The following is a 56,606-nucleotide window of genomic DNA, read 5'->3' as shown; positions in this document are numbered from 1 at the left end:
CCTGATCGGCGTCGGCGGCATCGGAGATATGCTCACCTCGTACACCCAGTATCGCGAGTGGTCCACCGTCGGCGTGCTTCTGATCGTCGTCGTCGTCGTGACCATGAGCATCGACGCCGCATCGGCGGCCATCCGGCGCCGCATCACAGAAGGGGCCCCCGTTCGTGACCTGGACCGGCAGTGAGCTCGCCCACCCGACGACCCGTATCGCGACCGTCATCCCCTCGCTGCAACCGAGTGAGCGCCGCGTCGCCGAGCTGATCCTCGCCGAGGCGGAAAGCGTCGTCGAGCTCACCGCCCAGGAGCTGGCCGACCGGGCAGGGGTGGCGCGCTCGACGGTGGTGCGCACTGGACAGAGCCTGGGCTACCGGGGCTACCCGCAGCTGCGCGTCGCCCTCACCCGCGAACTCGCCCAGGCGGCCGGCCGCGACCACGACTACGGCAGCAGCGCGCTGGGGCGGATCCGTGCCGACATCGACGCGCTGGCTGACTCGCTGCCGCAGATCTCGGCGATGCTGAGCGCAGACGCCGTCGACCGCGCGGTCACGCTGCTCGTCGGCTCCTCTCGTCTCCTCGCGGTCGCCAACGGCCTCTCCGCGCCGCTGGCGACCGACCTCTCGCTGCGCTTGACGGCCATCGGCCGCCCGACAGAGTACGTCGGCGACGCGATCGGCCAGCAGATCGCCGCGCGGCAGCTGGGGGAGCGGGATGCCTGCATCATCATCAGCGGAAGCGGCGCCAACGAGTCGAGCCTCAAGGCCGCGCGTGCCGTGCGAGCGTCAGGGGCCGCCCTCATCGTCATCACCTCCTTCGCCTCGTCGCCGCTCGTCTCGCTCGCCGACGTCTCCCTCGTGGTCGCGCCGGCGCGCGCGACCTTCCGTGGCGAACTCGAGCACACCTCCCGGATCCCGCACGTCGTGCTGCTCGAGTCGCTCGTCGAGGTCGCAGCGAGCCGCCTCGGTGACGCGGTGGTTGAGACGCGGGCCAGGGTGCTCGATATCCTCAGCGACAACCTCAGCGACTGAGATCGCCTACAGTTTGGTAACAGTTCGCCTGTCGGTACGCCCGCTGTGAGTGAGCTTGTCCTACGCTGAGAAAAGCGAGAAGGGGTGAGCATGACTCAACATATTCGGGTGGGGGCCCGAAAGCGTTACGACGAGAATCAGGAGCAGCTGGCTCAGCAGAGCCCGGCCGGGGGGCCGGAATTCTCGCCGCATTCTGGAGCCATATCCGGGCTCGCCGACATCGCGGAGCTGGGGAGCCCCGCACAGCAGGCACCAGCTGACACGTCGGCCGCTGGCACATCGGCCTATGGCACATCGGCCTCTGACGCTGTCATCTCCGCCGAGCGCCATCACGTCGCGGACACCGATCTCACGGTCTCACCGGTCGCTCTGGGCACCAGCGTCTTCGGTTGGACCCTCGGTGCCGAGACGGCGAACGAGGTGCTCGACCGCTACCGCGAGCTCGGCGGCAACTTCATCGACACGGCGGACAGCTACGCGTCCGGGCGGAGTGAGCACCTCATCGGATCGTGGATGCGGGCCGTCGGCTGCCGCGATCGGATGGTGCTCTCGACCAAGATCGGTCGTGATCCGGAGTTCCGCGGCCTCGGTGCCGCCGGCATCGAGGATGCCGTCAACGCCTCGCTGCGCCGCCTGCGCACCGACCACATCGATGTGCTCACCTTCCACGTCGACGACCGCGAGGTGGAGCTCGAAGAGAGCCTCAGCGCCGTCGACGCGCTCATGCGCGCCGGAAAGGTGCGCTACCTGGCTGCATCGAACTTCACGGCCGAACGGCTGCTCGAGGCCAGGGTGCTCGCCGCCAACGGGCTGCCGCGATTCCGACTGCTCCAGACGAACTACAGCCTGCTCAACCGCTCAGAGTACGAGTCGGGGCTCGCCCTCGTCGCCAGGGCCCAGGGGCTCGCCGTGATGCCGTACTTCGCGCTCGCCAACGGCTTCCTGGCCGGGGGATACCGCTCGCGAGCGTCGATCACGCCGTCGACGCGCGGTCTCAGGATCGGTGCCCACCTCAACCGCCGCGGCGCGCGCGTGCTCTCCGTGATGGATCGCATCGCCGGAGACTTCAACGTGCAGCTCGCCACGATCGCAATCGCCTGGTTGCAGGCGAAGAGCAGCGTCTGCGCGCCGGTCGTCGGCGTGAGCAGCGCCGCGCAGCTGGACGCCGTGATGGCGGCATCCGCGTTCCGGCTGAGTCGAACGGACATGATCGAGCTCGACCGGGCGACGGCCGCGAACTGATCGCTCAGTCGTTGCGTCCGCCGGCGCTCGCCTGCTCGATCAGCTGCCCCATCGCGCGGCGCAGCGCGGCCTGCGCCGCAACGGGGTCGCCGAGGTTCGCGCTGGCGTACGCGCCATCGCGGGCGAGGAAGTAGTCATCGCGGGCCGTGCCTGGGCTCGGGTGTCCCGCGTCGCGGAACAGCGCTTCGACCTCGGTGCCGTACCACTGCCGGTGCCGGGCGATCGCCTCTCGAACCGGGTGTGCCGGATCGCTGAACTGCGCGGTCGCGTTGATGAACGGGCAGCCGCGGAAGTCGGGCTTCTGCGCTTCCCCCGCGATCGCATCGACGAGCAACTCCAGGCGGACGAGCGGATCCGCGCTCGTGCGGAGGATCTCGGTGAGGATGTCCCGGATGTAGTCGTCCCGGACCCGGAGGTAGGCGACGATCAGCAGGTCCTTGGACGGGTAGTACTTGTAGAAGGTCGTCTTGGTGACGCGCGCCTCCGCGATGATGCGGTTGATCCCGACCGTGTGGACGCCCTCGTCGTAGAACAGGCGATTCGCCGTGTCGAGAATGCGCACCCGTGCGTGGGTAGTTGGCCGGATGGGCGAATCATTTCGCTCGACCATCCGGCCAACTCCTCCTCGCGAGGCGGCAGCCGCGGCTTCCGCCTGTGACACACGGGCCCTAGGGCGCCCGTTCAGTGCAATTCCGGAGAGTAGGGCTCTCGGAGCTCAGATGCCTCCGCCGACGTTCGGGACGGTGGAAGTGTGTGATCGACGCCCTCGCGAACGTGCGATCGCTCGTTGTCGTGCGGCGTTTTGGGGGTGCCACCGCGCGACAACGACACGACAGTAGCATGGGCGTACCGATCTGTCTGCCCCTATTTTTTCATGCGTGTTCGGCCTCTTGCACGGCCATCGGCGCGCCCGGAGTCACCGCGCAGAATCCGAGCGTTCCTGACCCGCTTCCACGCGGACCCGCGACGATCTGAGTGCGCCTGCCCCGCACTCCCCGGGCCCGCTGTCGGAGCGCTGGCGTAGGGTGGCACTGATGAACGGTGCAGTAGATCTTCCCCTGGGCATGGCCGAGCTGTCCTTTCAGGCCTCCGGCGATGCGCGCGTGCGGCGCAGCGTGTTGCCGAGCGGCGTGCGCATCCTGAGCGAGCAGATCGTCGGCGCACGCAGCGCGACGATCGGCTTCTGGGTCGCGGTCGGCTCGCGCGACGAGCAGCCGGCGAGGCCGGCCAACGGCGGGAAGCCGGCACACCCGGCGACGTTCGGCTCCACCCACTTCCTCGAGCACCTCCTCTTCAAAGGCACGACGACCCGTTCGGCGCTCGACATTGCCGTCTCCTTCGACGCCGTCGGCGGCGAACACAACGCCATGACCGCGAAGGAGTACACCTGCTACTACGCCAAGGTGCGCGATCGCGATCTGCCGATGGCCACCCGCGTGCTCACCGACATGCTCGCGTCCTCCGTGCTGGACCCGAGCGAGTTCGAGACCGAGCGGGGCGTCATCCTCGAAGAGCTCTCGATGTCGCAGGATGACCCGGCCGACGTCGCCAACGAGAGCTTCTTCCGCGCGGTGCTCGGTGACCACCCGCTCGGCCGCCCGATCGGGGGAACACCGGAGCACATCGAGGCCGTCACCCGCGACGCGGTGATGGAGCACTACCGCGCCAACTACCGCCCGAACGACCTCGTCGTCTCGGTGGCCGGTGCGGTCGACCATGACGAACTCGTCGCGATCGTCACGGCCAGCCTGGAGGAGGCGGGATGGGACCTCAGTGTTGAGGCCGCACCCGTGGCCAGACGCAGCCTCACGGCCGTGCCGATCAGCCAGGGCAGCCCGCTCACCGTCGTCCACCGTCCGCTCGAGCAGGTCAACATGCTGCTCGGCGTGCCCGGCATCGTCGCGGCCGACGACCGCCGTGTCACGATGAGCGTCCTCAACTCGATCCTCGGCGGCGGCATGTCCTCTCGTCTGTTCCAGGAGGTCCGCGAGAAGCGCGGCCTCGCATACTCCGTCTACTCCTACGCCGCCTCGTACTCGGATGCCGGCCTGTTCGGTCTCTACGCCGGATGCTCTCCGGCCAAGAGCGGCCAGGTCGCCGAGCTGCTGCTCGGTGAGCTGCACCGTCTTGCCGAGCACGGTGTCAGCGCCGACGAGATGCTGCGCGCCAACGGACAGCTCTCCGGGGCCTCCGCGCTGGCACTGGAGGACTCAGACACCCGCATGTCGCGGCTCGGACGCTCCGAGATCACCACGGGGGAGTTCGTCGACCTCGACGAGGCACTGCGCCGGCTCGCCCTCGTCGGCGCCGAGGATGTGCAGGCGCTGGCCGCGGACCTCGCCGACGGTCCGCTCTCGATCGTCGCCGTCGGCGCCATCGACGAGGACGTCTTCTCCTCAATTCTCCCCAGCGGATCGGGCGCGGCATCGACGTCGCCTGCGCACGGCGGCAGCGCCGCGGTGCTTCCCGGTGCACAGGCCGGCTCCGTCGGCGATGCGGTTGCCGCGGCATCCGCCCCAGAACCCCCGTCATCACCAACGCAGCGCTGAGCCCTCGCTCGCCTGCCCAGTCTCCAGAGAATCATCAGAAAGGGTCACCGGTGCCCCACTACCTTTATCTCGTGCGCCACGGCGAGCAGCAGGACGCCGAACACGGCCTCCCGGACGGCCCACTCTCGCCGCGCGGCATCCGCCAGGCCCAGCTCGTCGCCGAGCGTCTCGGCGGTGTCCCGTTCACCGGAGCGTGGCACTCCCCACTGCAGCGCGCCGCCGAGACGGCCGCGATCATCGCCGAGCGGATGCCCGCGATCACCCCGGAGCCGTCGGCGCTGCTCTTCGACTGCATTCCCTCTGGACCGTCGCCGGAGACGCCATCCAGCTACGACCCATTCTTCGGTTCGGTGACCGCAGCCGAGATCGAGGCCGGCCGCGCCCAGATGGAGGACGCGACGGCGGAGTTCCTGCAGTCGAGCAGCACGGAGCGCCACGACCTGCTCATCACCCACAACTTCGTCATCGGTTGGTTCGTGCGTGAGGTGCTCGGTGCGCCCGACTGGCGTTGGGTGAGCATCAACCAGGCCAACTGCGGACTCACCGTGCTGCAGCAGAAGCCGGGCCGGCCGTGGACCCTCGTGACGCACAACGACCTCGGGCACCTGCCGTTCGAACTGCGCACCGGCCTGCCGGACCAGCTGCAGATCTAGCGCGGGCACGCCAGGATTTCGACAGCCTCAACCCGCGGAAGCTCCGTCGGTTGAGCCTGTCGAAACCCCGACTCGGCTACGGCGTCAGCTGCTTGCCGTACCAGTTCGTGGCATTCGGGTTGGCGTTGTACGCGGCGATGTCGCTGTAGCCGGCCCGCCGGTACAGCGCCCCGGCCGATTCGAGACTTGCATTGGTGTCGAGCACGATCTCCTCGGCGCCGAGCAGCACGGCCCGGCGCTCGAGCTCGGCGAGCAGCAGACCGCCGTAGCCCCTGCCGCGCACACTCGGCCGCAGGAACAGGTGCTTCAGCTCGAACCGCACCAGGCCGGCATCCGCGCGCTGAATGCGTCGGATGCCACCGCAGCCGACGAGCTCGCCGTCGGTGCCATCCGCGCGCTCCAGCGCGAGCACGAACTGCCCGGCAGGCGGCACGAACTGATCCGGCTGCGGAAACGTCGTCGTGTACTGGCCCTGCTCGGCGGGGAAACCGGCGGCGCGCTCGGCGAAGTACTCGACGAGGAGCTGGTGGGCGTCCGCGTTTTCGACGCCTATCTCAACAAACTGCAACATGAGCCAAGCGTACGGCCGCGCTGGCGTGCGCGCAGCCGGGCGGCGGCCGGCGCGCAGCGGGCGCTTGCTAGTCTGATCAGGTGACTTCACGCGTTGCCATCATTGGCGCCACCGGCAAAATGGGACAGCTCGCCGCCCGCCTCGTGCACGAGACAGATGGCTTCGAGCTCGTCGCGGAGCTTGACTCTTCGAGCGCCCTTGAGCAGATGCTCGGCGTCGACGGCGCCAAGACCGACATCGCCATCGACTTCACCCACCCGGGCGTCAGCCCCGGCGTCGTGGACTTCGCGCTCGAGCACGGGCTCAGCGTGCTCGTCGGCACATCAGGCTGGTCGGCGGATGCCGTCGCGACCCTGAGTCGCCGCGTCGACGCGCTCGGCACGGACGCCGCGGTGCTCATCGTCCCGAACTTCTCCGTCGGCTCCGTGCTCGGCACGGCCCTCAGCACCCTCGCCGCGCGCTTCTTCGACTCGATCGAGATCATCGAGGCCCACCACGCGGGCAAGATCGACTCCCCGTCGGGCACCGCCGTCCGCACCGCAGAGCGCATCGCCGAGGCGCGTGGACTGCTCGGCCCGGTCGAGGCGCCGCACACCGACCAGCGCGCGCGCGGTCAGAAGGTCGACGGCATCCCGATCCACAGCCTGCGCCTCAGCGGGCTCCTCGCCAGACAAGAGGTGATCCTCGGCGGCGTCGGCGAGACCCTGACCGTGCGCCACGACACCCTCTCGAGCAGCTCCTACGAGCAGGGGATCGTGCTCGCGCTGCGCGCTCTGCCCGGGCTCAGTGGGGTCACCGTCGGCCTCGACGGGCTCCTCAACCTCGGGCTTCCGGATGCCGCGAGCCCCATCGCCCCGCTCGGCGATGCCGCCGACGCCGAGGCCGTGGCCGGCGGCGTCGCCTCGGCCGCCGGTTCCGCCCTGTGAAGGGGAGGACCGCGGCCATCCTGATGGCCGCGCTGCTCGCGCTGTACATCGTGCTGATCGGCTGGCGGGCCGTGCAGTTCGTGGCGACGGGGGAGCCCGTCGCCGTCGGGATCGGCATCGCGCTCATCGTGCTGCCACTGGTGGGCGCATGGGCGCTCGGCCGTGAGCTGCTGTTCGGCGTCAGATCACAGCGGCTCGTCGCCGTTCTGGATGCAGAGGGCGAGCTGCCGGAGGAGACGCTCCCGACGCGGGCGAGCGGTCGCCCGCTGCGGGATGCCGCAGACGAGGACTTCGCCCGTTTCCAGGCCGAGGTCGAGGCTGCGCCGGAGGACTGGCGCGCCTGGTTCCGGCTCGGCCTCGCCTACGACGCAGCCGGCGACCGTCGGCGCGCCCGCAAGGCCATCATCCGCGCGATCGCGCTGGAGCGCGCGGCCCACTGAACCGCCGGATGCCGCCGCGCGCCGCGTCGCGCAGCACCCGCCGGCATCCGCGAACTCGACGTATCGGCGCTGTGTACGCTGCCGACCGCGCCGAATCTACGAGTTCGCAGGGCCGCGTCCGCGGCCGCGGCGCTCAGCGGTCGAGCATCGCCGCGATCGCGGACTCCACGGTCTCGTGCCGGAAGCTGAAACCGTCGGCCAGCAGCTTCTCCGGCACCACCTTCTGGCTGGCAAGCAGCAGCTGCTCGCCGGCGTCCTGCAGCGCCAGCGACACCAGGCGCTCCGGCACGGCGAAGCGATACGGGCGGTGCAGCGCTGTCGCGAGACTCTTGGTCACGCGGTCTGCGGTCGCCGGGGTCGGTCCGACGATGTTCACGGGGCCGCTCAGCTGCGAGGTGAGCAGGTGCCGGATGGCGGCGGCCTCGTCGTAGAGGCTGACCCACGGCCAGTGCTGGCCACCACTGCCGAGCGGGCCGCCGAGTCCGAGCTTGGTGATCGTCTCGAGCCGGCCGAGCGCGCCGCCTGCACCGAGTACGAGGCCGCTGCGGAAGGTGACGACGCGCGTCTTCTCCGGCGCGAGGTGCGCGGCCTTCTCCCACGCCTCGACCACATCGGCCAGGAAGCCGTGGCCACGCATCGACTGCTCGGTCAGGCGTTCGCCTGGCCGGTCGCCGTAGATGCCGACGGCCGCGGCGCTGAGGAACACCGGCGGGGGCGATGACGCCATCCGCATGGCATCCGTCAGCGCGTGCGTCGTCTCGATCCGCGAGGACAGGATTTCCTTGCGGTAGGCACCCGTCCACGGCAGTCGAGCCAGAGAGGCGCCGGAGAGGTTGACGACGGCATCGACGTTGTTCATCAACGTGAAGTCGAGGATGCGCGCGGTCGGTGCCCAGTTCACCTCGTTCTCCGACTCCGGCCGCCGGCGCACGAGACGGAGAACGGTGTGACCGGTCGACTCCAGCTGACGGGTGAGCTCGGTGCCGATCAGTCCGGACGCGCCGGAGATCAGAACCCGCAGCTGGGACTCCTTCTGGCGACGCGTGCGGGGAACGTTCGGGAGTGCGCGGTCGGCCACCTAGGCCAGTTCGGCTTCGAGAGTGATCGGGATGCTGGCGAGCGCCGTCGAGATGGGGCAGTTCACCTTCGCGTCCTCAGCGATGCGGTGGAACTCCTCCTCGCTGATTCCCGGCACGACGGCGTTGACGAGCAGGTGGCTGCCGAGAACGCCCTTGCCTGGCTCGAAGGTGACGGCCGCCGTCGTCTGGATGCTGTCCGGCGTGTGACCGGCCTGCGTCAGCGCGAGCGAGAACGCCATCGAGAAGCAGGCGGCGTGTGCCGCGCCGAGCAGCTCTTCTGGGTTGGTGGTGTGCGGGGCGCCCTCAGAGCGCGCCTTCCAGTTCACCGGGAATTCCGCGGCCTTCGACGAGTCGAGCGAGACGACGCCCGCACCCTCGAAAAGTGATCCGTTCCATACCGTTGTTGCTTCGCTGGTCAATGCCATTGTGAAACCTCCTGGCCCCAGCCTAACCGCGCAGGCGCAGCAGCAGCACGTAAAGCTGGCATCCGATGCAGTAGCCGAACACCGCGTTCAGGAATGCCGCAACGAAAGCGGCGGCCGCCGCGATCCCGACGGCCGCCGGGATCGCGAGCAGGCCGAGCAGCACGCCGATCGCGGTCACGACGAAGCCGACGCCCTGCGCGAATGTCGGCGGGCGCGGGTCTTCCAACTCGGTGGGAGCAGCGAGGCGGGGCCGCACGAGTGTCCGGAACAGCACGCCGTATGGATGGCGTTGGATGCCGGCGAACGCGCCCCACGCGAAGAGGGCAGAGATCACCGCCAGGCCGATCAGGGCGGCCGTGTCGGCGGCGGCGAGCGAGAGCGCGACGACGCCGAGCAGCAGCAGCGCGGTGATGGCTGCGCTGAAGCGCGGACCGCGTGGGTCGATGCCGGCAGGGGCGTCCGTGCCCGCTGCCGCGGACGCCGTGCTGGCCTGAGTCTGCGGTTCAACCGATGGCTGTGACATGGGGGTCCCTTTCGAGGATCAGCGCGAGTTGTTCTGTGACGGTGCGACGGTCGGGGGCTCCGCCGATGCGTGCCCGCACGACCCCGGCCGCGTCGAGCATGAGCACGGTCGGCGTCTGCATGACGCGGAAGCGGCGGGCGAGTTCCGGCCGCGCGCCGAGGTCGATCTCGATCGCGCTGACGCCGTCTGCGGCATCCGCGATGCCGGCGAGCAGCGTGCGGGTCTGCGGACAGCGGGCGCAGAACTCGGTGGAGAACTGCAGCAGGGTCGCGCGCTCACCGAGTGTCGGAGCCGGGGCGGCGGAGGCGGGATCGGCCAGCTCGACCGCCAGCACGATGGCAGGCGGGGCCCCGGCTGTCGTGGCCTCCGCCCGCCCGGTGCGCGCCTTCCAGAGCAGCCCGAGAACCGTGCTCGCGGCGAGCAGGGCGAAGGCGCCGATCAGGGCGTACGGCCAATCCATGCGGTGAATCTACGCCGCGGCCACCCCGTCCGGGCCAGTATGACGGTGCATGACGGAGCCGGTGGATGACGCGGGCGGCGGCCACACGGCACCCTCAGCCGAAATGCGGTCGGGGCGGGATACCATCGGGGGGATGAGCGCGACGATCCCCACTCCATACGAAGACCTGCTGCGCGAGGTGCTCGCCACCGGAACGCAGAAGACCGACCGCACCGGAACCGGAACGCGCAGCGTCTTCGGACGCCAGCTGCGTTTCGACCTTTCAGAGGGCTTCCCGCTCATCACGACCAAACGGGTGCACTTCAAGTCGATCGCCTACGAGCTGCTGTGGTTCCTCCGGGGCGAGAGTAACGTCGGCTGGCTGCGCGAGAACGGCGTGACGATCTGGGACGAGTGGGCGGATGCCGCAGGCGAACTCGGCCCCGTCTACGGCGTGCAGTGGCGCTCTTGGCCGACCCCGAGCGGCGAGCAGATCGACCAGATCAGCGAGGTGATCGAGGCGATCAAGGCCACCCCGGACTCCCGCCGCCTCATCGTCAGCGCCTGGAACCCGGCCGACATCCCCGACATGGCGCTCGCGCCCTGCCACGCCCTGTTCCAGTTCTACGTGGCGGACGGCAAGCTCAGCTGCCAGCTCTACCAGCGCAGCGCCGACCTGTTCCTCGGGGTCCCGTTCAACATCGCCAGCTACGCGCTGCTCACCCACATGATCGCCGCACAGAGCGGCCTGGGCGTCGGCGACTTCGTCTGGACCGGCGGCGACTGCCACATCTACGACAACCACATCGAGCAGGTCACGGAGCAGCTCACCCGCGAGCCGTACGCCTACCCGACGCTCGAGATCACGGCCGAGCGCCCCAGCGTCTTCGACTACGAGTTCGGCGACTTCGAGGTCGTCGGCTACGAGCACCACCCCGCGATCCGCGGAGCCGTCGCCGTATGAGCGGCGTGCAGAGCGGCGGCCAGAGCGGCGTCGGCCCGATCTGCGTCGGCCTGATCTGGGCTGAGGCCCGCGGCGGCGTGATCGGCCTGGACGGCGTCATGCCGTGGCACGTGCCGGAAGATCTGGCGCACTTCAAGGCGACGACGCTCGGCGGCTCAGTGGTGATGGGCCGCAAGACCTGGGACTCGATCCCGGAGCGCTTCCGGCCATTTGCCGGCCGCGAGAACATCGTTGTCACCAGGCAGGCCGACTGGTCAGCCGACGGCGCACACGTCGCGCACTCCGTCACCGAGGCCATCGCGCTGGCGGCGAGCCTGACCCCGGGGGAGCGGGTCTGGGTCACCGGAGGAGCCGAGATCTACCGTGCGGTCCTCGCGGCATCCGATGCCTTCACCGTCGACCGGCTCGAGGTGACCGAGATCGATGACGACGTCGCCGGCGACACCCATGCGCCAACGATCGACGCCGCTTGGCACGTCGAGACGGCAGATCCGGCATCCGACTGGCATGTCTCCCGCAGTGGTCTGCCCTACCGCTTCCTGCGCTACGCGCGCGCCTGAGCGCCCGCTCTACACGCTCGGTGGAGCGTTGCTTCGTGGAATATACTGAGCATTGCTCAGGGAGGCGTCGATGCGGAACTGTGACGATCATGAGGGCAATGCGCGGGAGCCGCGGATTCAGCGGATCCGGTTGCTGAGCGCCGAACTCGACACTCTGCGCGCGGCGGCGCTGCAGCGGAGCCGTTCGATCGACACGAAGTCCTCGTTCGTCGTGGTCGCCGCCGGCGTGCTTGGCAGCGCGACGTTCAGCACGCTGATCGACCCGACGACGTGGAACCTTGGCCTGATCCCGTTCGCATTGACGCTCGCGACCGTCGTCGCTGCCACCGTCTCGCTGTGGCCAGTCGCCATCCCGCAGCCGACGGGGCGGGCCCTCGTCGACACGTGGGTCGACAGCGTGCGGGGTGCCGAGGAGCTCGAGGATTACCTGCTCGAGATGAAGGCCGTTGAAATCGAGTTCCGCGATGTGTCGAATCAGCGGCGCGCTCGGGCGACGAAGGCGGGCTTCGTCCTGCTGATCGCGGCGCTGTCAACGGCTCTCATCGTGGCCGCACTCACCGCAATGATCGAAGGAGGAAACAATGAGCAAGAGCAGCGAGCCCCGGCGCCAACCCGATCCACCACCGAAAGTCGAACCCCAGGCACAGCCTCAAACCTTCCCATCCGTTCGTCCTGACGTGAAACCCATCTTCACGCCGCTCACCGGCGACGGCACGGAACACACCACGCAGCACGTTTGAGTTGACGGCGTACGCCACGGCATCCGAGGGGCGATCATGACCGCAACTCGGATGCTGCAGTGCCGCTCGAACCGGTAGCCTAAGATTTGTGTCTGCTTCAGCGAATCCCTTCGGCCAGGTCCTCGTCGCGCTCGTGACCCCATTCACCGCGGACGGTGAAGTCGACTGGCCGGCCGTGGAGAAGCACATCGACGACGTCATCACGGCCGGTGCCGACGGCATCGTCGTGACCGGGACGACGGGCGAGACGTCCACGCTGACCGACCCGGAGAAGCTGCGCCTCGTCGAGGTCGGCAAGGATGTCGCGGCCGGCCGTGCCAGCATCATCACCGGCGGCGGCTCCAACGAGACCGCGCACGCCATCGAGCTCTACAAGGCCAGCGAGAAGGCCGGCGCCGACGGCATCATGATCGTCACGCCGTACTACAACAAGCCGACCCAGGCCGGAATCCTCACCCACTTCCGCATGGTCGCCGACGCAACCGACTTGCCCGTCATCCTCTACGACATCCCGGGCCGCACCGGCGTGCCGATCAAGTACGAGACGATCATGCGCCTCGCCAAGCACCCGAACATCCTCGCTGTGAAAGACGCCAAGGGCGACTTCAGCGAGGTCAGCCGGGTGCTCAACCAGACCGATCTGATGTACTTCTCCGGCGACGACGCCAATGTGCTCCCGCACCTGGCCATCGGCGCCACCGGCCTGATCGGCGTCACGGCGAACATCGCCCCGACGCCGTACCGCCAGATGATCGACGCCGTCAACGCCGGCGACCTGGCCACGGCCACCGCCGCGCACCAGAAGCTCGAGCCGCTCGTACGCGCCGTCATGACCCACGTTCCGGGCACCGTCGCAGCGAAGTACATCCTGCACGGCCTCGGTCGCATCGGCAGCCCGCGCGTTCGGCTGCCCCTCGTCGGACCCGAAGAGTGGGAGGCGGCGCAGATCGAAGACGAAATCGATCTGGTACGCGACATCCCCGGTGTCGACTTCTCCAACTTCCGCCCCGACCGCAACGCCGCCGCAGGTGGCGCGTTGCCAAAGGTGGCCGGCACAACACGCTAGGAAATCGCGCGAGCAGCTCGCGCGCACCACAACGAGGCCACCCCGTGGCCCGAAATACGCAAGGAGGGCATATGCCCAACGACGTCTACGCACCCGCACCGCTGCAGCCGGGAACACTGCGCATCACCCCGATCGGCGGTCTCGGCGAGATCGGCCGCAACATGACCACCTTCGAGATCGACGGCAAGATCCTGATCGTCGACTGCGGCGTGCTCTTCCCGGAGGAGCACCAGCCGGGAGTCGACCTGATCCTGCCCGACTTCAGCCCGATCAAGGACCGCCTGGACGATGTCGTCGGTGTCGTGCTCACGCACGGCCACGAAGACCACATCGGCGCGGTTCCCTACCTGCTGCGCCTGCGCGCCGACATCCCGCTGATCGGATCCACGCTGACGCTGGCCCTGATCGAGGCGAAGCTCAAAGAGCACCGCATCAAGCCGTACACCCTCAACGTCGCCGAGGGGCAGATGGAGGCGCTCGGCCCGTTCGACCTCGAGTTCGTCGCGGTCAACCACTCGATCCCCGACGCGCTGGCCGTCGTCATCCACTCTGTCGCGGGCACCGTGCTCGCCACCGGTGACTTCAAGATGGACCAGCTGCCGCTCGACGGCCGCCTCACGGACCTCCGCGAGTTCGCCCGCCTCGGCAAGAGCGGCGTCGACGTGTTCCTCGTCGACTCCACCAACGCCGACGTCCCCGGCTTCACCACCCCGGAGCGCTCCATCGGACCGGTGCTCGACCAGGTGATCTCCAAGGCCACCAAGAAGGTCGTCGTCGCCAGCTTCTCCAGCCACGTGCACCGTGTGCAGCAGGTCCTGGATGCCGCGCACGCCAACGGCCGCCGCGTCGCACTGCTCGGCCGCTCGATGGTGCGCAACATGACCATCGCAGCCGACCTCGGCTACCTCAAGGTGCCGGCCGGTGTGCTCGTCGACTACAAGAAGGCGGGCGACATCCCCGACGACAAGATCGTCTACATGTCGACCGGTTCGCAGGGCGAGCCGATGGCTGTGCTCAGCCGCATGGCGAACCGCGACCACCAGATCTCGGTCGGCGAGGGCGACACCATCATCCTCGCCTCCAGCCTCATCCCCGGCAACGAGAACGCGGTGTACCGCATCATCGACGGCCTCACCAAGATCGGCGCCAACGTCGTGCACAAGGGCAACGCCAAGGTGCACGTCTCCGGCCACGCCGCCGCGGGCGAGCTGCTCTACTGCTACAACATCCTGCAGCCGAAGAATGTGCTGCCTGTACACGGGGAGTTCCGTCACCTGCACGCCAACGCACAGCTGGCGATCCAGACCGGCATCCCGGAGGAGAACGTCTTCGAGGGCGAGGACGGCTCCGTCTACGACCTCAAGAACGGCGTGATGACCCAGGTCGGCCAGCTCGACATCGGCTTCGTCTATGTCGACGGCTCCACCGTCGGCGAGATCACCGACGCCGACCTCAAGGACCGTCGCATCCTCGGCGAGGAGGGCTTCATCTCGGTCATCGTCGTCGTCGACGCCGCAACCGGCAAGATCATCACCGGCCCGGAGATCCACGCCAAGGGCTTCGCGGAGGACGACGCCATCTTCGACGCCGTCAAGCCCAAGATCGCGGCCGCGCTGGCGGACTCCGCGCAGAACGGTGTGCGTGACACGCACGCCCTCGCCCAGGTCGTGCGCCGCACAGTCGGTCGCTGGGTGAATGTGTCCTACCGCCGCCGCCCGATGATCGTTCCGCTCGTCATCGAGGCATAGGGCTCACCGCCTGAGAACGCCGAGAGCTCCGGATGCCGCGTCGCGCGGCATCCGGAGCTCTTCTCATTCGCCCTCAGGTATGACCCTGAATCATCCCTGAGGAGGGCGTGCCTGCCCTCGGCCGGCCGATAGCGTTGGGGTTTACGTTCTCGCCGAAACAAGGGGGCCCTGTGGGCGTCGTACGCAAATGGATCTTTCCGATCCTCAGACTTCTGCTGTTGGCCGCCCTCGCGGCGGCGCTCGTGAAGATCGCATTCTTCCCCGACAACGCCGAGGCGAGCGACCCGGCGCAGCCGAGCGGTCAGATCACGCAGCCGGAGGTCGCCGTCGCCCTCGGCAACATCACCAACGAGGTGACGTTGAAGGGTTCCGTCGCCGCCGACCCAGCCGTGGCCGTGACCGCGACGGGCATGGGGAAGGTCGACGAGGTGTTCGTGTCCGTCGGGCAGTGGGTGGATGCAGGCACGAAGCTGTACGACATCAAGGTCGAGACCGTGCCAGAGCCCGTCGAGGGCGTCGGACCGGACGGCATGCCGACGATCGCACAGCCGAAACCGACGATCAGCTACGCCAAGGTGTTCGCGCCGATCGGCGGCACCCTCACCGCGCTCACCGTCTTGGAGGGGCAGCAGCTCGCCGTCGGCGACACGACGGGGCAGATCGCGCCGCCGAGCTTCTCGGTGACCGGCGCACTCAGCCCCGAACAGCAGTACAGGCTCGTCAGCAAGCCGACTGAGGCCATGATCGCCATCACGGGCGGGCCGGCACCGTTCCAGTGCACGGGCCTGACGATCACGACGCCGCTGCCGGGGACCGGAGACGGAGCCGGCACGGCTACGGGCGGAGCGGGAACCGGGACGGCCGGCGGCACGGGAACCACCGTGCGCTGCGCGGTTCCGGCCGACATCACGGTCTTCGCCGGGCTCGCCGCCGACATCACCATCGCGGCGGGCAGCGCGGAGAACGTGCTCACCATTCCCACGACGGCGGTCAAGGGCTCGGCGGAGAACGGCACCGTCTTCGCCCCGCTGCCGGACGGCGGCACAGAGGAACGGCCGGTCGTGCTCGGCCTGAACGACGGCACCTCCGTCGAGATCGTCAGCGGCCTGGCCGAGGGCGACACGATCCTGGAGTTCGTGCCAGGCGCCCCGCCCGCGCTCGACGCCGGCTGCATGCCGATGCCGGGCGGCGGCGTCGCGTGCGAGGGCAAGTGACCGTGCTGCTCACACTCGACGGGGTGACGAAGACGGTCCCGCTGCCGGACGCCGCGCCGCTCACGATCCTGCACGGCATCGACCTGGAGGTGGCTGCCGGCGACCGGCTCTCGATCGTCGGCCGTTCGGGCTCGGGAAAATCGACGCTGCTCAACCTCATGGGGCTGCTCGACGGACCGTCAACCGGAACGATCACCTTCGACGGCCGTCAGGTCGAGAAGTTCTCCTCGGCCGAACGCGACAGGGTGCGCGGCCGCGAGATCGGCTTCATCTTCCAGCAGTTCAACCTGCTCCCTGGCCGCACGGCCAGGGAGAACGTGATGACGCCGCTGCTCTACTCGAGCGGCAAGCAGTTCTGGAACCGCTCGAAACTGGCCGCCGAGATGCTCGATCGGGTCGGCCTCGGTCACCGGATCGACTCCATGCCGGAGAAGCTCTCCGGCGGCGAGCAGCAGCGGGTCGCCATCGCGCGCTCTCTGGTGCGCGGGCCACGGGTGATCCTGGCCGACGAGCCGACCGGAGCGCTCGACGTGGAGACGGGAGCCACTGTGATGGAGCTGCTCGATGAGGTGGCGCTCTCCACCGGTGCGGCTCTCGTCACCATCACCCACGACCCGGCGATCGCCGATCTGGCGACGCGACACCTGCTGCTGGATCACGGGGTGCTCAGCGTCGTGCGCGACGACGGCGGACCCGGCGATCTCGTCGCCGTCCGCAGGCAACTGCCGCGGGCGGCATCCGTGCTCAGCGGGGTGCACCGGGAGCGGGGCCTCGGCACGGAGCTCGGCTTCGACGCCGACTCCGACGAGGGGATCAGCGCGTGAGCCGGCTGTTCACCGAGCTCGTCGGTGCGCTCAGCGAGGCGTGGCAGGAGCTGCGGATCCACCGCACCCGCGTGCTGCTCTCCCTGATCGGCGTGGCCGTTGCCGTGTGCGCCATCACGACGGTCGTCGGCGTCGCCGGCATCGCCGGGCAGGCGATGACCGAGAGCAACGAGCGCTACGGCGGCCGCTCGGCCACCCTCAAACTCTCGGCGTACTCGGCTGACGGCAGCACCATCGATCCGGAGCTGATGAGCGCGATCTGGCAGCAGAGCCTCGAGCGCTACGGCGTCGACTACGCCGGCCGCGTCGGCTACGGGCAGGCGACGGTGCAGTTCGTCGACGGCGCCGTGAACCTCTCGGTGCAGGCCGTCGACCAGCCCTACGCGGTGATGCACCGTCTGCAGATGGACCACGGCAGCTGGTTCGGCGAGGGCGATGAGCAGCGTCTGGCCCCGGCGATCGTCGTGAACGAGGCATTCTGGCAGCGGCTCGGCGCCCCCGATCTGGACCAGAACCCCACGGTGAAGCTGCTGGGGGAGTCGCCGATGACGGCGGTCGTCGTCGGCGTCCACCGCTCGCAGAGCTGGGACACCGAACCGACGATGTATATGCTCAGCGACGCATATGCCGCGATCGCCCCGGCGGCGCAGCCGGTGCAGCAGCCGGAGTACGAGCTGTGGGTTCCGCCGGAGCTGAGCGAGCAGATGCGGGTCGAGATGCAGGCCGATGTGCAGGCCAGACTCGGCGACGGTTTCACGGCCGAGGTCTACCGTTCCGATCCAGGCGCCTACGACGACGATCCGATGCTCTCGCTCAAGCTGATGGTCGGCGGCGTCGCGGCGCTCGTGCTCCTGCTCGGCGCGCTCGGGCTCGTGAACATCGCGATGGTCACGGTTAAGCAGCGGATCCGCGAGATCGGCATCCGTCGCAGCTTCGGGGCGACGGCAGGGCGGGTGTTCTTCGCCGTGATGATGGAGAGCGTCGTGGCGACGATCGCGGCAGGCGCGGTCGGCGTCACGCTGGCGATCCTTATCGTCAAGTCTCCGATGGTCGAGGAGTTCATCGGTCAGGGCATGATCACCGACTTCCCGCCGTTCCCCGCAGAGGCCGCACTGCTCGGCATGGTCTGCGCGACCGTCGTCGGCGCCCTGGCCGGGCTGATGCCAGCCCTCGTCGCTGTCCGGGCCAAGGTCATCGACGCCATCCGCTACTGACTCCCGCCGCTGCACCGACGTTCCATTGAGAGCGGTCAGATGGCCATTTCACAGGCCGAAAGGCGGCCATATGGCCGCTCTCAACGGACTGTGGGGGCGGGAGGGGCCGCCCTAGACTGAGTGGGCGGTGGACGGCGCCGGGGGTGCGCCGTTCGGGAGGGACACTTCGTGACGGATGCGGGGCAATCGGCTGCGGCATCCGATGCGACAGAGCAGGCGGGCAACGCCCCGCAGGCCCGCGTCGCCGCACCCGCACCCGCACGCGCTCGCCGCAGAGGCATCGCCCGGATGTTCCCGGACGATCTGCTCCGGCGCTCGGCGCTGACCCTCTCCGTGCTCGCCGTCCTGCTCGTCGTCGGCGTGCTCAGCCAGGCGCTCTGGCTGCCGGCCTCCGCGGCCGGCTGGTACGAGAACGTCGCATACGGCCTGCCGGCATTCGAGGCCGGGCGCTGGTGGACGCCGCTCACCGGAACGTTCCTCGCCGCGGAGCCGAGCCACTACGTGCCCATCACGGTGCTCATCCTCGGCGGGCTCGGCTGGGCCGAACGCGTGCTCGGCGCGCGGCGCGCCGCCCTGATCTTCGCAGGCGGTCAGCTCTTCGCGATCGTCGCGACGGCACTGCTGCTCCTGGCGCTCCGGCCGAGCGGCTGGCCGTGGGCGGTTGACCTCGCGTCGCAGCTCGACGTCGGGCCGTCTGGCGGCGCCTTCGCCTGCGCGGCCGCCGCGACCGCCGCCCTGCGCGCCCCGTGGCGGCTGCGGGCTCGCCTCGCCCTCGCCTCCTGGGTCGGCATCGCCGCGCTCTATTTCGGCACGCTGCCAGACGTCGAGCACCTCTTCGGTGTCGCCATCGCGCTCGTGGTCGTGCCGCTGCTCCCGCGCTACCGAAAGCCGCTCGGCCGCCCGAGCGAACGCGAGTGGCGCCTGCTCGCCTTCTCCGGGCTGGTCGTGATCGCCGTCGTGCAGGTGATCGTGAACCTCGCGACGCTCAACGGGCCGCTCGGCACGTCCGTGTCGTCGACCGCGCTCTGGGGCGATGTCCTCATCGACGTCGTGATCATCCTGCTGATCGGCAACGGCGTGCGCCGCGGCGTGCGTCTCGCCTGGTGGATCGCCGTCGTGCTGGCGCTGCTGAACCAGCTGCAGCTGATCCTCATCGTGCTCGTCCTGGCGCTCGGCGCAGGCACCCTCGACGGCGCCGGCTTCGCCGCGGCATCCTCGGTGCTCTGGCTGGCCCAACTCGCGGTGCTGCTCGTCGGCCGCGGGGCATTCCGGGTTCCGCTGCGTCGGCGTCGGCGCCGGCTGGGCGGCGCGGTGGAGAGCGACGCCGCCGAGGCACGCCGCCTGCTGCACAGCGTCGGCGGTGGCGTGATCTCCTGGATGAGCACGTGGGGCGGCAACGAGTACTTCTTCTCCCGGCCTGCCCCGGATGCCGCGGCCGACGCCGTCGTCGCCTACCAGCGCCACGCCGGCGTCGCCATCGCACTCGGCGACCCCATCGCGACGCCAGCGCGCCTCGCGACCGTGGTGCACGAGTTCGCGGCGACCGCGCAGCACTCCGGCCTGACACCGTGCGCCTTCTCCGTCTCGGCCGCCGTGGCGCACGGCGCGCCGGAGGGCTGGCGCAGCCTGCAGGTGGCCGAGGACACGCTGATCGACCTGCCGGCCATGGAGATGCGCGGCAAACGGTGGCAGAACGTGCGTGCGGCGCTCAACCGGGCCGAGCGTGAGGGGATCAGCTTCCGGCTCTGTCGCCTCACCGACGAGCCGTGGGCGGTGCTGGCCCAGGTGCGCGCCATCTCGGAGCAGTGGGTCGGCGACAAGGGCCTGCCGGAGATGAAGTTCACACTCGGCGGCGTCGACGACGCGCTCGACCCCGAGGTGTTGGTCGGGATCGCCGTCGACGCCGACGGCAGCATCCACGGCGTGACCTCCTGGTTGCCCGTCTACGGGCCGGGCGGCACCGTGACCGGCTGGACGCTCGACCTGATGCGGAGGCGCGACGGCGGATTCGGCCCGGTGATGGAGTTCCTGATCGCCTCCTCCGCCCTCGCATTCAAGGAACAGGGAGCGCTCGTCGCCTCGCTCTCCGGTGCGCCACTCGTCAACAGCGCTGCGGGGGAGCAGGGCCCCATCGAGCGCGTACTCGATGTGATCGCCACGACGCTCGAACCGCTCTACGGCTTCCACTCGCTGCACCAGTTCAAGGCCAAGTTCAACCCGCGTCCAGAGCCGCTGTACCTGCTCTACCGCGACGAAGCCGATCTGCCGCGGATCGGAATCGCGCTGACCAAGGCCTACCTCCCCGACGCCTCCCTGCGCGATCTGGTGCGCTCGGCCGTCTGAGTCAGATCCGCGCAGATCCAACACTCGCCGCCGCTTGCACGCCAATGTCGGCGGCCCCAAGTACCGTGGAATCTATGGCAACAAGCACTAAGCCGACCGGGCGCGGCGGCAACACTTCCGGGCGCGCCTCCGGTTCGGCAGGAGCGGCCTCCAAGACCGGTGCAACCCCGACCAAGCGCGCGCCGCGACAGACGGCGGCGCAGAAGACCGTCAAGTTCGAGGCGATCGAGGAGAAGCCTGCACTCATCGTGCGCATGTGGATGGGCCTCGCCCACCTGACCGGCGGCGCGTTCCGTGCGCTCGGCCCCGAGAAGCTCGCCAAGGAGGAGCGCCGCGACGGCCTGCCCTTCTTCCTCGTGCTGCTCGCCGTCGCCGGCGCGGGCGTCGAGTGGTTCCTCATCAACAACGAGGTCGCGCAGAACCTCGACGCCTGGACGTTCGGCGGACTGTTCGGCCGTGTGGCGTTCGCCCTGCCCGTGATCATGCTGCTCTTCGCCGGCTGGCTGTTCCGGCATCCTGCCAGCGTGCACGACAACACCCGCATCGGCATCGGCCTGGGGATCCTGCTCGTCTGCGTCTCCGGCCTCTCGCACATCTTCGGTGGCCAGCCGGCACCGTCAGAGGGCATGCCTGTGCTTGCCCAGGCCGGTGGCATCCTCGGCTGGATGATCGCCGCTCCGCTGATTCTCCTCATCACGCCGGTCGGGGCCACGATCGTCATCTCGCTGCTCCTGCTGCTCTCGCTCTTCATCATCACCAAGACCCCGCCGAACAAGCTGCCGCAGCGTCTGCGCGAGCTCTACGCCTGGCTGTTCGGTGAGCAGCTTCCGGATGCCGAGGCGCGTGCAGCCGCCAAGCAGGAGAAGCTCGAGAGCAAGCAGGTCGAGCTGGACGGCATCGACGCGCTCTCCAAGCTCGCCGAGGACGACGACGAGGAGCAGGGCGGCAACGGCGCCCTGCCGTGGTGGCGTCGCAACAACTCGCAGCGCGAGGAGGACCCCGACTTCGGCGGGGCGATCGTCGACGATCTCACGGCCGTGTTCGGCTCCGAGCCGTCCGCCGGCGGATTCGACAGCGCGCTCGAGGGCGTTCCGGCCCCGGCAGCATCCCCGGCGCAGGGCATCGGCTTCGGGGCGGCTCCGACCGCCCAGGACAGCGCGGCCGGCTACAACACCGAGGTGCTCGGCGATCTTGCCCAGGCCGAGGCCGCGCTCAAGCGCTACACCGGCGACATCCAGCTCCAGCGCGGCTCGACGGGCCTGCAGGGAGACGACCAGGGCGAGGATGCCTCGCTCGCCGCGACCGGCGTGCTGCCCGGCTTCGGGCTCGAGGGCGACGACTTCGACGCTGATGCCCTCGGTGACGCCGTGCCGGCCGGCCCCGCCGCACCGTACAACCTGCCGTCCGCGTCGACGCTCGCCGCCGGGGCGCCGGCCAAGACCCGCTCCGCCGCCAACGACGAGGTCGTGCGGGCGATCACCGATGTGCTGCAGCAGTTCTCGGTCGACGCCAAGGTCACCGGCTTCTCCCGCGGACCGACGGTCACCCAGTACGAGGTCGAGCTCGGCCCCGGTGTCAAGGTCGAGCGCGTCACGGCGCTCTCCAAGAACCTCAGCTATGCCGTCGCCTCGAACGAGGTCCGCATCCTCTCGCCGATCCCGGGCAAGAGCGCGATCGGCATCGAGATCCCCAACACCGACCGCGAGATCGTCACCCTCGGCGACGTGCTGCGCTCCGGTGCCTCCACGAACAGCACCCACCCGATGACCATCGGCGTCGGCAAGGATGTCGGCGGCGGCTACGTCGTGGCGAACCTCGCCAAGATGCCCCACCTGCTCGTGGCCGGTTCCACCGGCTCGGGTAAGTCGAGCTTCGTGAACTCCATGATCACGAGCCTCCTGATGCGCGCCAAGCCGAGCGACGTGCGCATGGTGCTGATCGACCCCAAGCGCGTCGAGCTGGCGCCATATGCCGGTGTTCCGCACCTGATCACGCCCATCATCACGAACCCGAAGAAGGCCGCTGAGGCGCTCTCCTGGGTGGTCAAAGAGATGGACATGCGCTACGACGACCTGGCGAGCTTCGGCTTCCGCCACATCGACGACTTCAACAAGGCGGTTGTCAACAACGAGATCATCCTGCCGGCCGGCAGCGAGCGCCAGCTCAAGCCGTACCCGTACCTGCTCGTCGTCGTCGACGAGCTCGCCGACCTCATGATGGTGGCCCCGCGCGATGTCGAGGACTCGATCGTGCGCATCACCCAGCTCGCCCGCGCCTCCGGCATCCACCTCGTGCTGGCGACGCAACGCCCGTCGGTCGACGTCGTCACCGGTCTGATCAAGGCCAATGTGCCGAGCCGCCTCGCCTTCGCCGTGACCAGCGTCACCGACTCCCGCGTCATCCTCGACCAGCCAGGCGCCGATAAGCTCATCGGCCAGGGCGACGCCCTGTTCCTGCCGATGGGCGCGTCCAAGGCGCTCCGCGTGCAGGGTGCCTGGGTCAGCGAGAGCGAGATCGAACGCGTCGTCAAGCACGTCACGCAGCAGGCCCGCCCCGAGTACCGGCAGGATGTCGCGGCCTCGGTCGAGCGCAAGGAGATCGACTCCGACATCGGCGACGACCTCGAGCTGCTGCTGGCGGCTGCCGAGCTCGTCGTGTCCACCCAGTTCGGCTCGACGTCCATGCTGCAGCGCAAGCTCCGCGTCGGCTTCGCCAAGGCCGGCCGCCTGATGGACCTGCTGGAGAGCCGCGAGATCGTCGGGCCGTCGGAAGGCTCGAAGGCGCGCGACGTGCTCGTCACGGCCGAACAGCTCGGGGGAGTGCTCGCCAAGCTGCGCGGAGAGGAGCCTCGCGAGCAGGCTGCCCCGGCATCCGCCCCGGCACCGGCCCAGGCGCCGGTCGAGCACGACCCCTATGGCGGTGACCCCGTCGCGAAGATGACGGAGGGGTACCCTGAGGTCGAGGGCGACACCGACGAGGACGCCTGGAATCTGACCGGTAGGGACTAGCCGCACACATGACACCCAGCGACATGGCGCCCGCCACTCGGCCGAGCAACTGGAACGCCCCGAACATCATCACCGTCATTCGGATCCTGCTCGCCCCGATCTTCTTCTGGATGCTGCTCGCCGACGACGGAGCCGATGGTGCCCTGCGGTGGTGGGCGGCCGTGCTGTTCATCGTGGCGATCGGCACAGACGGCATCGACGGCGCGATCGCGCGCCGCAAGAACCTCGTCACCGACCTCGGCAAAATCCTCGACCCGATCGCCGACAAACTGCTCACGAGCGGTGCACTCGTCTGCCTGTCGATCCTCGGCGAACTGCCCTGGTGGGTCACGGCGATCATTGTCGTGCGCGAGGTCGGCATCACCGTGTGGCGCTTCGTCGAACTCGGCCGTGGCAACGTCGTGCCGGCGTCGAAGGGCGGCAAGCTCAAGACGCTCGTGCAGTCCGTGGCCATCTCGCTCGCGTTGCTGCCGTTCTGGACCGTGTTCGGCGAGTGGGTGCACTGGGTCAACGGCATCGCCATGACGGCGGCCGTCGTGATCACCGTGTACACGGGGGTGCAGTACCTCGTCGACGCGGCACGCCTGAAGAAGAGCAGTGTCTGATTCACTCGAGTCGGCGCCATCCGGGTCGGCTCCGATCGGATCGACGTCAACCGAGTCTGAGGCCTTCCCGCTCATCGTCGCGGATGCCGCAGCGCGCGTCATCGCGGAGCTCACCCAACGCGGGGAGACGCTCGGCGTCGCCGAGTCGCTGACCGGCGGGCTCCTCGCCGCCGAGCTCGTGAACGTCCCAGGCGCCTCCGCCGTCTTCCGCGGCGGCGTTGTGGCCTACGACACCGCGATCAAGGGCAGCGTGCTCGGTGTCGATGCCACACTGCTCGCCGAGCGTGGAGCCGTTGACGCCGAGGTGGCGCGCCAGATGGCTGATCGCGTGCGTGCGGTGCTCGCCGTCGATGGGCGGAGCGCCGAATACGGCCTGGCGACGACCGGAGTCGCCGGCCCCGACCCGCAGGACGGCCAGCCGCCCGGCACCGTCTTCATCGCCGTGGCCTCGGCCGCCGGCGTCACCGTCAGTCGGCTCCGACTCGACGGCGACCGCGCCGCCATCCGGGCGGCGACCGTGCAGGCCGCACTCGCCCTGCTCGCCGATGGACTCGGCCTCACGCCACGTCCCTAGGCCGTGCTCACTCCGCGGCGGCCGGGTCGCGGCGGCGATACCGGTTCGCGGGTCGACCGGCCGTGCCGTAGCGCGGTTCAACGGCGAGATCCCCGAGGTCGACGAGGTGCTCAAGGTAACGGCGGGCACTGACCCGCGACATCCCGAGCGTCTCGGCGATCTCGCTGGCCGAGACATCGCCGGCAGAGCGCGCGATGGCTGCGCTCACGCGGGCGAGGCTCGCCGCGGAGAGCCCCTTCGGCGGCAGCGGCAGCCGGATCCCGCCCGTCGCCGGTGATCCGAGCATCCGGTCCACCGCGCGTTGGTCGAGCTCGATGCTGCTGTCGGCCGCCAGCGTCTGCGCCCCACGCCATACCTCCTCGAGCCGCTCATTCAGGCTCGCTCCCGTGAACGGCTTCACGAGGTAGTGCCGCACACCGAGCTGCCGTGCCTGACGGATCGTGTCCAGGTCGCGTGCCGCAGTCACGGCGATCACCTCCACATCGTTGCCGGCCGCGCGCAGGCGACGCAACACCTCGATCCCACTGAGGTCCGGCATGTAGATGTCGAGCAGGATGAGGGCGGGCTTCAACCGTTCGATCACGCTGAGTGCCGCCTCCCCGGTGTGCGCCTCGGCGAGCACCTGAAAGCCGCGGTGGGCCTCGATGAAGCGTCGGTTGACTTGGGCGACGGCGAAATCGTCGTCGACAACGATCGCGCTGAGAACACTCATGGTCGTCCCTCCCGGGCGACGGCGAGGGTTCCGGATGCCGCGGGCGGCTGCACTCGTGTCATCCACACGCTGAAGCGGGCGCCGCCAAGCGGAGACGCGCTCACGGTGGCACTGCCGCCGAGTCGTTCGGCAACGCGCCTGACGATCGTGAGACCGATGCCGCGTCGGTCGCGGCCCCGATCGAGTTCCTTGCTGGTAATGCCGCTCTCGAAAATGCGGTCCCGGTCCTCTGGCTGCACGCCTGGCCCATCGTCGTCGACCAGCACGTGCACCCACCCCTCGCGCTCGTCATCCCGCACCGACACGGAGATCGTGCCGCCGAGCACGCACGCGTCGAGGGCGTTGTCGACGACGTTGCCGACAACGGTGAGCAGGTCGCTCCGTGCGGCCGCGGATCCTGTGAGCAGGTGCGAATCGGTGCCGATGCTCACCGTGATGCCGAGCTCCTGGGCGCGGGAGCGTTTGGCCAACAACAGAGCGGAGAGTTCGATGTCGGCGATGCCGCTGTCCTCGTCGAGATTCGAGAGTGCGCCGCCGACGCCGGCGCGCTCGATGAAGTCCATGGCCGCGTCGATGTGGCCGAGCTCCAGCAGTCCGTTGACGACATGCAGCTTGTTGGCGAACTCGTGCGACTGCGCCCGCAGCCCGTCGGCCAGACTCTGCGCGCCCTGCAGATCGCGCAGCACAGCCTCAAGCTCTGTGCGGTCGCGCAGAATCGCGATCGATCCGATCTCGCGGCCATCGACGACGACCCTGTCGCTGTGCACGAGCAGTACTCGTTCACCGGAGAGCGCGAGTGTCTCGAGCTTCTCACCGGAGGCGATGAAACGCACAAGCTGCTCGTCGAGCACGGCGGAGATCGGTTGGCCGACCGCCGTCGGCGCGTCCGGCACATCGAGCAGGCGCGCAGCGGCGTCGTTCATCAGCACAATCCGCCCGCTCTGGTCCACGGCCACCAAACCCTCCCGGATGCCGTGCAGCATGGCCTCGCGCGTCTCGAGGAGCCCCCGGATCTCCTCGGGCTCGAGCCCGAAGATGCGGCGACGGATCACCGCTCCGAGCCAGGCTGAGGCCACAACGCCCAGGCTGGCGGCAACGGTGAGTGCCAACAGAAGCCAGCCGACGTTCCCGACGAAGTCGCTGCGCAGCTCGGACTCGAGGATGCCGACGGACACCTGGCCGATCACGGCGCCCGATCCGGCATCCTCGGCGCCGCCGTCGAAGACAGGCACCTTCACACGCCACGATTCGCCGAGGGTTCCCGTCTGCGTGCCCACGTAGATCTCGCCGGAGAGCGGGATGGACGGATCGGTCGACACGGGCTTGCCGATGAGGTCCGTGTTGGGGTGCGAGTACCGGATGCCGTCGGCGTTGGCGACGACCACGTAGGTCACATCCGATGCGTCGCGGATGAGCTCGGCGATGGGCTGGACCGTGACCGCCGGATCCTCGTCGTCGAATGCGCTGAAGATGGCCGGCAATGAGGCGATGGACTGGGCGACCGCGATCATGCGGTCGAGGTAAGCGTCGCGGAGTTGACGTTCCTGCAACCAGATCGCTGTCGCGCCTGTTCCGAGAACGGTTCCGAGCACGATGACGAGTTGCAGCAAGACGAGCTGCACGCGCAGCGACATTGACCGGCCCACCGCTCAAGTCTGCATCAGTTGCGCACCGGCTTCGCACCACGATGCGCGACCAATACGACCGAAACGACCGTTACCTTCGCATTCTTCCGCTCCGGCATCCGTCAGCCATAACGTCACCAGCACATCGATCGTCACGCCCGGCCATCCCGGGCAACTCAAGGAGGAGCATTGCGATCTCACAGCCGGCCGAACACCACGGCCACCATCCCGACGCGACTGGGCACACGACTGCTGCGCACCGGCGTCGTTGCCCTCGCCGCCATCAGCCTCGCGGCCTGCTCGACCCCGGCGGCATCCGTCGGCACCGCAGAAGAACCGGCCGCAGAGGCCGTCAGCTTCGACTCGATCAGTGTCATCGCGCCGGCGGATCCCGGTGGTGGCTGGGATCAGACCGCCCGTGCCATCAGCCAGGTATTCACCGATGAGAAGCTGGTCGCCTCCGCACCCGTCACCAACATCGGCGGAGCGGGCGGAACAGTCGGCCTCGCCGCACTCGCCAACGAGAAGGATCCCGCAACGCTGATGGTCACCGGTCTCGTCATGGTGGGCGCCGTCGAGACCAACCAGTCCGCCTCGCGCATCGAGGACACCGTGCCGATCGCCAAGATGACCGAGGAGGCGCTCGTGCTCGTCGTTCCGGCATCATCTCCGTACAAGACGACATCCGACCTCGTTGACGCGATCATCAAGGACGGGGCAGGCGTTGCCGTCACGGGAGGCTCTGCAGGCGGCGCCGACCACATTCTGGCCGGAATGTTGCTCACCGAGGCGGGAATCCCGGCTGAGGACATCACGAGCAAGCTCAACTACATCGCCAACTCCGGCGGGGGCGAGGCCGTCACGATGCTGCTCGGCAACACCGTGCAGGCCGGCATCTCCGGCGTCGGCGAGTTCGTCGAGCAGATCAACGCCGGAGAGCTGCGCGCTCTCGCCGTCTCCTCACCGGAGCGCGTCGAGCTGCTGCCGGACACCGAGACGCTGATCGAGTCCGGCTACGACGTCGAGATGACCAACTGGCGTGGGCTCGTCGCCCCCGGCGGAATCAGCGACGAGGAGAAGGCAGCGCTCGTCGAGACCGTCACCGCCATGCACGGTTCAGCCGCGTGGGAGGCCGTGCTGGCCGAGAAGGGCTGGGCCGACGCATTCGTGGTCGGCGATGACTTCGACAGCTTCCTCACCGACAACATCGCCGAGGTCACCACGACCCTCACCACGATCGGGCTGATCGGCTAGCGATGACTGACCAGACCCTGGTTTCCCCCGGCGGCACGTCGCCGGGGGAAACCCCCTCCCGCCCGATCCGCCCGATCGGCGAGTACGTGTTCGCCGCGGCGTGTGCCGGTGTGGGCCTGTACACGATCATCGGCGCCGGCTTCATCCGCACACCGCCCGGCTCGGCCAATGTGCTCGGACCCCGGGTGTTTCCGTATCTCGTCGGTGTCTTGCTGTTCGCGGCGGCCATTGCCGTGCTCGTCGGGGTCGCCCGCGGACAGCGCGGCGACGCCGAGGAGGGCGAGGACATCGACCCGACTGCGCCGACCGACTGGCTCACCGTCATCAAGCTCAGTGTCTTCTTTCTCTCTCAGGTCGTACTCATCGAGCTGATCGGCTGGCCGTTCGCCGTCGCCGTGCTGTTCGCCGGTGCCGCGTGGGCGCTCGGCGCACAGCGCTGGTGGATGGGGCTGCTGATCGGCGTCGGCCTCGGCCTGACCACTCAACTCGTCTTCGGCGTCTGGCTCGGGCTCTCCCTGCCGCCCGGGCCCCTTCTGGAATGGATTCCGATCTTCCATGGATAGCGTCAACGGACTGTTGGAGGGCTTCAGCACCGCCCTCCAGCCGATGTATCTGCTCTACGCACTTTTCGGCGTCTTCATCGGCACCGCCGTCGGAGTGCTGCCGGGCATCGGCCCCGCGATGACGGTTGCGCTGCTTCTGCCGCTGACCTACACGCTGGACCCAACCGGTGCACTGATCGTCTTTGCTGGCATCTATTACGGCGGCATGTACGGCGGTTCGACGACGTCGATTCTGCTCAACACCCCCGGAGAGTCGGCGTCGATCGTCACCGCGCTCGAGGGCAATCGCATGGCGAAGGCCGGGCGCGGGGCCACGGCGCTCGCGACGGCGGCGATCGGCTCTTTCGTCGCCGGCACCATCGCAACGGTGCTGCTCACCTTCCTGGCTCCGGGCATCGCGAAGCTGGCGGTCCAACTCGGGCCTTCCGACTACTTCGCACTCATGGTCGTCGCGTTCCTCACGGTTGGCGCACTTCTCGGCTCCAGCGTTCCGCGTGGGCTGGTTTCTCTCGGACTCGGCCTGGTGCTTGGGCTCGTCGGCACCGAGGTGCTCACGGGGCAGCAGCGGTTCACCTTCGGCGTCCCGAGCCTGGCCGACGGCATCGACGTGGTCCTGATCGCCGTCGGCCTGTTCGCGCTGGGGGAGACTCTCTTCGTGGCGTCCCGCCTGCGCAACGGGCCGATCCACCTCGTTCCCGTGAGCGGCAGCTGGCGCAGTTGGATGAGCAAGGAGGACTTCAAGCGCTCGTGGCGGCCGTGGCTGCGGGGGACGGCGATCGGTTTCCCGATCGGGACGATTCCCGCAGGCGGCGCGGATGTCGCGACGTTCCTGTCCTACGCCGGTGAACGCAAGCTCGCCAAGGGCGCAGCCAGAGAGCAGTTCGGCCGCGGCGCGATCGAAGGCGTCGCCGGCCCGGAGGCGGCCAACAACGCGGCGGCGGCCGGCGTGCTCGTGCCTCTGCTCACGCTGGGGCTTCCGACGACGGCAACGGCGGCGATCATCATCTCGGCGTTCCAGAGCTACGGCATCCGCCCGGGTCCCATGCTGTTCGAAACCCAGTCGGGCCTCGTCTGGGCGTTGATCGCCAGCCTGTACATCGGCAACGTCATGCTGCTCGTGCTCAACCTGCCGCTCATCGGAATGTGGGTCAAGGTGCTGCAGATCCCGCGCCCCTACCTCTACGCGGGAATTCTGGCGTTCGCGGGGCTCGGCGCTTACGCGCTGCACTTCAACGTCTTCGACACCGTGACCCTCTTCGTCGTCGGGCTCATCGGCTTCTTCATGCGCCGCTACGGCTACCCGGTGGCGCCGATGGTCGTCGGCGGCATCCTCGGCCCGATGGCCGAGGAGCAACTGCGCAAGGCGATGGCCATCAGCCAAGGCGATCTGCTCTACCTCGTGCACAGTCCGTTCTCGTGGATCACCTACGGGTCGATGGCCGCCATCATCCTCGCCGGCATCTGGTTGAAGCACCGTCGCGCTCGCTATGAGTCGACGCCGCTGATGTCGACGGAGGCCGTGGCCGTGCAACACGCGACGTCCTCGAGCAATGCGGAATAGACAGGAGAGAGCAGCGGTTACACCCGACGAATTCACAACTTAAGTCCAGTGTGCACCGATAGTGTTGATGCAACGGGGGTTCGGCTAGACTGACCTCCCCGACACGGCCCGGTGGACCGTGGCATACAGCTCACAGAAGCTATGAAGGAGGTTCCGATGATTCTTGTACGTCAAGAAATCGGCGATGTGCTCAGGGACTTCCGACTTCAGAAGGGTCGCACCCTCCGTCAGGTTGCGAGCAAGGCGAGTGTCGCCTTGGGCTACCTGAGTGAAGTGGAGCGCGGTCAGAAAGAAGCCTCAAGCGAGATCCTCGCTTCGGTTGCGGATGCCCTCGACACTCCGATTTCGGTCATCATGCGCGAGGTCGGCGATCGTCTCGCCGTTCTCGAGGGCATTGAGCCGATTCCCGACACGGTTCCCGACGAGTTCGTCGCGAACTTCGATGCAGACATGATGGTGCGCTGAGCCCATTCACGGGCTCTGACGGATGCCGGCAGAGGTGTGCTGCCGCCATCCGAACGCACTCGACAACGCCGGCCGGTCTTTTGACCGGCCGGCGTTGTTTCGCTTAGCGTTGCAGCATGCGTCGAAGTGAGTTCAACCTGGCCATGGCCACCGAGTTCGGTGACGCCTACGCGGCCGTAGTGCTGAATGACCTCGTGCTGCCCACCCTCGGCAACCGCAGCGGCGAACAGGCCCTCCGCGCCGGTACCCCGCCGCGCGAGGTGTGGCTGGCGCTCTGCGAGGCCACCGACGTGCCGAGCGAGCGACGCTACGGCGTCGGGCTGCCGAAGCCGGCTTCCGCCCGCTGAGGCAGCGGGGTTCATCCGGGCGTGACTCCACCGGCGAACGATTGCTCTGCGCTCGGATCCGCTGCGCTCGATTCCGCTGCGTTCGATTCCTTGGGGCGACACGCCGCATTCATGTCGAAGATCTGTTCGGTTCGTACTAGGCTCCTGCACAGCAGGACCTGAGCTGACTGTTTTCCACCGATCCACCCGTGCACGAACCCGTGTCGGTGGCCAGGCGTACAGTCGAAAACATCAGCTGACGAACTGCTGACTGCCTTGTCAGTCCGTGCCCGGTTCAGAGGATGAAGGGTGCTCGACGCACGAGAAATCGCGTCGGGCAGACCGGATCCGCCGCCACGAACACGACAGCCTATAGGCGCACCGAACCCAGTCAAGGAGAATGAAATGCCATCACCCGCAGACCGCGAGAAGTCACTCGAAACCGCTCTCGCTCAGATCGACCGCCAGTTCGGCAAGGGCTCGGTCATGCGCCTCGGCAGCGACGAGCGCGCCCCCGTCGAGACCATTCCCACCGGTTCGATCGCCCTGGACGTCGCGCTCGGCATTGGCGGGCTCCCGCGCGGCCGCATCGTCGAGATCTACGGCCCGGAATCCTCGGGTAAGACCACGCTCACCCTGCACGCCATCGCCAATGCCCAGCGCGCTGGTGGCATCGCCGCCTTCATCGACGCCGAGCACGCGCTCGACCCCGAGTACGCGAAGAAGCTCGGCGTCGACATCGACGCGCTGCTCGTCTCGCAGCCGGACACCGGTGAGCAGGCCCTCGAGATCGCCGACATGCTCGTCCGCTCCGGCTCCATCGACCTCATCGTCATCGACTCCGTCGCCGCCCTCGTGCCGCGCGCCGAGATCGAGGGCGAGATGGGCGACTCCCACGTTGGCCTCCAGGCCCGACTGATGTCGCAGGCTCTGCGCAAGCTGACCGGTGGCCTCAGCCAGACCAACACGACGATGATCTTCATCAACCAGCTGCGCGAGAAGATCGGCGTCTTCTTCGGAAGCCCCGAGACCACCGCCGGCGGTAAGGCACTCAAGTTCTACGCATCGGTGCGCCTCGACATCCGGCGTATCGAGACGCTGAAGGACGGCACGGATGCCGTCGGTAACCGCACCCGCGTCAAGGTCGTCAAGAACAAGATGGCCCCGCCGTTCAAGCAGGCGGAGTTCGACATCCTCTATGGTGTCGGCATCTCCCGCGAGGGCAGCCTGATCGACTTCGGTGTCGACCACGGCATCGTCAAGAAGTCCGGTGCCTGGTACACCTACGAGGGTGACCAGCTCGGCCAGGGCAAGGAGAACTCCCGCAACTTCCTGCTGCGCAACCCCGACATCGCACTCGAGATCGAGAACCGGATCCTCGGCAAGCTCGGCATCGGTGCGGCCGGAGCCGCGGCGGCGGCGGAGGCGGCCAAGCAGGCCGCAGCCGATGCCGCGGCCGGCATTGCCCCCGTCGAGGAGCCGCTGGTTGCGAAGCTGAAGGCCCGCAAGGGCGCCTAGGCAGCCCATTCATCATGGAAATCGGATGGTGGGGCGGTGGCGCTCCGGGTGACAACGATCGGCGTGACGATGAGAACGACGGTGACGCCGAGGTGACCCAGGACGCGGGCGCCGACGTGCCGGCCGAGCAGCCCCCTGCTCGGCCGGTCGCCCGGCCCGCCGACACGGTCACAGCGAACACAGCCGTGAAAACTGTCACGCCGCTCATCGCGTTGCGGAGCGCTCCGCCCGCCCCTCCGACACCGGCAGCCGAGTCTCCGACCGAAGCCCCGGCCGACACACCGGCCGAGCGCGACGCCGCCCTGGCCACGGTCAGCTACCTGCCCTGGGCGGCACCGGGGATCGACGTCGCCGCGTCATCCGGGATCGAATCCACCGCGTTCCGGCGTCCATTCGTGGCGCCGGAACGCGGTTTCGACCGTGACGACGACCGCGCTGTCGTCGCCGAGCCCGGCGATTGGACCGCCGAGTACAGCGACGAAGTCGAGGAGGAGGCCGAGGCGGAGTTCGACCCGGCCGCCCTGGAGAACGCCCTCATCAAGAAGCTCGCCAGGCGCGACCTCTCCATCGCCGAGGCGGAACAGTTCCTCGAACAGAACGGTCTGCCGGCCGAGCAGCTCGAGGAGTGGATCGAGCGCATCGAGCGGCTCGGCTACCTCGACGACATGCGGCTCGCCGAGAACCTCGTCGACCAGCTGCGGCGGCGCAAGGGCCTGGGCTCGTCGTCGATCCGGCAGGAACTCGGCCGACGCAAGATCAACCCCATCGTCATCAGCGAGGCCCTCGGCGAATCGGACCAGGACGAGGAGCGGGCTCGAGCACTCGAACTGGCCGTGAAGCGTGCCGGGCAGCTCAGTTCCTATGACGAGGCAACGGCAGAGCGCCGCCTTACCGGGTTCCTGATGCGCAAGGGCTACCCGTCCGGTGTCGTCCGCGATGCCGTCAAGGCCGCACTGGCCGGGCGCAAGCGACCATCAGGCGGCGTCCGCTTTCGCTGATCTAAACTAGAGCCCATCATGAGCACCGTCAGCGAAGCCCCCACCGTCATTGCGCCGTCCACGGCATCGCACAATCCCGACGGTCGTGCCCGAAGCTACGAGGTGCGCACCTACGGCTGCCAGATGAACGTGCACGACTCCGAGCGGCTGAGCGGATCGCTGGAGGCGGCCGGCTACGTCAAAGCCGACGGCGTCGAGCCCGACGTCGTCGTGATCAACACCTGCGCCGTGCGGGAGAACGCCGACAACAAGCTCTACGGCAACCTCGGCTACCTGGCATCCATCAAGCGCAAGCACGAGGGCATGCAGATCGCCGTCGGCGGCTGTCTGGCCCAGAAGGACAAGAACGTCATCCTCGAGAAGGCCCCGTGGGTGGATGTCGTCTTCGGCACGCACAACATGGGCTCGCTGCCGAGCCTGCTCGAGCGCGCACGCCACAACGACGAGGCGCAGATCGAGATCCTCGAATCGCTCGAGACCTTCCCGTCCACGCTGCCGACCAAGCGCGATTCGAGCTACAGCGGCTGGGTGTCGATCTCGGTCGGCTGCAACAACACCTGCACCTTCTGCATCGTGCCCGCCCTGCGCGGCAAGGAGAAGGACCGCCGCCCGGGCGAGGTGCTCGCCGAGATCCAGTCACTCGTCGACGACGGCGCCATCGAGGTCACCCTGCTCGGCCAGAACGTCAACTCCTACGGTGTCGAGTTCGGCGACCGCCTGGCCTTCGGAAAGCTGCTGCGTGCAGCCGGCGCCATCGAGGGCCTCGAGCGGATCCGCTTCACGAGCCCCCACCCCGCCGCGTTTACCGACGACGTCATCGAGGCCATGGCCGAGACGCCCTCGGTGATGCCCCAGCTGCACATGCCACTGCAGTCGGGGTCCGACCGCATCCTGAAGGCGATGCGCCGCTCCTACCGCTCCGCGAAGTTCCTCGGCATCCTCGAGCGCGTGCGCGAGCGCATCCCGAACGCCGCGATCAGCACCGACATCATCGTCGGCTTCCCTGGCGAGACCGAGGAGGACTTCCAGGAGACGCTGCGCGTCGTCGAGGAGGCGCGCTTCGCGACGGCCTTCACCTTCCAGTACTCGATCCGCCCCGGCACGCCGGCCGCGACGATGCCGGACCAGGTGCCCAAGGCGGTCGTCCAGGAACGCTACGAGCGTCTCGTCGCCCTGCAGGACCGCATCGCGTGGGAGGAGAACGAGAAGGTCGTCGGTCGCACGGTCGAGGTGCTCGTCACCAACCACGCGGGCAAGAAGGATGCCGACACCGACCGTCTCTCCGGGCGTGCTGAGGACAGCAGGCTCGTGCACTTCGAGGTGCCGGCCGGATCTGAGACCCCGCGCCCAGGCGACGTCGTCACCGTCACGGTGAGCCAGGCCGCGCCCTTCTTCCTCATCGCCGACTCCGCCGATGACGCCCCGCTCACGATCCGACGCACCCGCGCCGGGGACGCCTGGGACCGCCAGGAGGCGGAGTCCTGCGGCGTCCCGACAGCAACGGGCGCAGCGGGCACGCAAGGCGGCGCCGTCGGGCCCGTCTTGCTCGGCTTCCCGACGCTCCGCGTCGGCTCGCCCCTGAACGTCGGCCAGAGCGCGGGCCTGGGCGCAGGCGCGAGCACCGTGCCGATCTACAACGTCGACGACGATCTGCGCTAGTGAGCGGTGAACAGCCGGCGCACCCGGACGGGCACGCGCTGATCGCCGTCGTTGGCGCAACCGGAACGGGCAAGTCGGCACTCTCGCTCGACGTCGCGGAGCGGCTCGCCGCCGACGGCATCGCCGCCGAGATCGTCAACGCCGACGCGATGCAGCTGTACCGCGGCATGGACATCGGCACGGCGAAGCTGCCCCTCGCCGAGCGCCGCGGCATCCCGCACCACATGTTCGACGTGTTGGGCGTGCGCGACGAGGCGACTGTCGCCGGCTACCAGGAACGGGCCAGGGCGATCGTCGACGACATCCGTGCCCGCGGCGCCGTGCCGATCGTCGTCGGCGGCTCCGGGCTCTACGTCTCTGCCTTGGTCTACGACTTCCGCTTCCCAGGAACCGACCCGGCGATCCGCGCATCACTTGAGGAGGAACTCCTCGCTCTCGGCACCGGCACCCTCTACCGCCGCCTCGCCGCCTTCGACCAGGCCACCGCGCTCCGCATCGGCTCCAGCAACGGCCGCCGCATCGTCCGCGCGCTCGAGGTCATCGCGGTCACAGGGGAGCCGAACGCCGCCGCGCTGCAAGATGAGCCCGTGCCGTGGCATCCGCTCGCCATCGTCGGACTCGCGGCCGAGCGCGAGACGCTCACCGCGCGGCTCGACCGCCGGGTCGAACAAATGTGGGCGGACGGCCTGCTCGACGAGGTGCGTGCGCTGTTGCCGCTCGGCATCGAACAGGGCGTCACCGCCAGCCGGGCGATCGGCTACACCCAAGCGATCGATGAGATCCACGGGCGCAGCAGCGAGGCGGAGGCCATCGAGGCCACGCAGCAGCTCACACGTCGCTACGCGCGCCGCCAGGTGAGCTGGTTCAAGCGCTACCCGCACGCGCATTGGCTCGCCGCTGCGGTCGAGGGCGAAGGGGCGGATGCCGCGGAGGCGCGCACCGACGCCGCACTGCGCGCGTGGCGTTCGTCCGCTGAAGGCCTCACTCCCGCCACTTAGACTGGGCACATGGCGTTCGATCTGCACTTCACCAAAGGCCAGGGCACGGGCAACGACTTCGTGCTCTTCGCTGACCCCGACGGGCTGAACCCGTTGAGCCCGGCCCAGATCGCCGCGGTGTGCGATCGCCGCTTCGGCATCGGCGGTGATGGGCTGATCCGCGCCGTGCGCTCGAGCCGCCTCCCGGAGGGTGCAGCGGCCCTCGCCGAGGACGGCGACGCCGAGTGGTTCATGGACTACTGGAACGCCGACGGCACCCCGTCCGAGATGTGCGGCAACGGCATCCGCGTCTTCACCCGCTTCCTGCTCGACCAGGGCCTCGCCGTGCTCGCCGACGGCGATACGCTCCCGATCGGAACCAGGGCGGGCGTGCGCGATGTGCAGGGCAACCGCAACGGATTCCAGGTCGATCTCGGCCGCTGGCGGCTCGATGGCGGGGAACCGCTCGTGCGTGCCAAGAACCTGCCCGTCGCCCGGCCCGGTCTCGGCATCAACGTCGGCAACCCGCATGTCGTCGTCGCGCTGGCCGACGAGGCCGAACTCGAAGCGGCCGACCTCGGCTACATCCCGCAGCTCGAACCGGCTCCGGCCGATGGCGCCAACGTCGAGTTCGTCGTGCCGGCCGATCCGCTGGTCCACGACGGCGTCGGGCGCTTCCGCATGCGGGTGCACGAGCGCGGTTCCGGCGAGACTCAGTCCTGCGGAACGGGGGCAGCGGCCGCCGCCCTCGCGGTGCGGCACTGGGCGGGTGCCGGCGCGCCGAACCAGTGGCGTGTCGAGGTGCCAGGCGGTGTGCTCGGCGTGCGGATGTTCCCGACGGAAGACGGCGAGCACGTTGCGCTCTCCGGGCCGGCGGAGCTCGTCTTCGACGGCGTGCTCAGCCTGGGCTAGAGGCAGCCTCCGGCCGGTGACGGCTCAGTCGTCGCCGGTGGTGCGGTCGGCGCGGTGCGCCGAGAGCAGCTCGATCTCGGGCCGATACGCCACGAAGTGCTCCACCGCATCGAGCACCTCGGTGACGTGGCCGCGGTCGGCGGCGACCAGTGAGACCCCGATCGCCGTGCGCCGGTGCAGATCGAGATGGTCGACCTCGGCGACGCTCACCTGAAAGCGTCGTCGGAGCTCTGCCACCAACGGCCGGACGACGGAGCGCTTCTCCTTGAGGGAGTGCACGTCACCGAGCAGGATGTCCAGCTCCAGCCATCCGATCCACATGCGCGCAACTGTAGTGCCACCCCCGCACTCCTCGCGCGGGGTAGCCGTGCGCTGGGGATACGCCTAGCGTGGATGCGAGATGGACTGGTTCGACGCGGGGGACTACGACATTGCGCGGCTCGTGCTGCAACGGGGAGTCGCTGCCGTCTACGTGATCGCCTTCGTCTCGGCCATCAACCAGTTCCCGGCGCTCGTCGGCGAAAACGGGCTGTTGCCAGCACCCCGACTCCTGGCTCGGACCCGCTTCCGCGAGCTTCCGAGCCTGTTCCACTGGCGCTATTCCGACCGGATGCTGCTGGCGCTCGCGTGGTTCGCTGTGGCGGTCTCGGCGGCGCTCGTGCTCGGTCTGCCTCAGCTCGGCCCGCCGTGGCTGCCGATGCTGGCGTTCCTGATGCTCTGGGCCGTGTACCTGTCCATCGTCAACATCGGGCAGGTCTTCTACGGTTTCGGCTGGGAGAGCCTGCTGCTGGAGGCCGGATTCGTCGTCGCGTTCCTCGGCTCCGATGAGGTGGCCCCGCCGCTGCTGATCATCATCTACCTGCGCTGGTTGCTGTTCCGTCTCGAGCTCGGCGCCGGGCTCATCAAGATCCGCGGCGGGCGCGAGTGGCGGGACTTCACGGCGCTCGACTACCACCACGAGACGCAGCCGATGCCGAACCCCCTGAGCCGGCTGGCACACCGTCTGCCGCGGTGGTTCCATCGCTGCGAGGTGCTCGGCAACCACATCGCCGAGCTGCTCGTGCCGTTCTTCCTGTTCGCGCCGCAGCCCGTGGCATCCGTCGCCGCCGGCATCCTGATCGGCACCCAGCTCTGGTTGATCATCACCGGCAACTTCGCCTGGCTGAACTGGTTGACCATCGTGCTCGCCTTCTCGGCGATCGACGACACCACCCTCCGCGCGCTCCTACCCGTGTTGCCGGAGTCGCACGCCCCCGCGGATGCGCCCGTGTGGTTCGTCGTCATCGTGCTCGCGGGTACCGTGCTACTCGTCGCGCTCAGCTGGTGGCCGGCCCGCAACCTGCTCTCCCGCCATCAGCTGATGAACGCGAGCTTCAACCGCTACCACCTGGTGAACGCCTACGGCATGTTCGGCACCGTCACCAAACGGCGCCTCGAGGTGGTAGTCGAGGGCTGCGACGACGCCGAGCCGGGGGAGGGCGCCGTCTGGGAGGCGTATGAGTTCCGGGGCAAGCCGGGGGATCCCATGCGGATGCCGCGCCAATTCGCCCCGTACCACCTGCGGCTGGATTGGCTGATGTGGTTCCTCGCGCTGGGGTCGCGCGACACGCGCTGGTTCGAGACCTTCCTCGTCCGCCTGCTCGAGGGGGACGCGCGGACGCTGCGACTGCTGCGCCGAAACCCGTTCCCGACCGGAGCACCGCGCTGGGTGCGCGCCCGCGTGTTCCTCTACCGTTTCAGCACCGGGGCCGAGCGTCGCGCCACTGGTGCGAGGTGGGTGCGCTCCGAGATCGGTGAGCTGGTCGAGCCGGTCGAGCTGGGGAGCGTTGGGCGACGCTGACGCGATCCGACGGGGCGGCTCGCTCCGTCGCGTCGCGTGCGGTGGCCTGATAGATTCGCCGCAGATCCGTCCCAGGACGGCGGCCGAGAGGAGGAGGCGATGGCCGATCCGGTTGGCGACATCATCGGCGACTATCGGGCGTTCGCCGCACAGCAGCGCGACCGCCTGCTCGCCCTGGACATCGACATCGCGCCGTACGAGCTGAGCCACCTCGCCGTTCGCGTGCCGGAGTGGGACCAGTATCTGCACCTGCGCACCCTGCTCGAACGCCACGCCATCGCGAACATGGAGAACGTCTGGAACGGGCGGCCGATGTCCATGATTCTCCTCGCTGAGCCGCTCAGAGTCCTCGATGGCCAGACGATCCCGCTCATCGAGCTCATCCCGCCCGTGCACCAGCGTGTCTACAAGATGGGCATGGAGCACATCGGCGTGGTCGTCGGCGAGGCGGTCGACGCGTTCTCCCGCCGGAATCGGGCGGCGCTGACCGGCCAACAGTTCCAGAACCAGTGGAACGAGCCGTACTACATCCTCTTCGAGGACTTCACGCACGTGAAGTTCCATCGCCGCTCGCTGCGCGCGGTGGTTGAGCTGCAGGGCGGCACGTTCGACGGTTTCCACCATGTCGACGGCTGGATTCCGCAGCGGCTGGTCACGGCGACGGGCCCGAACCCGCTGCCTCGTTGAGCGAGCGAGCTATGCGCCGCGGGAGACCTTCAGCACTCGGAAGCCCTTGCTGATGGCCTCGCGCGCGACGACGAGGCGATCGGCGAACTCGGTCTCCATCCAGCGCTGTAGGGAGTCGGATCCGAGGTTGCGCTGCACGACGAGGTAGGAATCAGCGCCCGGCGCGAGCCGGGGGAGCCACTTGCGCAGCATCGAGTGCAGTTCGGCCTTGCCCACCCGAATGGGCGGGTTCGACCAGATCGCGGCGAACTCGATGCCGTCCGGCAGCTCGTCCGGCCGCACGGCCTTCACATTCTCGAGGCCGAGCTCTGCGGCATTGCGGCGCACGAGTTCGAGAGCCCGGTCGTTCACATCGACGGCCCAGACCGTCGCCCCCGGCGATTCCAGCGCGAGCGTGAGCGCGATCGGCCCCCAGCCGCAGCCGAGGTCGAGCAGATCGCCGTTCTCCGGGGCTGCCGGCGCGTAGCGCAGCAGCACCTCGGTGCCCTGGTCGATGTGGTCGGGGCTGAAGATTCCGTTGGAGGTCGTGACCTCACGGTCCTGCCCGCCGAGACGCACGGTGATGCGACGCAGTTTGAGCTCACTCCCCGGATCTGCGCTGAAGTAATGCTCTGAAGCCATGGGATCGAATCTATCGCAGATTACAACCGGTAAACTGAAGGCAATGACTGACGTCGAGAACTCTCCCAACGACACTGCCGCCACCGCCGACGGCCCGAGCGACGACGTCGTCGCTCGGGTGCTCGCGAGCGCCGAATCGCGCTCATCGGCCTACTCACTCTTCTCCTCCGGCGCGCAGGCGCTGCAGACGGAGGCCGGCGCTGACAGCATCGGCGACGGCGAGCAGCTCGACCGCGAGGATCGCAAGGCCCTCCGCCGCGTTCCCGGCCTCTCCACCGAGCTCGAGGACGTCACAGAGGTCGAGTACCGCCAGCTCCGGCTCGAGAACGTGGTTCTCATCGGCATCTACGCCCAGGGCTCTCAGGATGACGCCGAGAACTCCATGCGCGAGATGGCGGCGCTGGCCGAGACCGCCGGTGCAACGGTGCTCGACGGCCTGCTGCAGCGCCGTGCCCACCCCGACCCGAGCACCTTCCTCGGCCGCGGCAAGGCGGCGGAGCTCGCCGCGATCGTGCAGGCCCTCGGCGCAGACACCGTGATCGCCGACACAGAGCTCGCCCCCAGCCAGCGGCGCGCACTCGAAGACGTCGTCAAGGTGAAGGTCATCGACCGCACCGCCGTCATCCTCGACATCTTCAGCCAGCACGCGAAGAGCCGCGAGGGCAAGGCGCAGGTCGAACTCGCCCAGCTCGAGTACCTCCTGCCGCGCCTGCGCGGCTGGGGCGAGTCGATGTCGCGCCAGGCCGGTGGCCAGGTCGGTGGCGCGGGCGCCGGTATGGGTAGCCGCGGACCGGGTGAGACCAAGATCGAGCTCGACCGCCGCCGCATCCACACCCGCATGTCCAAGCTGCGCAAGCAGATCGCGGCCATGAAGCCGGCCCGCGAGGCCAAGCGGGCCAACCGCCGCCGGAACTCGGTGCCGTCCGTCGCTATCGCTGGCTACACGAACGCGGGCAAGTCGAGCATCCTCAACCGCATCACTCACGCCGGTGTGCTGGTCGAGAACGCGCTCTTCGCCACCCTCGACGCCACCGTGCGCAAGAACACCACCGCCGACGGCCGCATCTACACGCTGGCCGACACCGTCGGTTTTGTGCGGAACCTTCCCCACCAGCTCGTCGAGGCGTTCCGCTCCACCCTCGAGGAGATCGCCGACTCCGACGTCATCGTGCACGTCGTCGACGGTTCGCACCCAGACCCGGCCAGCCAGATCGCCACCGTGCGCGACGTCGTCGGCGAGGTCGGCGCCCGCGGCATCACCGAACTCGTTGTGTTCAACAAGGCGGACCTGATCGACGACGACACCCGTCTCGTGCTGCGCGGGCTCGAGCCACGCGCGATCTTCGCCTCTGCCCGCACCGGCGAGGGCATCGACGAGATCCTCACGGCGATCGGTGAGCTGCTGCCGGACCCGAGCCTGGAGATCGAGCTCGTCGTGCCGTACGACCGCGGCGATCTGATCTCGCTCCTGCACGAGAAGGGCCGCGTGATCTCCACGGAGTACGTCGAAGACGGCACCCTCGTGAACGCCAGGATCTCCAGCGATCTCGAGCCTCAGTTCGCCGCATTCCGCGTGCCGGCCGGAGCCATCGGCGCCTGAGAGCGCTCGGCGGCAGACCATCTGTCGGCCGACTGCACGCGAAGGCAGGGCCGCTCAACCAGCTGGCGGTTGCGAACGGGGACCATGGTACTTTCGTGAGCATGTCTACCAGGGGGTTGGGCCCGTCGGCGACGCATGCCGCGCGGATCGCCCAGATCGAGGACGCTCAGCCGGCTGACCGTCAGGGATCCAACGCCCTGAGCATTCCGCAGCTGTTGCGCCACCATCGCGTCCCGAGTGTCAGCGTCGCCGTCGTCGACGACTTCGACGTTGCATGGACGAAGTCGTGGGGCGTTGCGGACGCGCAGTCGGGCAAGAGCGCCACGGATCAGACGCTGTACCAGGCAGCATCAATCACCAAGCCCCTGGCGGCGATGGCATCGCTGCGGGCCGCTCAGCTCGGGCTGTTTGACCTCGACCAGGACATCAACTCCATCCTCACGAGCTGGACGCTGCCGGATACGCCGTTCGGCGGGGGCGTCGCCGTCACGCCCCGGATGCTGCTGAGCCACACCTCCGGGCTCGGAGACGGATTCGGTTTTCCCGGGTACGAGCCGGGTGAAGCGATGCCGACACTACTGCAGATGCTCGACGGCCGATCGCCCTCGCCTTTGCCTGCTGTGCGGCCGGCACGGCCAGCGATGACGGCCTACCAATACTCGGGCGGAGGCGTCGAGATACAGCGGCTCGCGCTCACCGACACCGTCGGAGCAGCCTTCACACGAATCATGGATGACTGGGTGCTTCAACCGATCGGCATGACCAGCAGCACCTTCGAGCAGCCTTTGCCTTGCGAGCTCGAGCATCGGGCCGCCCGCGCCCATGACAACGAGGGTGCGAGGATGGCTGCACCGTGGCGTGTCTATCCGGAGTTGGCGGCGGCGGGGTTGTGGACGACTCCCGGCGATCTTGCCAAATTCGTCAGCGAGCTCCAACGGACGCTGGCCGGGCGGTCATCGCTTGTCGTGGACCGGACGATGATGCGCGACATGATCACACCAGTTGGCGTTGGCCCCTTCGCTGTCGGCTTTGTTGTGTCTCAGAAGGGCGATGGCCGGTATTTCGAGCACGACGGCGACAACTGGGGCTTCAAGGCTCAACTCATCGGACACGTGGCCAAGGGCTATGGCGCGGTGATCATGACCAACGGCGACAACGGTCAGGCCGTGATCGACGAAGTCCAGAATCGTATCGCCATCTCGTACGGTTGGGACAACTCGACCAAGCGGCCGACTCCGACCACCCCTGATTCGCTCGACCGTCAGCGGGCGGCACGCAGCCGCTCCGCCATCCGTGTGAGATCGGATTCGGCGGCGGCTGTCTCGGTCCAGGGCGGCGTCAGCGCGTCGCGGTCGGAGCGGGGCACAAGCTGAAAGTGCATGTGGAAGACGGACTGCCAGCCCGCCTCACGGTTCGTCTGAAATACCGTCATCCCGTCCGGTTCGATGGTGCGCTCCAGCAGTCTCGCCATTGAGCGCAGCGAATGGCCGATGCCCGCAGTTGTCGCATCTGAGAGATCCCACAACTGTGGCGCATGCTCACGCGGAACGAGCACCGTGTGCCCCGAGGCTGCCGGATGGATACTGAGAAAGCCCACGGTCAGCTCGTCCTCGTAGACGCGGTGAGATGGGGCGTCGCCGGCGACAATGGCGCAGAAGATGCAGGGGACGTTCATTCGCTCACCGTACCGCGCACCGGCTCCTCCGGGCGCTTGGGCGAGCCCCCGTCACATTCAGAAATAGATCCCGCACCCTCTGCACCCGGATGTAATCTCAAAGAAATCGTTGTTGCCGGTAGTTCAGGCAACGGGAGCGAAAGCCGAGCCCGGCACCCGCCCGCATCCACACCCGTCGAGTACGGGGTGCGCGGCCTGCCGGTGCGTCACCTCTGTTTCGACGGTATCCGTCAGAGCAAGGGGATCGCAGCATGACCGCCGCCTACCACCACGCAACGCCCGTCATCGGCGGACACCGTGGCGCCCTGACGCCGGTGTCGTTCGAGCTCTTCCCGCCGCGCACGGATGCAGCAGCACTCGCTCTCGGCCGCACCATCGACCGCCTGGCCGAGGCGAATCCGGCCTTCCTCTCCGTCACCTACGGGGCCGGCGGATCGTCCCGCGAGCGCTCGCTCACCGTGCTGCGCTACATCCTCGAGCACACGACCGTCGATGCGATGGCCCACCTCACCTGTGTCGGGTCCTCGTACCAGGAGGCCAACAGCCTCGTCAGACAGTTTCTGGATGCCGGCATCACCAGCTTCCTTGCACTGCGCGGAGACCCACCAACAGGCGTCACCGGCCCGGCCGAGCTGGGCGACCTCGGCAGCGCATCCGAGCTCGTGCAGCTGATCCACCGGGTTCAGGAGGAGCGCGAACCGTTCTCGCAGGAACGCGTTCCCGGGGCTCCGCAGGGCACCCGCATCGCGCGGCGCCGCCGACCAGAACGCGTGGCCGTCGCGGCCTTCCCGAACGGCCACCCCCGTGCCCGCGGCACGAACGCCGACATCGACAGCCTGCTCGCCAAGCAGGTCGCCGGCGCGACGCTCGCCATCACCCAGCTGTTCTTCCACGCCGATGACTACCTCGGCTTCGTCGACAAGGCGCGCACGGCCGGCGTCACGATCGACATCGTCCCCGGGCTGATGCCGGCGACCTCGCCCAGGCGGCTCGCCCGGATCGCCGAGCTCACCGGTGAGGAGGTGCCGGCCGAACTCGCCATCGCCCTCGAGGTGGAACCCGACGAACAGGGCCAGCACGAGATCGGGGTCGGCTACATCGCCCGCGTCGCCGCCGAGGTTCTCGCCGGGGGAGCGCCAGGACTGCACCTCTACACCTTCAACCAGCACAGGGCCGTACTCGGCGTGCTCGAACAACTCGGACGAATGCCCGTCGGAGCCGGCAGCAGCCGCTAGGCGGCGACCGCCAGGCTCCGACCCACCCGGCCCCAGCCGCTCACCACGGGGTGATGCACCCTGCTGCGCTACCCCCATGCCTTTTTCGACCCAGCTGTCACCTTCTCAACACCGACCCCAACCCCAACAAAAGGACGACGAATGACCACCGCACCGTTCACCACCGCACCATTCCCAGCCGGCACCATCCTCGGCTACCCCCGCATCGGCCGCCGCCGCGAACTCAAGAAGGCCGTCGAGGCGTTCTGGGCCGGCAGCACGACCGCGGAGGAGCTCGAGCAGACAACGGCCGGGTTGCGCGCCGCCACCCGGGCCCGGCTGCTCGAACTCGGGCTCGGCCGCGACGACTCGTCCATCCCGGAGAGCTTCTCTTACTACGACCAGGTGCTGGATGCCGCGGTGGCCGTCGGCGCCGTGCCGAGCCGGTTCGCCCACCTCGTGCAGGCCGACGGCAGCATCGACCTCGCCGGATACTTCACCCTGGCCCGCGGTGTCGGCGACAGCCTGCCGTTGGAGATGACGAAGTGGTTCGACTCCAACTACCACTACCTCGTGCCCGAGATCGGTCCGGAGACCAGCTTCCACCTGGCCAGCGACCGCATCGTGCGCGAGTTCGAGGAGGCCAAGGCCGCCGGATTCCTGACCCGTCCTGTGCTCGTCGGCCCGGTCACCTTCCTGCTCCTGGCCAAGCCGAGCGACGAAGCCCCTGCCGACTTCGCGCCGCTCAGCCGCCTCGGTGACCTCCTCCCCGTCTACGCGGAGCTCCTCACCCGGCTGCGCGCGGCCGGAGCGGAGTGGGTGCAGCTGGACGAGCCCGGTCTCGTCAACGAGAGCATCCCCGTTCCGCGCACCGAGCAGCTGGCCGCACTCGCTGAGGCGTACCGCGTGCTCGGCGGCCTGAGCGAGCGCCCGGCGATCTTCGTCGCCGCGCCGTACGGCGAACTCGGTGACGCGCTGCCCGTGCTGGCGGCATCCGCCGTCGAGGCCATCGGGGTCGACCTGGTGCGCGGTGCCCTGCCGGTCGGCCTCGACGCCGACACCAGCGCAGCGCTCGCGACGAAGACGATCGTCGCCGGCGTCGTCGACGGCCACAACATCTGGCGGGGCGACCTCGCCGCGGCCCTGTCGACGGCGGAGTCCGTCTCCGCCCTCTCGCCGACCGTCGCCGTCTCCAGCTCAACCTCGCTGCTGCACGTCCCGCACGATGTGGCGGAGGAGACCGCGCTCGGGCAGCTCGCCGACTGGCTCGCCTTCGCCGACCAGAAGGTCGGCCAGATCGCCGTACTCGCCGCCGGCCTCCGCGACGGTCGCGCCGCGATTCAGCCGGAGCTGGATGCCGCGGCCGCAGCGCTGGCCGCGCGCCTGGCCGCACCCGGCGTGCGGGAGTCAGCCGTGCGCAGCCGCACCGCCGCACTCAGCGCCGGCGACTACAGCCGCGGTGACTACGCGGAGCGCGTCGCCGCCCAGGACGCCGCCCTGCAGCTGCCGCTGCTGCCGACGACCACGATCGGCTCCTTCCCGCAGACCGGCGAGATCCGTCGCGCCCGGGCCCGGCTGAACTCGGGAGCACTGAGCGCCGCCGAGTACGAGCAGCTGATGAAGGAGGAGATCGGGCGCGTCGTCGAGTTGCAGGAGGAGATCGGCCTCGACGTGCTCGTGCACGGCGAGCCGGAGCGCAACGACATGGTGCAGTACTTCGCCGAGAACCTCGATGGCTTCGCCGTCACCGAGCACGGCTGGGTGCAGTCGTACGGCAGCCGCTGCACGCGCCCGTCGCTGCTCTGGGGCGACGTGTCGCGTCCGGCGCCGATCACGGTGGACTGGTCCGTGTACACGCAGAGCCTCACCGCCAAGCCGGTCAAGGGCATGCTCACCGGTCCCGTCACGATCCTGGCGTGGTCCTTCGTGCGTGACGATCAGCCGCTCGCCGAGACCGCCAGCCAGGTGGCCCTCGCTCTGCGCGACGAGATCGCCGATCTGGAGGCGGCCGGCATCGGCATCGTGCAGGTCGACGAGCCCGCGCTGCGGGAACTGCTCCCGCTGAAGCGTGCCGACCACGCCGACTACTTGGAGTGGTCGGTCGGCTCCTTCCGCCTCGCCACCGCCGGCGTGCGCGCGGAGACGCAGATCCACACCCACCTCTGCTACTCCGAGTTCGGGGTCGTGATCGACGCGATCAGCCGTCTCGACGCCGACGTCACGAGCATCGAGGCGGCGCGGAGCCGCATGGAGATCGTCGACGACATCGAGCGGAGCGGCTTCGACCACGGCATCGGGCCCGGCGTCTACGACATCCACTCGCCCCGCGTGCCGGCGGTCGCCGAACTGACGGAACTGCTCGAGCGCGCCCTCGCCGCCGTTCCCGGCCGGCAGCTGTGGGTGAACCCGGACTGCGGACTCAAGACCCGTGGCTACGCCGAGACGGTGGAGTCGCTGCAGAACATGCTCGAGGCCACCCGCGCCGTGCGGGCCAACGCCGAGGTCAGCGTCTAGCGGAAACTTCGCACCCTCGGTCCACGCCGGCTGAGGAGTGAGGATCGAACGACGAAGCCCTGAGCCATTCCGCGGTCACGCGGGGGCTCAGGGCTTCGTTCGTTCCTCACTCAGCCGCCGTGAGGAGGCGGTGTCTTGACTGTCTAGACGCTGCGCAGCACGGCGACGACCTTGCCGAGGATCTCGGCGTAGTCGCCGAGGATCGGCTCGAAGTTGCTGTTGCGGGGGAGCAGCCAGGTGTGGCCGTCGCGCTGGCGGAACACCTTGACCGTGGCCTCGTTGTCGAGCATTGCGGCGACGATCTCGCCGTTCTCCGCCGTCTTCTGTGCGCGCACGACCACCCAGTCGCCGTCGCAGATCGCCGCGTCGATCATCGACTCACCGACGACCTTGAGAATGAAGAGCTCACCCTTGCCGACGATCTGCCTGGGCAGGGGGAAGATCTCATCGATCTGCTGTTCGGCGGTGATCGGGATGCCGGCGGCGATCCGACCGACGAGGGGCACCATCGCCGCATCGCCGACGGTTGCAGCGCTTGAGTAGTCGTCGCCGTCGGTGAAGGAGGCGCCGTCGTTCTGCTGCGGGACCTCGATCAGCACCTCGAGCGCGCGGGGACGATTCGGGTCGCGGCGCAGGTAGCCGCTGAGCTCGAGCTGCTTGAGCTGGTAGGTGACGCTGGAGAGCGAGGCGAGCCCGACGGCATCGCCGATCTCGCGCATGCTCGGCGGGTAGCCCCGCTGGCTGACCGAGCGCTGGATGACGTCGAGGATCGCCATCTGCTTGGCGCTCAGGCTCTTGCGCCGACGGTTGCCCTTCTTGGCGGAGCTCGTGTCGCTGTCTCTCGTCACCGTACTGCCCTTCACTGTTCCGGCCCCGGGTTCGGCCCGGAATACCGGCCCTCACTGTGTCCTGTGGCGTTCACCGCCGACCGTGTCGGTGGTGCCTGATTGTCTGTCTCCAGACACTCACGACTTTATCGCTCGGTGGGTGCCGCAACAAACGAATGTTCGAGTGTGTCGCGCATTTCTTTCGGTTTTCTCGAAGAAAGACTTGCATATTCGAATTCATCGAATGTATGTTCGGAACACAGCTTCGCATCCGGCCCTCCCGGCCGAGGGTCGGATGCGAATCCCACAGGAGGTCGACATGAGTGCAGTACAGGCAATTCAGCTGAACACGCGGGCAACGGGTGCCGTTCGCACGCCGGCCGTCGTTCGCAGCCACCTTCGACTGACGCGTCGCGGACGGGTCGTTTTCACCACCCTCGCCGCCATGCCGCTCGTCGTCGGAGCCCTCGTCTTCGCCGTCAACGGCGGCGGCGCCGTCGCCGGCGGCGCGAGCCAGCAGGGCAGCACCTTCGACTACATCGCCGTTCCTGCCGGAGCGTCACTCTGGACCCTCGCCGAGGACATCGCCCCAGCGGAGGACCCGCGCGACGTCATCGATGCGATCATCGACCTCAACCAGCTGAGCACCGCCGAGGTGCAGGCCGGCCAGCGCCTCGCGATTCCCGCAGGCTACTGATCTCACCACCCCGCTCATCACCGCCCGCGGGTGTCTGCAAGCCCGCGGGATCCCCGGCCCCAGACCGATCCGCGCGGCTCTGGCACTGCCCATAGACTCGTACGGTGACGAATCTCAGTGAACTTCCCCTGCGTGACGACCTCGTCGGCCAGCTCCCGTACGGCGCCCCCCAGGCTGTCGTCCCCGTGGCCCTGAACGTCAACGAGAACACCCACGGCATCCCGGAAGACGTCGCCCACGACATCGTGGCCCGCGTCGCGGCCGCCGTGCTCTCGGTGAACCGCTACCCCGATCGCGAGTTCACGGAACTCCGGGAGAGCTTCGCCCGCTATCTCGGCCACGGCCTTGACGCCTCGAACATCTGGGCCGCGAACGGCTCCAACGAGGTGCTGCAGCACATCCTCCAGGCCTTCGGCGGTCCGGGCCGCTCGCTGCTCGGCTTCACGCCGACCTACTCGATGTACCCGCTGCTCGCCGCCGGAACCGGCACGGAGTGGATCGGCGTTCCCCGCGCAGCGGACTACACGATCACCCCGGATGCCGCTGCCGCCGCCATGCGCGAGCACCAGCCGGACATCGTGTTCCTCTGCTCGCCCAACAACCCGACGGGCACGCCGCTCGGGCTCGACGTGATCGAGGCCGTCTACGCCGCAAGTCAGTACGAGAACGGTGCGGCGATCGTCGTCGTCGACGAGGCCTACGCCGAGTTCTCGCCGGAGGGCACGCCGAGCGCGCTCACGCTGCTGCCCGGCCGGCCGCGCCTGCTCGTCTCCCGCACCATGAGCAAGGCCTTCGCCTTCGCCGGCGCCCGCGTCGGATACCTGGCCGCGGACGCCGCCGTCACCGACGCCCTCCGTCTGGTCCGGCTGCCCTACCACCTCTCCGCCTTCACGCAGGCGGCCGCGAACGCGGCTCTCGCTCACTCCGAGGAGATGCTCGGCATGGTCGGGGAGATCCGCGAGCAGCGCGACCGCCTGCTGCGTGAGCTCCGCGCCCTCGGCTACGCGCCGTACGACAGCGCGAGCAACTTCGTGCTCTTCGGCGGGGTCGAGGATCCGCACGCCGTCTTCGAGGCGCTGCTGGCCCGCGGCATCCTGATCCGCGAGGTGAGCCTGCCAGGGCAGCTCCGCGTCACCGCGGGAACCGAGACCGAGACGACCGCGTTCCTGGAGGCGCTGGCGGCGGTCGGCCCGAACGGTCGGGGCCCCAGCGCCGAGTAGCGTCCCGTCGAACGGAGTGCAGCGCAACAGTGCTCCGCGGGCGAATAGACTCGCAGCATGAGCCTTACTGCGCCCCGTACTGCGTCGATTCAGCGCGAGACCAGCGAGTCGAGCATCGAACTGTCGATCAACCTCGACGGAACCGGTGTCTCCGACATCCAGACCTCTGTGCCGTTCTACGACCACCTGCTCACGGCCTTCGCCAAGCACTCGCTGACCGACATCACGGTGCGCGCGAAGGGTGACACGGAGATCGACGTGCACCACACCGTCGAGGACATCGGCATTGCGCTCGGTGTCGCCATTCGGCAGGCGCTCGGGGACAAGAGCGGCATCTCCCGCTACGGCGACGCCCTCGTCCCGCTGGACGAGGCGCTCGTGCAGGCCGTCGTCGACATCTCCGGCCGTCCGTACCTCGTCCACTCCGGCGAGCCGGCCGGTTTCGAGTACCACCTGATCGGTGGCCACTTCACGGGGTCGATGGTGCGTCACGTCTTCGAGGCCATCACCTTCAACGCGGCTCTGACCGTGCACATCACGGTGCTCGGTGGGCGCGACGCCCACCACATCGCCGAGGCCGAGTTCAAGGCGTTCGCGCGCGCGTTCCGCCAGGCCAAGGCCCTGGACCCGCTCGTCGTCGGCATCCCATCGACCAAGGGCGCACTGTGAGCGCACCCAGCGTCGTCGTTCTCGACTACGGCACCGGCAATGTGCACTCGGCCGTCAAGGCCCTGGAGCTGGCAGGAGCCGAGGTCACGCTCACCGCGGACAAGAAGCTCGCGCAGGAGGCCGACGGTCTGCTGGTGCCCGGCGTCGGTGCATTCAGTGCCGTCATGAGCGCGCTGCGCGCCGTGCGCGGCGACGAGATCATCGACCGGCGCCTCGGCGGCAGCCGCCCGGTGATGGGTATCTGTGTCGGCATGCAGGTGTTGTTCGAGCACGGAGTCGAGCGCGGAATCGACACCGCGGGCCTCGGTGAGTGGCCGGGCTCTGTCACCGAACTGCCGTCCCCGGTGCTGCCGCACATGGGGTGGAACACGATCGAGACGGGCGAGAACTCCGTGCTGTTCGACGGCATCGAGGACGAGCGCTTCTACTTCGTGCACTCCTATGCCGCGCAGCAGTGGACGCTCGACGTGATCCCGCCCTTCCCGCAGCCGAGCCTCAGCTGGGCCGAGCACGGCGGGCGTTTCCTCGCCGCGGTCGAGAACGGACCGCTCTCCGCCACCCAGTTCCACCCGGAGAAGTCGGGGGATGCCGGCATCCGCCTGCTGAAGAACTGGCTCACGTCGCTGCGCAGCGCGTAACAGGATCGGCGCGGTCGACGCCGCCGGCAAGCCGGCAGATCGGCCAGTGTTCGTCCTCGGCGCACCGACACCGCGCAGAGAGCGTAATATCTACTGTTTGTGTCGGTTGCCCAGAGGTGGCGACCACGAGTCGAGGACAATCATGAGTGAGTTCAACAAGACCCCGCGTCTTGTGCTTCTGCCCGCAGTTGACATCGCCGCCGGCAAGGCCGTGCGCCTGACCCAGGGCGAGGCCGGCACGGAGACCAACTACGGCGACCCCGTCGACGCCGCCGCCGACTGGGCGGCCCAGGGTGCCGAGTGGATTCACCTCGTCGACCTCGACGCGGCTTTCGGCCGTGGGCACAACCACAGCGTCATCAAGAAGGTGCTGCGCCAGGTCAAGGGCGTCAACATCGAGCTCTCCGGCGGCATCCGCGACGACGAGTCGCTGGAATCCGCGCTCGACATGGGAGCCAAGCGCATCAACCTCGGCACAGCAGCGCTGGAGAACCCCGAGTGGGCCGCCAGCGTGATCGCTCAGTACGGTGAAGCCATCGCCGTCGGCCTCGATGTGCGCGGAACGACACTCGCTGCCCGTGGCTGGACCAAGGACGGTGGAGACCTCTGGGCCGTGCTCGAGCGTCTCGAGAACGCCGGCTGCGCCCGCTACGTGGTCACCGACGTGACCAAGGACGGCACGCTGCAGGGCCCGAACATCGAACTGCTCAAGCAGGTCATGGCCCGCACCCACCGCCCGGTCGTCGCATCCGGCGGCATCTCCAACCTCGACGACATCGCGGCGCTGCGTGAGCTCGTGCCGGGCGGCCTCGAAGGCGCCATCGTCGGCAAGGCTCTCTATGCCGGTGCGTTCACACTGGCCGAGGCGCTGGATGTCGCACGCAATTGATCCGGAGCACACCCCGAGCCTGCCCGCACACCTGGCAGACTCGGCCGGCCAGCCGTGGGCGGGCCGCAGCTTCGATGAGAACACTCACGCGAGCGACGACGGTTCCGCGCCGCCGGCGCTGAGCGAGGCCCTCGGGCGCTTCCGCGCCGGCGAACTCGGCCAGGCCGGTGTCGTTGACGCCCTGCGCACGGCCAGGCTGCTCATCCCGCTCGTCGCGCACCTCGGCGAAGCGGGGGAGAACGAGCACGGCCACACGATCGACAAGAGCCAGGAGCTCTCGATCGTGACGGTCGCAGGGCCGGATGGCCGCAACGTGCTGCCCGTCTTCAGCTCCGTCGCCGCGATGTCCATTTGGAATCCGCAGGCCCGGCCCGTTCCGGCCGACGGTGTGCGCGTCGCACTGGCCGCCGCCAGCGAGGAGACCGATCTCGTCGTCCTTGACCCGCTGTCCGAGACCGAGTTCGCCGTGCGCCGCCCGGCGCTCTGGGCGATCGCGCAGGCGCAGGAATGGCAGCCGAGCTTCGAATCCGCCGCCGTGCGCGAGGCCTTCGACGCCTCCGTCCGCACCGAACTCTCGGTGCTCTCGGTCACCCTCGTCGCCGGTGATCCAGCTGCGCGGCTCGCCGGACCGGAGCTGATCGTGCGCCTCGAACTCATCGACGGCCTCACCCGTGAACTGCTCGACGCGACGCTGGCCAGGCTCGCTCAGCGCTGGGCGGCCAGCGAGGTCATCGCGACCCAGGTCGACTCGCTCACGGTGAAACTCGTCCGCTCGGCCTGAGCTGGGCGACACCGGCTCAAGGCGTTGACGGCGCGTGGCGGCAGGGGGAGAATCGGGGCGTGTGCGCCGGTGATGATCCTGCGCAGAATCCAGGTGTTCTGATGGACCTCCACGAGTCGGCCGCAGCCTCTGGTGGCCGCGACAGTTCCCACGAGTACGACCCCCGCGAGTACGCGCCGACGCTCGATGCCGCATCCGCGCGGGCCAGGGCCTGGCTGGGCGCGGTGTTCGACCGCCCGATCCCGGCGCGGCGCAGCATCGACGAGGTGAAGTCGGCGCTCGGCAGAACGCTGCCTGAGCACGGCAGCGACCCGGCCGAGGTGATCGAGCGGCTGGCCGATGGTGTCGAGCCCGGCCTGATGGCCAGTCAGTCGTCGCGCTTCTACGGCTGGGTCATGGGCGGCACTTTTCCAGTGGCTCTCGCCGCCGACTGGCTGGTGAGCTCCTGGGATCTGAACGCGGGCATGCGCGACGCCACGCCTGGCGTCGTCGGCGCAGAGGAGCTCGCCGGCGATTGGCTGCTCGAGCTGCTTGGGCTTCCGGCAACGGCGGATGTCGGCTTCGTGACGGGTGCCACCGCTGCGAACTTCGTCGGGCTCTCCGCCGCACGCCACCACGTGCTGGCCGCGCTCGACTGGGATGTGAACCGGGCTGGGCTCGCGGGTGCCCCTCCGATCACCGTCCTCGTCGGCAGTGAGCGGCACGGCACGATCGACCTCGCCGCGCGCTATCTCGGCCTGGGGGAGCCGACCGCCGTTGTCTCCGATCGCGAGGGTCGGATCATCGTCGAGGCACTCGCCGAGGCGTTCGAGCGGATCACCGGCCCGACGATCGTCTGCCTGCAGGCTGGCAACATCCACTCAGGCGCCTTCGACGACTTCGAACGCGCGGTCCACATCGCCCACGACGCGGGCGCCTGGGTGCACGTCGACGGCGCATTCGGGCTCTGGGCTGGCGCCTCGCCCCGGCTCAGCCACCTCACCGCCGGATTCGAGGGTGCAGACTCCTGGGCGAGCGACGCGCACAAGACCCTGAACGTCCCATACGACTGCGGCATCGCGATCGTCGCGAATCCGGATGCCATGCATGCCGCGTTCGGCATGCGTGCCAGCTATCTGCAGAATCCCGACGAGGCTGAGCCCCACGACAAGGTTCCCGAGCTCTCGCGCCGCGCGCACGGTGTTCCGCTCTGGGCGACCCTGCGTTGGCTCGGGCGCGACGGCGTCGCGGCCCTCGTCGACGGGCTGGCCGCGAGCGCAACCGCCATCTCCGCCGGGCTCGTGGAATTGCCTGGCGTCACGATCCTCAACGACGTCGTGTACACGCAGGTCACCATGGCCATGGCCGACGACGAGCAGACGCTCGAACTCGGTCGCCGTCTGCAGTCGAGCGGCGAGGTGCTCGCCTCACCGTCCCGCTGGCACGATCGGGCCGTGCTGCGCTTCTCCGTCAGCAACTGGGCGACGGATGCCGCGGAGGCCGCGCGCACGGTCGATGCCGTGCGGCGGGCCCTCCCCGGCCTCTGACCCTTAGTTGACGGGGCCGGTGTACTTCTCGCCCCTGTTCGCGTTGCCCGATGGGCCCGTACTTAGTTGACGGGGCCGGTGTACTTCTCGCCAGGGCCCTGGCCGATGGCATCCGGAATCACGGATGCCTCACGGAAGGCCAGCTGCAGCGAACGCAGGCCGTCGCGCAGGCTGCGCGCGTGCATGTCGCTGATCTCCGGCGCTGCCGCCGTGATCAGGCCGGCGAGGGCGTTGATGAGCTTGCGCGCCTCGTCGAGGTCCTGCTGCGATTCGGGATCGTCGGCCAGGCCGCACTTGACCGCCGCGGCGCTCATCAGGTGCACAGCGGTGGTCGTGATGACCTCGACCGCAGGCACATCGGCAATGTCACGAGTGGCCTCCGCGGCCTCTGCTCTGGCGGCGTTCTCGTCGAATGCCGGGTTTTCATCGAAATTATTGCTCAAGGCATTCCTCTGCTAGGCTCTTACGGGCTACGGGGCACACGCTCCGTTGACGAAAGTGGATATTCTCCCACCCGCGCTTGACCGCTTCACTAGGTTACCGGGTTGTTGGCACTCCGTTTCTTCGCATCACGGTTTCGACCGGGGCGCGGGGGAGCAGCTAGGGTGCAGCAGGAAAACTCGCGCATGCGGGTGATCTCTGCGTGGATCTCTACTCTCGTCCGTCACCAGGCACACGCCGGTGACAGTGGCTGAATTTTGAGTAGATGGAGACTCGCATCACCGATCCCCGTACAAACGACCGCATCCGAGTGCCAGAGGTTCGCCTCGTCGGCCCCGGTGGCGAGCAGGTCGGCGTCGTCAAAATCGAGGTAGCACTGCGTATGGCGCAGGACGCTGACCTCGATCTCGTTGAGGTTGCCCCCAACTCCAAGCCTCCCGTGGCCAAGATCATGGATTTCGGCAAGTTCAAGTACGAGGCTGCGCAGAAGGCGAAGGAAGCCCGACGCAACCAGGCGAACACGATCCTCAAAGAGGTTCGCTTCCGACTCAAGATTGACAAGCACGACTACGAGACCAAGATGAAGCGCGCAATTGGCTTCCTCCAGGGCGGTGACAAGGTGAAGGCCATGATCCTGTTCCGTGGTCGTGAGCAGTCTCGCCCTGAGCAGGGCGTGCGCTTGCTCCAGAAATTTGCCGAAGATGTGGCGGAATTCGGTTCTGTGGAATCGACTCCGACCATCGACGGTCGAAACATGGTCATGGTCATTGGCCCTCTGAAGAACAAGTCAGAGGTCAAGGGCGAGGCCAACGCTAATCGGGCCGCGAGCAAAGCGGCGAAGCAGGAGGAAAACAATGCCTAAGCAGAAGACCCACTCCGGGTCCAAGAAGCGCTTTAAGGTCACCGGAAGCGGCAAGATCATGAAGCAGCAGGCCGGAATGCGTCACAACCTCGAGGTCAAGGCCTCGAAGCGCAAGGCCCGCCTGAACCAGGACCAGGTGCTGGCTCCGGCCGACGCCAAGGTCATCAAGAAGCTTCTCGGTCGCTGATCTTCGCGATCAACCGCCGTCACACCCGTTAGGAAGAAACAAAAATGGCAAGAGTAAAGAGGGCCGTCAACGCCCACAAGAAGCGTCGGGTCATCCTCGAGCGCGCCAAGGGCTACCGCGGCCAGCGTTCGCGCCTCTACCGCAAGGCCAAGGAGCAGGTCACGCACTCGCTGGTCTACAGCTTCCGCGACCGTCGTGCCCGCAAGGGTGACTTCCGCCGCCTGTGGATCCAGCGCATCAACGCCGCCTCGCGTGCGAACGGCATGACCTACAACCGCCTCATCCAGGGCCTCGGCCTTGCCGGCGTCCAGGTTGACCGCCGCATCCTCGCCGAGCTGGCCGTCAACGAGCCCGCCACCTTCGCTGCCCTCGTGCAGACCGCGAAGAAGGCGCTGCCCGCCGACGTCAACGCCCCC

At 68.5% G+C, this 56,606-nt stretch carries 59 protein-coding genes (2 of these 59 only partly in view); 45 read left to right on the top strand and 14 right to left on the bottom strand.

Annotation, left to right across the window (positions count from 1 at the left end; all coding sequences use genetic code 11):
- From phnE to EV379_RS10350, 3 genes are all read left to right on the top strand, one after another.
- Positions 1-184, top strand: the end of a protein-coding gene (gene phnE, locus EV379_RS10360; protein WP_130506066.1) for a phosphonate ABC transporter, permease protein PhnE. It extends 629 nt beyond the left edge of the window; only the last 184 of its 813 coding nucleotides appear in the window; its start codon lies beyond the left edge, outside the window; its stop codon occupies positions 182-184.
- Positions 165-1,025: a MurR/RpiR family transcriptional regulator gene (locus EV379_RS10355; RefSeq protein ID WP_130506065.1), complete on the top strand. Its 861-nt coding sequence runs from the start codon at positions 165-167 to the stop codon at positions 1,023-1,025. The genes phnE and EV379_RS10355 overlap by 20 nt, the downstream gene beginning before the upstream one ends.
- A 90-nt stretch (positions 1,026-1,115) precedes the next feature.
- Positions 1,116-2,267: an aldo/keto reductase gene (locus EV379_RS10350; protein WP_130506064.1), complete on the top strand. Its 1,152-nt coding sequence runs from the start codon at positions 1,116-1,118 to the stop codon at positions 2,265-2,267.
- 4 nt (positions 2,268-2,271) lie between these two features.
- Here EV379_RS10350 and EV379_RS10345 read toward each other — a convergent pair whose 3' ends face one another.
- A complete protein-coding gene (locus EV379_RS10345; RefSeq protein WP_242616325.1) occupies positions 2,272-2,829 on the bottom strand; it encodes a TetR/AcrR family transcriptional regulator in 558 nt (185 codons plus the stop codon).
- 472 nt (positions 2,830-3,301) lie between these two features.
- Between EV379_RS10345 and EV379_RS10340 the strand changes: the two genes are divergently transcribed.
- Positions 3,302-4,816 carry a M16 family metallopeptidase gene (locus EV379_RS10340; protein WP_130506062.1) on the top strand — a complete coding sequence of 505 codons (1,515 nt, stop codon included), beginning with the start codon at positions 3,302-3,304 and terminating at the stop codon, positions 4,814-4,816.
- 50 nt (positions 4,817-4,866) lie between these two features.
- The gene (locus EV379_RS10335) at positions 4,867-5,469 is read left to right on the top strand and encodes a histidine phosphatase family protein (protein ID WP_130506061.1); all 603 of its coding nucleotides are present in this window, start codon (positions 4,867-4,869) and stop codon (positions 5,467-5,469) included.
- 76 nt (positions 5,470-5,545) lie between these two features.
- On the opposite strand, the gene EV379_RS10330 is transcribed toward EV379_RS10335, so the two are convergent.
- On the bottom strand, positions 5,546-6,040 hold the full coding sequence (locus tag EV379_RS10330; RefSeq protein WP_130506060.1) for a GNAT family N-acetyltransferase: 495 nt from the start codon (positions 6,038-6,040) through the stop codon (positions 5,546-5,548).
- A gap of 80 nt (positions 6,041-6,120) precedes the next feature.
- Here EV379_RS10330 and dapB point away from each other — a divergent pair, with 80 nt between their 5' ends.
- Positions 6,121-6,966 carry a 4-hydroxy-tetrahydrodipicolinate reductase gene (gene dapB / locus EV379_RS10325; protein ID WP_130506059.1) on the top strand — a complete coding sequence of 282 codons (846 nt, stop codon included), beginning with the start codon at positions 6,121-6,123 and terminating at the stop codon, positions 6,964-6,966.
- On the top strand, positions 6,963-7,406 hold the full coding sequence (locus EV379_RS10320; RefSeq protein WP_423203246.1) for a hypothetical protein: 444 nt from the start codon (positions 6,963-6,965) through the stop codon (positions 7,404-7,406). The genes dapB and EV379_RS10320 overlap by 4 nt, the downstream gene beginning before the upstream one ends.
- Before the next feature lie 133 nt (positions 7,407-7,539).
- Here EV379_RS10320 and EV379_RS10315 read toward each other — a convergent pair whose 3' ends face one another.
- The 4 genes from EV379_RS10315 to EV379_RS10300 are packed head-to-tail and all read right to left on the bottom strand — an operon-like array spanning position 7,540 to position 9,893.
- A complete protein-coding gene (locus EV379_RS10315) occupies positions 7,540-8,484 on the bottom strand; it encodes a TIGR01777 family oxidoreductase (RefSeq protein ID WP_242616324.1) in 945 nt (314 codons plus the stop codon).
- The gene (locus EV379_RS10310; protein ID WP_130506058.1) at positions 8,485-8,910 is read right to left on the bottom strand and encodes an OsmC family protein; all 426 of its coding nucleotides are present in this window, start codon (positions 8,908-8,910) and stop codon (positions 8,485-8,487) included.
- Between the two features lie 22 nt (positions 8,911-8,932).
- A complete protein-coding gene (locus EV379_RS10305) occupies positions 8,933-9,433 on the bottom strand; it encodes a DUF4395 domain-containing protein (RefSeq protein WP_130506057.1) in 501 nt (166 codons plus the stop codon).
- Positions 9,414-9,893, bottom strand: coding sequence for a thioredoxin domain-containing protein (locus EV379_RS10300; RefSeq protein WP_130506056.1), 480 nt, complete (start codon positions 9,891-9,893; stop codon positions 9,414-9,416). The genes EV379_RS10305 and EV379_RS10300 overlap by 20 nt, the downstream gene beginning before the upstream one ends.
- 133 nt (positions 9,894-10,026) lie before the next feature.
- Between EV379_RS10300 and EV379_RS10295 the strand changes: the two genes are divergently transcribed.
- From EV379_RS10295 to EV379_RS10240, 12 genes are all read left to right on the top strand, one after another.
- A complete protein-coding gene (locus tag EV379_RS10295) occupies positions 10,027-10,836 on the top strand; it encodes a thymidylate synthase (protein ID WP_130506055.1) in 810 nt (269 codons plus the stop codon).
- On the top strand, positions 10,833-11,396 hold the full coding sequence (locus EV379_RS10290; protein WP_130506054.1) for a dihydrofolate reductase: 564 nt from the start codon (positions 10,833-10,835) through the stop codon (positions 11,394-11,396). The genes EV379_RS10295 and EV379_RS10290 overlap by 4 nt, the downstream gene beginning before the upstream one ends.
- Before the next feature lie 211 nt (positions 11,397-11,607).
- A complete protein-coding gene (locus tag EV379_RS10285) occupies positions 11,608-12,072 on the top strand; it encodes a hypothetical protein (RefSeq protein WP_130506053.1) in 465 nt (154 codons plus the stop codon).
- Between the two features lie 152 nt (positions 12,073-12,224).
- On the top strand, positions 12,225-13,202 hold the full coding sequence (gene dapA, locus EV379_RS10280) for a 4-hydroxy-tetrahydrodipicolinate synthase (RefSeq protein WP_130506052.1): 978 nt from the start codon (positions 12,225-12,227) through the stop codon (positions 13,200-13,202).
- A 71-nt stretch (positions 13,203-13,273) separates the two neighbouring features.
- Positions 13,274-14,950, top strand: coding sequence for a ribonuclease J (locus tag EV379_RS10275; RefSeq protein ID WP_130506051.1), 1,677 nt, complete (start codon positions 13,274-13,276; stop codon positions 14,948-14,950).
- A gap of 170 nt (positions 14,951-15,120) precedes the next feature.
- Positions 15,121-16,164: an efflux RND transporter periplasmic adaptor subunit gene (locus EV379_RS10270; RefSeq protein WP_130506050.1), complete on the top strand. Its 1,044-nt coding sequence runs from the start codon at positions 15,121-15,123 to the stop codon at positions 16,162-16,164.
- Between the two features lie 5 nt (positions 16,165-16,169).
- Positions 16,170-16,988 carry an ABC transporter ATP-binding protein gene (locus tag EV379_RS10265; RefSeq protein ID WP_130507407.1) on the top strand — a complete coding sequence of 273 codons (819 nt, stop codon included), beginning with the start codon at positions 16,170-16,172 and terminating at the stop codon, positions 16,986-16,988.
- On the top strand, positions 16,985-18,202 hold the full coding sequence (locus tag EV379_RS10260) for an ABC transporter permease (RefSeq protein WP_130506049.1): 1,218 nt from the start codon (positions 16,985-16,987) through the stop codon (positions 18,200-18,202). The genes EV379_RS10265 and EV379_RS10260 overlap by 4 nt, the downstream gene beginning before the upstream one ends.
- 168 nt (positions 18,203-18,370) lie before the next feature.
- Positions 18,371-20,545, top strand: a complete 2,175-nt coding sequence (locus tag EV379_RS10255; protein ID WP_242616323.1) for a bifunctional lysylphosphatidylglycerol flippase/synthetase MprF — start codon at positions 18,371-18,373, stop codon at positions 20,543-20,545.
- Positions 20,546-20,619: 74 nt separating this feature from the next.
- On the top strand, positions 20,620-23,553 hold the full coding sequence (locus EV379_RS10250; RefSeq protein WP_130506048.1) for an FtsK/SpoIIIE family DNA translocase: 2,934 nt from the start codon (positions 20,620-20,622) through the stop codon (positions 23,551-23,553).
- Between the two features lie 8 nt (positions 23,554-23,561).
- On the top strand, positions 23,562-24,158 hold the full coding sequence (pgsA, locus tag EV379_RS10245; RefSeq protein ID WP_207226230.1) for a CDP-diacylglycerol--glycerol-3-phosphate 3-phosphatidyltransferase: 597 nt from the start codon (positions 23,562-23,564) through the stop codon (positions 24,156-24,158).
- Positions 24,159-24,231: 73 nt separating this feature from the next.
- Positions 24,232-24,732, top strand: coding sequence for a CinA family protein (locus EV379_RS10240; protein WP_130507404.1), 501 nt, complete (start codon positions 24,232-24,234; stop codon positions 24,730-24,732).
- 7 nt (positions 24,733-24,739) lie between these two features.
- Here the strand turns inward: EV379_RS10240 and EV379_RS10235 are convergent, their stop codons facing one another.
- From EV379_RS10235 to EV379_RS17505, 3 genes are read right to left on the bottom strand one after another with little or no spacing between them, the layout of a single operon-like run.
- Positions 24,740-25,444, bottom strand: coding sequence for a response regulator (locus EV379_RS10235; RefSeq protein WP_130506047.1), 705 nt, complete (start codon positions 25,442-25,444; stop codon positions 24,740-24,742).
- Positions 25,441-27,090, bottom strand: coding sequence for an ATP-binding protein (locus EV379_RS10230; RefSeq protein ID WP_242616322.1), 1,650 nt, complete (start codon positions 27,088-27,090; stop codon positions 25,441-25,443). The genes EV379_RS10235 and EV379_RS10230 overlap by 4 nt, the downstream gene beginning before the upstream one ends.
- Positions 27,091-27,093: 3 nt before the next feature.
- Positions 27,094-27,225, bottom strand: a complete 132-nt coding sequence (locus EV379_RS17505; RefSeq protein ID WP_278044028.1) for a hypothetical protein — start codon at positions 27,223-27,225, stop codon at positions 27,094-27,096.
- Between the two features lie 33 nt (positions 27,226-27,258).
- Here EV379_RS17505 and EV379_RS10225 point away from each other — a divergent pair, with 33 nt between their 5' ends.
- From EV379_RS10225 to dapF, 10 genes are all read left to right on the top strand, one after another.
- Positions 27,259-28,323 (top strand): Bug family tripartite tricarboxylate transporter substrate binding protein, encoded by a 1,065-nt coding sequence (locus EV379_RS10225; RefSeq protein WP_242616321.1) that lies wholly within the window; start codon positions 27,259-27,261, stop codon positions 28,321-28,323.
- Between the two features lie 2 nt (positions 28,324-28,325).
- Positions 28,326-28,886 carry a tripartite tricarboxylate transporter TctB family protein gene (locus EV379_RS10220; protein WP_130506046.1) on the top strand — a complete coding sequence of 187 codons (561 nt, stop codon included), beginning with the start codon at positions 28,326-28,328 and terminating at the stop codon, positions 28,884-28,886.
- The gene (locus EV379_RS10215; RefSeq protein ID WP_130506045.1) at positions 28,879-30,447 is read left to right on the top strand and encodes a tripartite tricarboxylate transporter permease; all 1,569 of its coding nucleotides are present in this window, start codon (positions 28,879-28,881) and stop codon (positions 30,445-30,447) included. The genes EV379_RS10220 and EV379_RS10215 overlap by 8 nt, the downstream gene beginning before the upstream one ends.
- A gap of 156 nt (positions 30,448-30,603) precedes the next feature.
- Positions 30,604-30,912, top strand: a complete 309-nt coding sequence (locus EV379_RS10210) for a helix-turn-helix domain-containing protein (protein ID WP_120256811.1) — start codon at positions 30,604-30,606, stop codon at positions 30,910-30,912.
- Between the two features lie 116 nt (positions 30,913-31,028).
- The gene (locus tag EV379_RS10205; protein WP_130506044.1) at positions 31,029-31,259 is read left to right on the top strand and encodes a DUF3046 domain-containing protein; all 231 of its coding nucleotides are present in this window, start codon (positions 31,029-31,031) and stop codon (positions 31,257-31,259) included.
- Positions 31,260-31,643: 384 nt separating this feature from the next.
- On the top strand, positions 31,644-32,756 hold the full coding sequence (gene recA / locus EV379_RS10200) for a recombinase RecA (protein WP_130506043.1): 1,113 nt from the start codon (positions 31,644-31,646) through the stop codon (positions 32,754-32,756).
- 14 nt (positions 32,757-32,770) lie between these two features.
- Complete coding sequence (locus EV379_RS10195) at positions 32,771-33,754, top strand: regulatory protein RecX (RefSeq protein WP_130506042.1); 984 nt, start codon at positions 32,771-32,773, stop codon at positions 33,752-33,754.
- An 18-nt stretch (positions 33,755-33,772) separates the two neighbouring features.
- A complete protein-coding gene (gene miaB, locus EV379_RS10190) occupies positions 33,773-35,413 on the top strand; it encodes a tRNA (N6-isopentenyl adenosine(37)-C2)-methylthiotransferase MiaB (protein WP_130506041.1) in 1,641 nt (546 codons plus the stop codon).
- Positions 35,413-36,411, top strand: coding sequence for a tRNA (adenosine(37)-N6)-dimethylallyltransferase MiaA (gene miaA, locus EV379_RS10185; protein ID WP_242616320.1), 999 nt, complete (start codon positions 35,413-35,415; stop codon positions 36,409-36,411). The genes miaB and miaA overlap by 1 nt, the downstream gene beginning before the upstream one ends.
- A 9-nt stretch (positions 36,412-36,420) precedes the next feature.
- On the top strand, positions 36,421-37,302 hold the full coding sequence (gene dapF, locus EV379_RS10180; protein WP_130506040.1) for a diaminopimelate epimerase: 882 nt from the start codon (positions 36,421-36,423) through the stop codon (positions 37,300-37,302).
- A 24-nt stretch (positions 37,303-37,326) separates the two neighbouring features.
- On the opposite strand, the gene EV379_RS10175 is transcribed toward dapF, so the two are convergent.
- The gene (locus tag EV379_RS10175) at positions 37,327-37,623 is read right to left on the bottom strand and encodes a DUF503 domain-containing protein (RefSeq protein ID WP_130506039.1); all 297 of its coding nucleotides are present in this window, start codon (positions 37,621-37,623) and stop codon (positions 37,327-37,329) included.
- A gap of 79 nt (positions 37,624-37,702) precedes the next feature.
- Between EV379_RS10175 and EV379_RS10170 the strand changes: the two genes are divergently transcribed.
- Positions 37,703-39,142 (top strand): lipase maturation factor family protein, encoded by a 1,440-nt coding sequence (locus tag EV379_RS10170; RefSeq protein WP_130506038.1) that lies wholly within the window; start codon positions 37,703-37,705, stop codon positions 39,140-39,142.
- Positions 39,143-39,241: 99 nt separating this feature from the next.
- Positions 39,242-39,829, top strand: coding sequence for a VOC family protein (locus EV379_RS10165; protein ID WP_130506037.1), 588 nt, complete (start codon positions 39,242-39,244; stop codon positions 39,827-39,829).
- Between the two features lie 9 nt (positions 39,830-39,838).
- Here the strand turns inward: EV379_RS10165 and EV379_RS10160 are convergent, their stop codons facing one another.
- The gene (locus EV379_RS10160) at positions 39,839-40,450 is read right to left on the bottom strand and encodes a class I SAM-dependent methyltransferase (protein ID WP_130506036.1); all 612 of its coding nucleotides are present in this window, start codon (positions 40,448-40,450) and stop codon (positions 39,839-39,841) included.
- Positions 40,451-40,493: 43 nt separating this feature from the next.
- Between EV379_RS10160 and hflX the strand changes: the two genes are divergently transcribed.
- On the top strand, positions 40,494-42,050 hold the full coding sequence (gene hflX / locus EV379_RS10155; RefSeq protein ID WP_130506035.1) for a GTPase HflX: 1,557 nt from the start codon (positions 40,494-40,496) through the stop codon (positions 42,048-42,050).
- Positions 42,051-42,151: 101 nt separating this feature from the next.
- Complete coding sequence (locus EV379_RS10150; protein ID WP_130506034.1) at positions 42,152-43,423, top strand: serine hydrolase domain-containing protein; 1,272 nt, start codon at positions 42,152-42,154, stop codon at positions 43,421-43,423.
- Here EV379_RS10150 and EV379_RS10145 read toward each other — a convergent pair.
- Positions 43,312-43,725: an HIT family protein gene (locus EV379_RS10145; RefSeq protein ID WP_130506033.1), complete on the bottom strand. Its 414-nt coding sequence runs from the start codon at positions 43,723-43,725 to the stop codon at positions 43,312-43,314. The two genes, EV379_RS10150 and EV379_RS10145, sit on opposite strands and share 112 nt — an antisense overlap.
- 251 nt (positions 43,726-43,976) lie before the next feature.
- Between EV379_RS10145 and EV379_RS10140 the strand changes: the two genes are divergently transcribed.
- Both EV379_RS10140 and metE read left to right on the top strand, forming a co-directional pair.
- Positions 43,977-44,960, top strand: coding sequence for a methylenetetrahydrofolate reductase (locus tag EV379_RS10140; RefSeq protein WP_130506032.1), 984 nt, complete (start codon positions 43,977-43,979; stop codon positions 44,958-44,960).
- Between the two features lie 141 nt (positions 44,961-45,101).
- The gene (gene metE / locus EV379_RS10135) at positions 45,102-47,453 is read left to right on the top strand and encodes a 5-methyltetrahydropteroyltriglutamate--homocysteine S-methyltransferase (protein ID WP_130506031.1); all 2,352 of its coding nucleotides are present in this window, start codon (positions 45,102-45,104) and stop codon (positions 47,451-47,453) included.
- A 143-nt stretch (positions 47,454-47,596) separates the two neighbouring features.
- Here metE and lexA read toward each other — a convergent pair whose 3' ends face one another.
- Positions 47,597-48,301, bottom strand: coding sequence for a transcriptional repressor LexA (lexA, locus tag EV379_RS10130; RefSeq protein ID WP_130506030.1), 705 nt, complete (start codon positions 48,299-48,301; stop codon positions 47,597-47,599).
- Positions 48,302-48,599: 298 nt separating this feature from the next.
- On the opposite strand from lexA, the gene EV379_RS10125 reads away from it, so the two are divergent.
- From EV379_RS10125 to EV379_RS10095, 7 genes are all read left to right on the top strand, one after another.
- On the top strand, positions 48,600-48,977 hold the full coding sequence (locus tag EV379_RS10125) for a hypothetical protein (RefSeq protein WP_242616319.1): 378 nt from the start codon (positions 48,600-48,602) through the stop codon (positions 48,975-48,977).
- Between the two features lie 104 nt (positions 48,978-49,081).
- On the top strand, positions 49,082-50,197 hold the full coding sequence (locus tag EV379_RS10120) for a histidinol-phosphate transaminase (protein WP_130506029.1): 1,116 nt from the start codon (positions 49,082-49,084) through the stop codon (positions 50,195-50,197).
- A 57-nt stretch (positions 50,198-50,254) separates the two neighbouring features.
- Positions 50,255-50,866: an imidazoleglycerol-phosphate dehydratase HisB gene (gene hisB / locus EV379_RS10115; RefSeq protein WP_130506028.1), complete on the top strand. Its 612-nt coding sequence runs from the start codon at positions 50,255-50,257 to the stop codon at positions 50,864-50,866.
- Positions 50,863-51,504, top strand: a complete 642-nt coding sequence (gene hisH, locus EV379_RS10110) for an imidazole glycerol phosphate synthase subunit HisH (protein ID WP_130506027.1) — start codon at positions 50,863-50,865, stop codon at positions 51,502-51,504. Before hisB ends, hisH begins: the two co-directional genes overlap by 4 nt.
- 142 nt (positions 51,505-51,646) lie before the next feature.
- On the top strand, positions 51,647-52,393 hold the full coding sequence (priA, locus tag EV379_RS10105) for a bifunctional 1-(5-phosphoribosyl)-5-((5-phosphoribosylamino)methylideneamino)imidazole-4-carboxamide isomerase/phosphoribosylanthranilate isomerase PriA (RefSeq protein ID WP_130506026.1): 747 nt from the start codon (positions 51,647-51,649) through the stop codon (positions 52,391-52,393).
- Complete coding sequence (locus tag EV379_RS10100) at positions 52,377-53,174, top strand: SseB family protein (protein WP_130506025.1); 798 nt, start codon at positions 52,377-52,379, stop codon at positions 53,172-53,174. The genes priA and EV379_RS10100 overlap by 17 nt, the downstream gene beginning before the upstream one ends.
- A 101-nt stretch (positions 53,175-53,275) precedes the next feature.
- The gene (locus EV379_RS10095; RefSeq protein WP_130506024.1) at positions 53,276-54,700 is read left to right on the top strand and encodes a pyridoxal phosphate-dependent decarboxylase family protein; all 1,425 of its coding nucleotides are present in this window, start codon (positions 53,276-53,278) and stop codon (positions 54,698-54,700) included.
- 62 nt (positions 54,701-54,762) lie between these two features.
- Here the strand turns inward: EV379_RS10095 and EV379_RS10090 are convergent, their stop codons facing one another.
- Positions 54,763-55,143 carry a DUF1844 domain-containing protein gene (locus EV379_RS10090; protein WP_055842300.1) on the bottom strand — a complete coding sequence of 127 codons (381 nt, stop codon included), beginning with the start codon at positions 55,141-55,143 and terminating at the stop codon, positions 54,763-54,765.
- A 263-nt stretch (positions 55,144-55,406) separates the two neighbouring features.
- On the opposite strand from EV379_RS10090, the gene infC reads away from it, so the two are divergent.
- The 3 genes in view from infC to rplT are tightly spaced (at most 44 nt apart) and all read left to right on the top strand, a layout consistent with a single transcriptional unit that may run on beyond the window.
- Positions 55,407-56,003, top strand: coding sequence for a translation initiation factor IF-3 (gene infC, locus EV379_RS10085; RefSeq protein WP_130506023.1), 597 nt, complete (start codon positions 55,407-55,409; stop codon positions 56,001-56,003).
- A complete protein-coding gene (gene rpmI, locus EV379_RS10080) occupies positions 55,996-56,190 on the top strand; it encodes a 50S ribosomal protein L35 (RefSeq protein WP_047406521.1) in 195 nt (64 codons plus the stop codon). Before infC ends, rpmI begins: the two co-directional genes overlap by 8 nt.
- Before the next feature lie 44 nt (positions 56,191-56,234).
- Positions 56,235-56,606 carry the 5' portion of a 50S ribosomal protein L20 gene (rplT, locus tag EV379_RS10075; RefSeq protein WP_055842301.1) on the top strand. Its footprint extends 21 nt past the window's final position, so the window shows 372 of its 393 coding nt (coding positions 1-372); it begins with the start codon at positions 56,235-56,237; the stop codon falls past the right edge of the window.

The sequence above is a fragment of the Microterricola gilva genome (genome assembly GCF_004217495.1).
GTDB lineage: Bacteria > Actinomycetota > Actinomycetes > Actinomycetales > Microbacteriaceae > Microterricola > Microterricola gilva.
Note: the sequence above shows the minus strand (reverse complement) of the source record. Positions and strands in the feature narration are given on the sequence as shown.

Bases quoted from the DNA above. Each gene is read 5' to 3' on its own strand.
- EV379_RS10350 (WP_130506064.1), top strand. From the start codon at position 1,116: ATGACTCAACATATTCGGGTGGGGGCCCGAAAGCGTTACGACGAGAAT.
- EV379_RS10340 (WP_130506062.1), top strand. From the start codon at position 3,302: ATGAACGGTGCAGTAGATCTTCCCCTGGGCATGGCCGAGCTGTCCTTT.
- EV379_RS10330 (WP_130506060.1), bottom strand. From the start codon at position 6,040: ATGTTGCAGTTTGTTGAGATAGGCGTCGAAAACGCGGACGCCCACCAG.
- EV379_RS10310 (WP_130506058.1), bottom strand. From the start codon at position 8,910: ATGGCATTGACCAGCGAAGCAACAACGGTATGGAACGGATCACTTTTC.
- EV379_RS10305 (WP_130506057.1), bottom strand. From the start codon at position 9,433: ATGTCACAGCCATCGGTTGAACCGCAGACTCAGGCCAGCACGGCGTCC.
- EV379_RS10300 (WP_130506056.1), bottom strand. From the start codon at position 9,893: ATGGATTGGCCGTACGCCCTGATCGGCGCCTTCGCCCTGCTCGCCGCG.
- EV379_RS10295 (WP_130506055.1), top strand. From the start codon at position 10,027: ATGAGCGCGACGATCCCCACTCCATACGAAGACCTGCTGCGCGAGGTG.
- EV379_RS10290 (WP_130506054.1), top strand. From the start codon at position 10,833: ATGAGCGGCGTGCAGAGCGGCGGCCAGAGCGGCGTCGGCCCGATCTGC.
- EV379_RS10275 (WP_130506051.1), top strand. From the start codon at position 13,274: ATGCCCAACGACGTCTACGCACCCGCACCGCTGCAGCCGGGAACACTG.
- EV379_RS10250 (WP_130506048.1), top strand. From the start codon at position 20,620: ATGGCAACAAGCACTAAGCCGACCGGGCGCGGCGGCAACACTTCCGGG.
- pgsA (WP_207226230.1), top strand. From the start codon at position 23,562: ATGACACCCAGCGACATGGCGCCCGCCACTCGGCCGAGCAACTGGAAC.
- EV379_RS10235 (WP_130506047.1), bottom strand. From the start codon at position 25,444: ATGAGTGTTCTCAGCGCGATCGTTGTCGACGACGATTTCGCCGTCGCC.
- EV379_RS10220 (WP_130506046.1), top strand. From the start codon at position 28,326: ATGACTGACCAGACCCTGGTTTCCCCCGGCGGCACGTCGCCGGGGGAA.
- EV379_RS10215 (WP_130506045.1), top strand. From the start codon at position 28,879: ATGGATAGCGTCAACGGACTGTTGGAGGGCTTCAGCACCGCCCTCCAG.
- EV379_RS10210 (WP_120256811.1), top strand. From the start codon at position 30,604: ATGATTCTTGTACGTCAAGAAATCGGCGATGTGCTCAGGGACTTCCGA.
- EV379_RS10205 (WP_130506044.1), top strand. From the start codon at position 31,029: ATGCGTCGAAGTGAGTTCAACCTGGCCATGGCCACCGAGTTCGGTGAC.
- recA (WP_130506043.1), top strand. From the start codon at position 31,644: ATGCCATCACCCGCAGACCGCGAGAAGTCACTCGAAACCGCTCTCGCT.
- EV379_RS10195 (WP_130506042.1), top strand. From the start codon at position 32,771: ATGGAAATCGGATGGTGGGGCGGTGGCGCTCCGGGTGACAACGATCGG.
- miaB (WP_130506041.1), top strand. From the start codon at position 33,773: ATGAGCACCGTCAGCGAAGCCCCCACCGTCATTGCGCCGTCCACGGCA.
- dapF (WP_130506040.1), top strand. From the start codon at position 36,421: ATGGCGTTCGATCTGCACTTCACCAAAGGCCAGGGCACGGGCAACGAC.
- EV379_RS10175 (WP_130506039.1), bottom strand. From the start codon at position 37,623: ATGTGGATCGGATGGCTGGAGCTGGACATCCTGCTCGGTGACGTGCAC.
- EV379_RS10170 (WP_130506038.1), top strand. From the start codon at position 37,703: ATGGACTGGTTCGACGCGGGGGACTACGACATTGCGCGGCTCGTGCTG.
- EV379_RS10165 (WP_130506037.1), top strand. From the start codon at position 39,242: ATGGCCGATCCGGTTGGCGACATCATCGGCGACTATCGGGCGTTCGCC.
- EV379_RS10160 (WP_130506036.1), bottom strand. From the start codon at position 40,450: ATGGCTTCAGAGCATTACTTCAGCGCAGATCCGGGGAGTGAGCTCAAA.
- hflX (WP_130506035.1), top strand. From the start codon at position 40,494: ATGACTGACGTCGAGAACTCTCCCAACGACACTGCCGCCACCGCCGAC.
- EV379_RS10150 (WP_130506034.1), top strand. From the start codon at position 42,152: ATGTCTACCAGGGGGTTGGGCCCGTCGGCGACGCATGCCGCGCGGATC.
- EV379_RS10145 (WP_130506033.1), bottom strand. From the start codon at position 43,725: ATGAACGTCCCCTGCATCTTCTGCGCCATTGTCGCCGGCGACGCCCCA.
- EV379_RS10140 (WP_130506032.1), top strand. From the start codon at position 43,977: ATGACCGCCGCCTACCACCACGCAACGCCCGTCATCGGCGGACACCGT.
- metE (WP_130506031.1), top strand. From the start codon at position 45,102: ATGACCACCGCACCGTTCACCACCGCACCATTCCCAGCCGGCACCATC.
- EV379_RS10125 (WP_242616319.1), top strand. From the start codon at position 48,600: ATGAGTGCAGTACAGGCAATTCAGCTGAACACGCGGGCAACGGGTGCC.
- hisB (WP_130506028.1), top strand. From the start codon at position 50,255: ATGAGCCTTACTGCGCCCCGTACTGCGTCGATTCAGCGCGAGACCAGC.
- priA (WP_130506026.1), top strand. From the start codon at position 51,647: ATGAGTGAGTTCAACAAGACCCCGCGTCTTGTGCTTCTGCCCGCAGTT.
- EV379_RS10100 (WP_130506025.1), top strand. From the start codon at position 52,377: ATGTCGCACGCAATTGATCCGGAGCACACCCCGAGCCTGCCCGCACAC.
- EV379_RS10095 (WP_130506024.1), top strand. From the start codon at position 53,276: ATGGACCTCCACGAGTCGGCCGCAGCCTCTGGTGGCCGCGACAGTTCC.
- infC (WP_130506023.1), top strand. From the start codon at position 55,407: ATGGAGACTCGCATCACCGATCCCCGTACAAACGACCGCATCCGAGTG.
- rpmI (WP_047406521.1), top strand. From the start codon at position 55,996: ATGCCTAAGCAGAAGACCCACTCCGGGTCCAAGAAGCGCTTTAAGGTC.